Source organism: Microcoleus sp. FACHB-831 (genome assembly GCF_014695585.1).
GTDB lineage: Bacteria > Cyanobacteriota > Cyanobacteriia > Cyanobacteriales > FACHB-T130 > FACHB-831.
This window is the reverse complement of sequence record NZ_JACJON010000074.1, coordinates 1-57,671: the sequence shown is the minus strand read 5'-3', so window position 1 is coordinate 57,671 and position 57,671 is coordinate 1. Positions and strand designations below refer to the sequence as shown.

Genomic DNA, 57,671 nt, shown 5'->3' with positions numbered 1-57,671 from the left:
TTCTATTTCTGGCAAGTGCCGCGTAGCCGAACTATCCTGATGCAGATGATGATGCTCGTGGTGGCGATCGTGGTTGTTAGTGTGTCCCCCGTCGTGATGATGGTAGCTATTGTTTTCCTCCAAATTCAACTTCCCCCGCAAATCGACATGCACTTTCGTCGCCTGCTGACCGTTGCGCTGGACACGTTCAGACCGTAACTGGTATTCGTGGGAAATCCCCAATTGATTGAGCTTTTCAATCAAGTATTCTAAAGGAACACCCGCATCTACGAGTGCCCCCAAGCACATATCACCCGCAATTCCCGTAGGACATTCCAAATAAGCTAGCTTGTTCATTTAGACTTTAGACACAAGTCGATTACACCATCAATCTATAACCTAGCTGGGGCTTCAAGTAATACACCCACCTAGCTGTCAGCATAATTTAAGATAAAAAACTCTTCGACCCTGGTTCTGCTTCCCCTGCTCTCCCACTCAGTCCGCGCCTCTTCGTCGCGACGGTAAAAAAGTCCTCAGCATTCAATCGTATTGTCAGGTTAGGTATATGGCTACTATCTACACACTTCATCCGGAGACACCCCAAACACGCCTAGTAGAACAAATCGTACAGGCTCTACGAAATGGCGCTGTGATGTTATATCCCTCTGATACTGTATATGCGATTGGCTGCGACATGAACTCAAAGTCAGCATTAGAGCGCGTGCGGCGGATCAAGCAGCTATCCAATGATAAGCCTCTGACGTTCCTGTGTTCGTCTCTATCTAACATTGCCCAATATGCCCTGGTCAACGATAGCGCCTATCGTATTATGAAGAGTCTGATTCCAGGGCCTTACACCTTTTTGTTGCCTGCCACCAAGTTAGTGCCTCGTCTCGTCCAGAATCCCAAACGCAAAACTACTGGAATTCGAGTGCCCGACCACCAAATTTGTCAGTCGCTTTTACAGGCGTTGGGTAATCCGATTATATCTACGTCGGCTCACCTCCAAGAAGATGAAGGCGGCACGCCAACGGCGCCTCTAGAGAGAGCGAAATTATTTGACCAGTTGGATAAGCTGGTCGATGTAATTGTGGATGATGGTGTGGAGCCGGGGTTCGAGGTGTCCACAATTTTGGACTTGACGAATGAAGAACCCGCGCTCGTGCGGCAAGGTCTGGGATGGGAAGCGGCGATCGCTTGGGCGTCACCAGTCAGCTAATAAAACTCTTGTGTTGGTGGGCTTGGGATGCGATCGCGCGATCGCGCCCTTGTCTTGAATTTCTTTAACTGTTTAAGTCGGCTACCTACGACGGACATTAGGCTACAAGCCGCAAACCAGGATTTCGGAAAAAAGGCTGTATATTAGCCAATTCTTTGACCGTCCACTAATACCTGCTGGTATCTACTGCTAGCACGCCTGCATCCACTAGCCAATAACACGGCTCAAGTGCCCGTAGCTCAAGGGTTTAACCTCAACATCAGATCTGGGGGCAAATTTCCTCATAAGCGATCGCGGGAGTCCGATGCAAGGAAGTGTACAAAACAAAGCCCTGAGCCAAGTTTAGCCGTTTACAGTCTAAGTATAGACAGATGAGAAAAGGAGATTGAGTGGATTTCATCCACAGAAGAAACATTCCCCCCTCTCAAGTGTCATCCATGTCGTAACTGTAAATTTTCGGGCGCTATACCATGCAAGTAGAAACTGCCAATTCTATACATCAAGCTTCAGTTAACCAAAGCAACGATGAGTCCCCCGATCCGGTAACGGGAATTGACACGCAAGCTCTGACTTCTCTGTTGCTAGAGGAAATACAGCAAGGAGTCGGAGCCGCTTCCGGTCGCGTTGAGGCGGTAGCCCGCCGGATGGCGATGGAGGTAGAACGGATTTGTAGCAAGAGCGCTCGCATCCAAACCAGCGGCGAGGTTCGCTCCTGGCAGGTTTCTCTGGGTCGTCACCGTTTGCAAAAGTGTCTGGCTTACCACCAAGTTGGTGCAAAACGGGGTCGCATTGAACTGCACAGCACGCTCAGTGCTATGGTTTACCGTTACGTGGCGACTGGCCACTCTCAGTTGGGATTTCAAGCTCGCTATAACCTAATTGAAGATTTCCTACAAGAGTTTTACGCTGAGTCACTCAAAGCCTTCCGGAGAGAAAACCAACTTACCGGAGAATACACTCCTCGCACTCAGTTAGAACTTGCCGAGTATATGGCTTTCACCGAGCTGTATGCTAAACGCCGCATCAATTTGCCAAATGGCACAAACCAACAATTGATCGTGCTGCGTGCCCAAGGGTTTGCCAAACGCCAGCCCAGCGAAACTACTATGGATATCGAAGGGGCAGTTGAATTCGCGAAGGGAGAGGAAGCCGAGGCACAAAGTCGGTCGCCCATGATGCAACAAGTGCGCTCGAAGATGGTTGCTTCAACTACTGACCCAGCCGAGGCAGTCGTGCGCGATCGCGTCTTCTCTGAACTGATGCAATATCTTGAGTCTCAAGGTCAGTCAGACTGTGTGGACTACTTGGTGCTAAAAATGCAAGACCTCGCCGCACCAGAAATTGACGAAATCCTCGGTCTAACACCCCGTCAGCGCGACTACCTGCAACAGCGTTTTAAGTACCATGTAGAAAAATTCGCTCTTAATTCTCAATGGCAACTGGTGCATCAATGGCTGGGGGCAGACATTGACCAAAAGCTGGGACTGTCTTCTGACCAATGGGAAGCCTTTTGGTCTCAACTCTCTCCAGAACAGCAGGAAATGTGGGAACTCAAACAAGCCAAAGCCAGCGAACGCGATATTGCCAAAGCCCTCAAATTAACCGCCAAACAAGTGCAAAAGCGCTGGACTGAACTACTCAACCAGGCTTGGAAAACTCGTAACTCAGACATGGGCAAGTGAAGAGGAGCGAATAGTGAGAAAGGCTTCTAGAGCAATCTATAGATTCTACCCTCGCCATTCGCCCCTCTTTTCTTCGAGCCAGCTTATCCCAGCGCGAGCTGACAAGTCAGCGCTTCTTCGCGATCGCAGCATACACGCGATGCCCTAAAATAAACCTATTCCTCACCGCACCGTCTAAACAAAACTTTTAAGCCACCAGCTTCAATCTGGCTGCAAGCTACGCATGTACAATACTTTCAGCCTCCAACCACCGCTACCGCAACAGCCAAATCCGGTTTAGTTTTGCTAGGGTAATGTTAAGAATTGAAAACGCAAGTTCCGCAATCGGCGGTTGAGGCTTGCATCCAGTTAATCAATGCCCACGACGCAAGCGAGGCTGTTATGGCGATTTATCCTGCTCAAACTTCTACTTTCTCCCAGCCAGCAGCGCAGAATACACTAACACTCAAACAAGTCTTTGAAACGATACATCCCGAAAGTTGCCCCCGCTCCTTCAACTTCCACATGCACACGATCCACTCAGATGGCAGGCTGACGCCAGAAGAGTTGATAGAGCAGGCAACGAACATTGGCCTCAAAGGTCTTACCATCACCGATCACCATAATATAGGTGGTTACCTTGTGGCTAAAACCTGGCTAGAAAACCAGCAACAGCAATCCCCCAATTCTCAAGCACTACCCCACCTCTGGGCTGGTGTAGAAATCACGGCTAGCCTACTGGGAACGGAAGTTCATATCTTGGGGTATGACTTCGATCCACACCACCCCAGTTTGCAGATCTATTTACAAGGCAAAGCACCTCAAGATGTCGATGGCTGGGCAGCTAATGTAATTCTCGCCCTGCATCAGGCGGGTGGTTTGGCAGTTTTAGCCCACCCGTCGCGCTACCGTCGTTCTGCTGAAGAACTCATCCCAGTTGCTGCCCAACTGGGGATTGACGGTGTAGAAACATATTATGCTTACAACAACCCGAACCCCTGGAAACCCAGCCCCAGGGAAACTGAAAAGGTGAAACGCCTGAGTGAAACTTACGGATTGTTAAATACCTGCGGTACTGATACTCACGGCTTGAGCTTGCTACAGCGCCTTTAACTATTTGTTAGCGGGATGTGCAAAAGGAGCGATCGCTTGTATCTAAATTGCGATCGCTTCCCAGTGTATCTATAGAAAAAGTTAATAGCAATTACAATTTAAATCTTTATCTAAAAAGCTATTCAAGCATTGTTATTTTTACCTATTATCTATTTATTTTTAAGCTAAATTAATCTCTTATCAAACTTAACGACTTATTTAAAAAATTGATGGCGGAGCAACTGTTATAGCTCTAAGAGTTAGAGCAGCAATTGCCGCGCCTATCATCCTTCCTGTTTTAGCAACAAGCGATAAACCTTTAACAAAAGCTGCCCTAACAAAGAAAATACTAATAATCCACCGTATTTTTGGCTCAAGCTTTGAGTTCAAACGCTATCTTTCAACTGGAAGGTTTTTCTAAACACCCACTGCATCAAACCAGGAAACAGCCGATAAGAAGCCTGCGATAAGTTCGCAGAACCGACAACAACCTCAGACTTCTTATGTTTCACCGCATCCCAAATTGCTTTTGCCACATCTTCAGGCTTTTCCACTACCGGAACCTTTAACACCATATTAAGCTGTTCGCGACGGGCTTGAGCATCCTCATCATCTATGCCTCGAAAGATAGCCCGTTCCATCAAGCTACTCTTGATCAAATTCGGATAAATACCACAAACATGGATGCCTTTGGGTGCTAGTTCCGCGTGCAGCGATTCTGTCAATCCGGTAACAGCAAACTTGCTAGTAGAGTAAGGCACTAAATACGCAATAGGAACTTTGCCGCCGATAGAACTGAGATTAACAATTGTTCCGCTTCCTCGCTGTAAAAAATGCGGCAGTAGGGCATGAATTGTGTGGATATATCCCCACAAATTTAGGTCTATAGTTTTATGCCAATCTTCTAAAGAAAATTTATCAGCTGGCCCCGATATGTAGCGACCTGCATTGTTAATTAGTACGTCGATAGAGCCAAAGCGATCTAGCGCTTTTTGGACTAGCGCCTGTACTTGGTCAGGATCTCTGACATCTGTGGGGACGGCTAGCGCTGAATGACCTAGTTTTTGCAAATCTTGGGCTACAGCTTCCAATCTGTCGGGCTGACGAGCAGCGAGTACAATGTTATATTCTCCTTTGCTGGCAAATAGTTCAGCTGTTGCTTTGCCGATGCCTTGGGAAGCACCTGTAATAAGTACTGTAGAAGCCATTATTTCCTTCCATAAAATACTGCTGATATCTTTTATAGATTGTTTAATAACAACAGAAAAACCTTCTAGCTACGGTCAGATATTCGATGACAACTGAGGTATTCTCTCCCGCCGCCAAAGGCATATTCACGGGCTATTAGTGACATTTTTGCTTAACTTTATGAACAGCTAGGGGCAATAACTCCTCTTCCCAATGGAATAGTTTAGTGTTTGATTAATTTTGTGTACTACGCCACTTTCTCCAAACACTCCTCATCTCCCTTTAGAACTGTATGCAGTTTGGAACTAAAGGCAGAGCGCAGTAGGTTGGTGCATGGCTAGGATGAGGACATAACAAATTTATTAAGGAATGTAAACAATGGAAACTCGTACTACAGATTTACCCCCTGTTGCTACAGCCTACAATGGCTTAGACCGCAATAGCTTTATTTTTGGCTGGAATCCCCAGGCTGAGCTGTGGAATGGGCGCTTGGCTATGATCGGCTTTTTAGCTTACTTACTTTGGGATCTGGCTGGCTATAGCGTGGTTCGTGACTTGCTTAACCTGCTTCCGAATATTAGCCAGTAAAAATTTACTATCTTATGTCTCGGCGGGCGATCGCGTTCCACACCAGTACTAATGCCCAAGAGGGGAGGCAAGAGGCTGGCAAGGAATTTAAACTCTTACGCAACGCATATCACCGGGCTTCGGGCATACACCGCAGGCACGGCGGAGGGATATCCGCTTCTGCGCTTCGGCTGCGATCGCTTTACACTAGCTATAGTAGCTTTACATTGCTTAATACAGTGGATTTGCGATCGCGAGTATTTTCTCATTTGCAGGCTAATTATCTAGCTTGTAAATCTTCACTTTTAAGATATGCGGAGTAAATTGTGTTTCAATCTGACCAAGTAGCCATGCAACTAACAAACATTACCCCAAAAGCAAAAAGTGAAACTACACCTCATGGACTGGTAATTGCTTTAGGCATTATTGGAATATGGGCGACTAGCCTTGTTTTCTTATGCTCCCTTGATGTCTCCAAAATTCCTATTTTATGGAGATTACCACTCATGGTTTGGCAAACCTTCCTCTACACGGGATTATTCATTACGGCTCACGATGCCATGCATGGAGTGGTATTTCCCCAAAATCGCAAAATTAATAATTTTATCGGTACAGTAGCATTATTAGTTTATGCACTATTACCTTATGATAAATTGCTCAAAAAGCATGGTTTGCACCATCAACATCCGGCTAGCGAATTAGATCCAGATTTTCACGACAACAAGCGCAAAAATTTCTTTGCCTGGTACGTTTCTTTTATGATGCGCTACTGGAGCTGGACGCGGGTCATAGGTCTGATGGCGATTTATAACCTGATTACTTACACGCTACACATACCCGAAATAAATCTAACTTTATTTTGGGTTATTCCCTCACTTTTGAGTTCCGTCCAATTGTTTTATTTTGGCACTTTTCTACCCCACCGCGAGCCAGAAGGCGGCTACACTAATCGTCATCGTGCCCAAAGTAATGCCCTGCCAATTTTGTGGTCATTTATCACCTGCTATCATTTTGGCTACCATGAGGAACACCATGAATATCCTCAAGTTCCTTGGTGGCAGCTACCAGAGGTTTATAAGGCGAACGCAAATATTTCTTGAGCAAAGGCCCTAAGCACCCTCTACATAGGTGAGAAAAACCCGGAATTGGGGGGAGACCCCCAAACCCCCTGTTGGGGGACGGGTGCGTCCCCCAAACCCCCTCCACATAAAAGCTGTGTCTGTAGGTGAGAGGATTGCTGTCTAGGTCTTATTTTCACTGCTACTAGCAAGAGTTTGCCCATCAGGACTAACACCGAGAGAATAAATTAAATTCACTTTCTATGCTTATCTAGTGAATTTCTTTAGCTTGTTGGTGATTAAGTAGTTGTAAATTTTATTTTTGGAGAGCAGTAAATATCTGCGCGATCGCAGGTAATTCTGAAACTAATAAATTTAACCTTATAGCCAGCGCCCTAACTCTTGTTAATTACCGATATTAAAGGCTGGCTGCACCTGAGCTACTAAATAGCACAGGTGCTAAAACTATATTAACTCACTGGATTTATTCCTTTAGGTAGAGGCTGGTCTAGTTATAATTAGCTATATCCAATTACTTCTAACCTAGACAGCAAAGCCGCTCATTTCTAAGCGGCTTTGCATTGTAAATTCTCAAAAATGAGAAGATTTATTCCACCACACCAGTTTGCATAATCATCAATCCAATGATGCCAAGGCTCATCGCCACTTGAAGGAAAGCCATAGAGATTGATTGACCCAGGTGTTTTGGTGATTTTGAAAATTGCATATCTTTTATTCGTCTTTTGTAATGTATCTAACGAAGATAACAATCACCTGAGAAATTAGATGAGAAACAATAACTTTCTTAAAAAGTTGTAATCTTGCTTCACAATAGCAGGAGCGATCGCCCTCATCTAATGAAAAAGGGGCATTGGGTATGCCCCATCTGAAATAGTCACTTAGTCAAACCGTGTTCCAAAGCATAGCGCACCAACTCAGTACGGCTATTAGTTCCAGTCTTGCTAAACAAGCGGCTGACGTACTTCTCGACGTTGCGGACGCTGGTATCTAAGCGGCGGGCTATTTCTTTATTCATCAGCCCTTGCGCCACCAAGTCTAAAACACTTTGCTCTCGCGGCGTTAAGTCGATGCGGATGGGCGAAGGCGTCTGGACGATTCCCGTCCGTCCTTCTAACATCGCTCTAATTTGTGCAATCTGCTTTGCAATCTCGTCAATATCCGTAGTCCCACCAGCTGCCGTCGCTGTCGCCGCACGACGTTCCAGCAAATTTCCCACAATAGCCACTAACTCATCCGGGTCAAATGGCTTGGGGAGATAAGCATCGCAACCCGCTTGATAACCCTGGATGCGGTCTGACTTCATGCCTCTGGCAGTTAAAAACACGACTGGCAGGGCCTTAAAGCGGGGGTCTTCGCGCATTTGTTTGAGGAACTGATAGCCATCCACCTGGGGCATCATAACGTCTGATATTACTAAGTCAGGGGGGTTCTTTTGCAGGATATCCCAGGCGTCGCGGGCGTTGCTGGCTACCTGAACTTTAAAATCGCTGTCTTCCAAATAGGCTTGTACTGCTTCGCGCAAGCCGGGTTCGTCATCTACAAGTAACAATTGTGCTGACATTTATTTCACCTTTGCCGCTAGTTTTTTTTTAATCTAGCGAACTTTTTTTGAGCCTATTTGTTCGGAATTCTGGGCTATACAAATGCTACCTTTTTTGATATATTCTGCTTCAAGTTTGATAATTTTGGCGTAAAGTTACCTAGAATTATCGCAGACGCGATAGCTCGCCGTCTCTAGAAGATCTTCTGCTCGTCTATTTGGTTAGCCAAGCGATCGCTTTAGCTTGTTCTGAGAGTTTTGCTTCCCGTTGCCCATCAGAACGCGATCGCACGTTCACCAAGCCAATCGGCGTACTCACCAAGTCTACGAGCGTAGCTTTGCCAGCGATGAATTTTACACTTGTTATCGGTAATTCTTTAAGCAGCCACCGACTCAAGCGATAAAAATATTCTTGAGGGGTGAATTCCCTCATCAAATCTACCCCATGCAGCTCGTGCAAGTAGCGATTTGATTGCCCGTAGCGACGCCATTGGCTTTGCAATTCGCGCAGGGTAGCTCTATGTCGATGTTGAACGATGGCATCGGGAGCAAACTGCAATTGCCATTCGCTTTGCTTCTGGATGCGCCAACAAATATCAGCATCGCCGCCTGTGGTGAGGTAAGGACGAAATAAACCTACTTGCTCGAATATTTGCCGCCGTATGGCTAAATTAGCAGTTTGACCGTATGGACAGAAGGGATGCGCTAGGGTGTGCTTTTGCGATAGAGTATCGCCGCTCGTGGCGTGTTGTTCGAGGAGAGTTTTACCGGGGAGGGCGACAATTTCACCGGCGACGATACCAACAGTTGGGTTAATGAAGGGCTGAATTAGTTCGTGCAACCAGTTAGGCTGAGGGCGGCAATCTGCGTCGGTGAAAGCGATAATTTCCGCAGTTGCGGCGCGGATGCCAGCATTGCGAGCGGCGTAGGAACTTTGAATTTGGTTTTCTATTAACGGGCAGATTGTTATTTCGTTTGAGGCGGCGGCTTCTTGAAGGATGGTGGCGGTGCGATCGCTGCTGTTATTGTCTACCAGCAAATAGTCTACTAAGTCTGCTGGGTAAGTTTGCGATCGCAGACAACTAATTAAATCTGGTAAATCCGCCTCGCCATTATAGACGGGCACAACAACAGCAACTCTTGGTAAATTTTGGTTCATCGGGTAAAAACTTTAAACCTTAAAAATTACCCTTTATTGAATTATCTCGGCTTCAGTTCCTTTTGGCATCACCATCTTTATAAAAACAAATAAACGCAGATAATTATCTGCGTTCATCTGCGTTTACTGGCGATAAAAATCTTTTATTTCAGGATGAAAGCTAGAACAGCCAGAAGCGCAGCAACTACATAAAACACAGCCACAACTTGAGTTTCTGTCCACCCACTCAATTCTAAATGGTGGTGGATTGGTGCCATTTTCAGCAAGCGCTTGCCAACACCATCTGGGCCTTTTGTGGCTTTATAGTAGCCGACTTGAGCCATAACGGAGATGGCTTCAACAAAGAAAATACCGCTGAGGATAAACAGCGGCCATAGAGACTGACTTGCCAGCCCTACCCCTGCCAGTGCGCCTCCCAGTGCCATAGAACCAGTATCGCCCATGAAGACGCTGGCTTTATTGCGGTTGTGGACTACGAAGCCAAGGTAACAGCCGCTCATGCAAGCGCAGAAGATCGCCAGAGTGGGGTAAGTTGGAGCAATTAGGGCAGCAAGACCCAAAAGCGCGATCGCGCCCGTCCCCGCAGCCAATCCATCTACGCCATCTGTTAAATTTGTTGCGTTGCTCTCAGCCACTTGGACGAACACAGCCAACGGCCAAAACAGCAACCCTAAAGGAATTGCCAAGCCAAAAGGTAAGGCAATAGTGGTGATGCTAGCTGGTTGATTTAAAAAAAGCCACGCGCAAAACAAAATGCCAAAAGCAATTTGCAGCAGCAGTTTCATCTGTGGCGACAGACCTTTATTAGACCGACCTCGGATTTTTTGCCAATCATCCAGCCAGCCCATACCTGCGTAGGCTAGAGTCAAAAGCGAAGTAGCAATAACTTCTGAGGAAAATCCCGACCATACCAGAGCGATCGCAATTCCCACCGGAACAACAAACACACCGCCCATCGTTGGAGTGCCTGCTTTTTTCAAATGAGCTTGAGGGCCATCCTCGCGAATAAATTGCCCAGCTTTGAGTGCTTGCAAGAATGGGACTGCCCAGAAGCCTAAAGCAGCCACAGACAAGGCAGAAACCCACAATGGCAAGGTTAGGGAGAGTGCCAAAATTGGCAATTTACCGTTTATCCAATCCAAAAATAGTGAAGCCAGCGTTACACCCAATCCCAGCAACACGAGCAAGCTGGTTCCTGAAGGCTTTAACGACTGGCCAGAAAATAATTTAGCGTCCACAGATTTACCGTTCACTCCACACCCATTACGCCCTGTTTAAACTTTCACGCAGCGGGTAGCTGCGTCAGGGAACTATTCCTCATCCAAAGCGATATCGCTGTCATCGTCATCGATATCAACATCGTCGACGAAAGTATCATCGACCCCCATCAGTTCGTTGATATCGCCTTCAGCTTCAAGGCCATATTGATCGTCTTTGGCATCGCGCGGCAGCAAGCGTCCCGTTGATTGTAGCCAGTTAAGAATGGAAGGTTCTTGCTGCAAGGGAATTACAGCAGCAGGTCTATGACGGGGTTCTTCACGTAAGGCAGGATTATACATAGAAATGGGGGGATTAGACATCCAGACTTTAGCACTGCCAAAATTGTAGTTGATAACCTGGATACTATGCTCTGTCAAGCAAAGACTTATAAAAATTTATGAAGAAATCAGCACTGTTAGAAGCGATCGCTGGTAAGAATCGTGGCCTGCTAGCAACCGAAACCGACAAACAAGCAATTTTGGCAGCAGTTGCCCAACTCGAAGACCGCAACCCCACCCCCCGACCAATTGAAGCACCCGAACTGCTCGATGGCAATTGGCGTCTGCTTTACACCACCAGTGGAGGGCTTTTAAACATCGACGCCCTGCCCTTGCTAAAACTCGGTCAAATATATCAATGCATCCGCGCCAAAGAAGCTAAAGTGTACAACATCGCCGAAGTCTATGGGCTGCCTTATCTTGAAGGGATAGTCAGCGTTACCGCCCGGTTTACCCCTCTGTCTGAACGCCGAGTACAGGTACAATTTCAGCGTTCCATTTCTGGTTTGCAACGTTTAATCGGCTATCAGACTCCATCTGAGTTTATTGAGCAAATTGAAATGGGCAAAACCTTCCCGGCGATTGACTTTAATATCAATTCAGAAAATCAACAAGCGTGGTTAGATACCACCTATCTAGATAATGACCTGCGAATTAGTCGCGGCAACCAAGGAAGTGTATTTGTGCTGACTAAAGCCTAAAGGATGGAATTATAAAATCTGGAATTTAGCCTTTTTTACTCGTTCCCAGGCATAGCCTGGGAATGAATTAGAGAGGCTCTGCCTCGATAATATTGGGCAAACTACAGCCACAAAAAACGAACAATCAACCATGAACAGCCTAACTGAAATTCCAGCGAAAACAACTCTCACTCGCTTGTCTCAAAGTCAGCTAAATTTACTAGAAACTTGTCCTAGAAAATTTCAACATATATATTTCGATCAGCTAGGTTCACCCATCAGCCCAGAACAACAAGAAAAGCAAAATTGGGGCAGTCGTTTTCACTTGATAATGCAGCAGCGCGAGTTGGGATTGCCAGTAGAATCCCTAATTCAGGAAGACGCCCAGCTACAAAGCTGCGTGACGGCGCTGTTTAGTTCAGCGCCAGAAATTTTTAGAACAATTCCTGGGACTTTCCGCGAAGCGGAACATTGTCGAACTTTAAATTTTCAGGGCTATTTGCTGACAGTTATTTATGACTTGTTGATTGAAGAAACCCAAAGTTCTCAAATTTTGGATTGGAAAACGTATCCTAAACCCAAAAAAAGACAACATTTAGAACATGATTGGCAAACTCGTCTATATTTGTACGTGTTAGCTGAAACTAGCGATTATTTGCCCGAACAAATTTCGATGACTTACTGGTTTGTCCAGTCTCAACCTGAGCCACAAAGCTTAAAATTTAACTACAATTCTACACAGCACGAGCAAACGCAACGGGATTTAAGTAGTTTGGTAACTAAGTTAACAGGTTGGCTGCGACGCTACGAACAGACAGGCGAAAACTTTCCGCAAGTAGCAGAAGATTCTCGTTATTGTGGAAACTGTAGCTTTGCAGTTCGCTGCGATCGCGATCGCGAATCAGCAGCAGAAGCTGTTAATCTAAATTTGCTCTCAACTTTAGATAACATTCAAGAAGTATCCTTGTAGCCTTACTAGCGGGCAGTGCCCACCCTAATTTTTAGTTATGACCGACAATGATAAACACGAGGCAGAATACTCCAATCACAGCTCTGTTTTTGTCCGAGACTTGGAGATTGACGACCTCGCGCCAGTTTACCATTTGGGCGAATCTGTATTTACCAGCGATTTGTACCCTTATTTGTATAGAACGTGGGATGAATGGGAGGTAATTGGACTTTACAATACAGACCCAGAATATTGTCTTGTTGCCCAAATAGACGAACAACTAGCAGGCTTCATTTTAGGAACAGTTATTAGTAAGGCATCTTGGACTTATGGTTACATAATGTGGCTGGGAGTTAGCCCTAATTTTCAGCGCCGAGGGGTAGGAGATAAGCTGGTAGATAAGTTAGTGGAAAGAATGATCGAAGACGGGGTGAGATTCATGCTTGTTGATACCGATCCTGCAAATATTCCAGCAGTAAAGTTTTTTAGCCGCAAAGGTTTTGGCAATACCCGTCAGCACATTTTCTTGTCGATGAACTTGAGCAAGCACGATTATTATGGGAGACTAATTTCTTACGAGCGTGAAAAAGCTGAGAGGGCTGCTTATAAGCGATCGCGCCGTCGTCCTTCTGCACAACCCCAAGGAATTGCCAGCGAAGCGGCTACTAAAGTAATGGTTACTGAAACCCCCCTACCACCTGTCGAACCTCCGAGTATACCGCCCATCTCCTGATATTTAAAATACTCGCTGCAAACGCCTGCTGGTGATGGTTTCCCCAATCCCAAATCTAAAATATAAAACTGTATTAAAATGTCAGAGCAACTATCCCAGTGGCAAGTCCAGCCAACAATTGAACCGCCAGAATGGTTAATTAAAGAAGTAAGACGCCACGCGCCCGATCTATCTGGTAATTATGCGGCACAATTGTTGTGGCAGCGTGGAATTAGAGACGCAGAACAACTGCCAGGTTTTTTAAACCCGAACTTGTATAAACCTGCAAGCGCGTTTGAATTTGGGATAGAAATGCGCTGGGCGGTTGAAAGATTGCAACAAGCGCGATCGCGTGCTGAAATTGTTGCCATTTGGGGAGATTTTGACGCCGATGGCATTACTGCAACATCTGTTTTATGGGACGGATTGGGACAGTTTTTTACTAAAAATTCGCAGTTAATTTACTACATCCCCAATCGCTTAACTGAATCTCACGGCTTGAACCGCCAGGGAATTGATTTGCTTGCCTCTCAGGGATGTAAATTAATTGTTACCTGCGATACTGGCAGCACAAATATCAGCGAAATTGAATATGCCCGCAGCTTGGGAATCGATACAATTGTCACCGATCACCACACGCTGCCAGATGAACGTCCGCCAGTAACTGCTATCATCAACCCCCGCTATTTATCTGTCGAACATCCGCTATATCATCTTTCTGGCGTTGCAGTTGCCTATAAGTTAATAGAGGCGCTTTATGAAACATTGCCGGATATCCCCAACCAGCCTCTAGACGGTTTATTGGATTTAGTGGCGATTGGTCTTATTGCTGATTTAGTGCAACTAAGCGGCGATTGTCGTTATTTAGCACAGCGCGGAATTGAACGGCTGCAACTGCAATCCAAAACCCAAAATTCAAAATCCCAAATCAATCGCCCCGGTGTGGCGAAGCTACTGGAATTGTGTCAAAGGAGTGGCGATCGCCCGACAGATATTTCCTTCGGACTTGGCCCCCGTATTAATGCGGTCAGCCGCATCCAAGGCGATGCCTCTTTCTGCGTTGAATTGCTCACCAGCCAAGATGAAAAACGCTGTGAAGAATTAGCTTATGATGCTGAATTAGCTAATTCCCGCCGCAAGTCTTTACAAAAAGATGTCGTACAACAAGTTAAAGTAAAAATAGCTCAGTTAGACTTATCAACTACTAGCGTTATTGTTCTTGTAGATGAGCAATGGCCTGCTGGTGTATTGGGTTTAGTTGCTGGTCAAGTTGCCCAAGAATACGGAAGACCGACCATTTTATTAAGTACGGATGACCCCCAAGATGCAGAAGAATCCAAAATCCCATTCCCAGGCAGAGGCCCGGAACTCGCAAAATCCAAAATCGCCTTAGCGCGTGGTTCTGCCCGTTCGGTTAATGGAATTGATCTTTATAAATTGGTGAAAGACCAAGCACACCTATTACACCGCTTTGGGGGTCATCCTATGGCGGCTGGCTTAAGTATTCCAGTAGAAAATGTTCCCCTGTTTGCACAAGCAATTAACCAACAAGTTAAGCAGTTAAATGTTAATACTGGCCTTCCAGTTGTGCAAGCAGATATTGTTTGTAAGGTGCGAGAATTAGGCAAGGATTTATTTAGGGAACTGAAACTACTAGAACCCTGCGGTATGGGAAATCCAGCGCCAAAAATCCTTATCCAAAATTGCTGGTTTGATAATATTTGGAATCGTAATTCTCAGGATTTTAAAGGTAGAAAAGTTCAATACATCAAGACTGAATTAGAAATTTGGGATGATTCGGCAGATATAGGCTTTCCCGGTATCTGGTGGGGACATTATAAGGATGAAGTGCCTGCGGATTGTCGGTGCGATGCGATCGCTGAATTAGACTTTAATACCTACAAAAAACGATACGAAATCCGTCTTATAGCCGTCAAACCCAGCGCCCAGTCTGAATTTGGTATCTCTTCTACTCAGTTGGACTGGATTTTAGACTGGCGTGCTGAAACCCCGGAGGCTGATTATTCAGTATTAATGATAAAAGAGTGTCCGAGTAGCTGGGATGAGTTACAAATGTGGTTTAGACGGGCAATTGCGGCAAATCAGAAACTAGCGATCGCTTATCCACCACCCGAAATTAACTCGCCAACGGAAATTTGGCAGCAGCTAATAGGAATTGCTAAATATCTCGCTCGCACTGGTTCATCGGCTACCCTAGCTCAACTCCACGAAAAGTTAGGCATAAGCGATCGCGCTCTCCGTATGGGACTACAAGCTCTTTCTCATCTCGGTTTTGAGGTAACAAGTAATTTATCCGAAGTACACACTGAAGAATTAACAATTCAAAATTCAAGATGCGATAAATCGCCGTCTCTAGAAACTCATAACTCTCCTCACCCTTCCCAATTTTTAGCAGCCGTCCGCGAAGAACAATTTATACGTCAGTATTTCTATCAAGTTCCTCTTTCTACGCTGCAAGCCATGACGCACCAAACCATAGCAAGCGAGGTATAACAGGTGTTTGTCTTTAAGATTATTTCATAAATATTTCATAAAGCTTACCTAGAAACGCTGATATTCAGCTTTATTACGTTTAATACTGAATATAGCAATTCTCAATTTCAAGATATATGTGCAAAGATTTTTCTTAACGAGGGAACATATGGATAAAAGTGCTAACCGCTATAGCATTTCCTTGAGCGATCGCTACTAAAATAATCATTGGCTCTCTAATTATAGGAGCGACGTTAATTATAAAATATATAAACAATTATCCCAGAGCCTAATGCTGTTTCTAAATCATCTAACTTAACTGTTTTAGGAGCTACGCTAGCACGGTTAAAAAAAGCTTGCTAAGAAAATCAATAGCTTCATTCCAAATTAGCTTGGTGTTCGCAATGAAAGCCTCGATCTTGCCAATATTGCATATCGACATCTGCAAGCTTAGCCAAATTGGAGCAGTTGGGCTGGTAAACCTGACTCAGTACCGCCCATAGCAAGCTGCGAGTTAAATCCAAACCAGTCTTGAGTAACGACTCGCCATTACCGGGGATGCCTTGCTCTATAACAATATCTGGCTCTACCCAAATACCCGACGCGCCTAAGATAATCTTAGCCATCCACTCAGCGCGTGGTAGATGGGAGGAGGAAGTAATTAGTTTCACCTTACGCACACCCCACTTTTGGAGAATTGGCAATCCATAGTAAAAATTGCTAAAAGTAGAGTTAGCACACTTTTCCAGAACTACCCGCTCTAGGGGAGCATTTTCGCGCTGAAAAATTAGCCAGATGCAGGGATCTTTAGATCCTTGAGAAATCAAAATAGGCATCTGGGGATAGTTTTTGGCTAGCTGGGCGACGTATAATTCCCGGCGGATGCTACCCCCCAGTACGAAAAAAGCATCAATGGGTGACTCAGCCCTAGACAGCAAAGTTAAAGTATTAATAGAAAGCCAGATTCCAAGAAGTATTCCTATACCACCAACCAAGAAGTGTACCCACCGTAGCTTTAACTTCGATAGGGCAATGGCAGTTATTTTGGCTGCATATCTCATGGTTATCCGGAGAAACTAGCCCATTCGTGAAGAACTATCATAGATAAAGTATGAATTATTTGTTAATTCATCTTACTACTTGCGGCATTCATCCGTGAAAGTACACTATTCTGTTTGTATATTATTGACATACCCGTAATGACACTGAGGAAACTGGCACAAAATTACTGTAGCCTTGATTATCAAGATCGGTATCTTGAAGCTAGTACAAGCTGGCATAAATAGCCTGCTGGTTAGTGAAGAGTGAGGTAGTCGCTGCATCTTTAAGGTTAGCGACGAAATAGCAGAGCCTGGGTTTAAAATCTCAGCTTAGTTGTGGTGGATGAGTGGTTGGCGTACTTTTAAAAAATGTGCTAACAAAACATTCGTTTACAAGGAAGAAAGATAGCCTGTGCTAAAAATTCCACTAATGCTTCCCTCGTCTCCAAACTGGTGCTGTTATTTTTGTTGTACTGCTATAGTTTGTTTTAGTCGTCATGCGGTACTGTAGCAGCAAGGTCGGGTGAGTGTAAAATTCCGTCGCGGGGTGTCGCGCTCGACTGACCAAAGCTGACCATAAATGTTGATCTGAGTCATAGCAATCCCCTTTTAGCCACCATCCATGAACCAATCCCCAAAACATTTCCACTTGAGTAAAGGTGTACTCTTTGGTGGAGCGATCGCAGCCACAGCCGCTGTTTCTTTGGTCGGCTGTCGAGCCGTCATGGCCGCATTGCAGGATAGCCCCAAAGCCGTTGTCGATCAAGCATGGCAAATTGTCAACCGCGAGTATGTCGATGGCACCTTTAATCAGGTAGATTGGCAAAAAGCTCGTCAAGAGTTGTTGGGCAAGAACTACACCTCCCGCGAACAAGCTTACACAGCTCTCCGCAATGCGCTAGAGAGACTGGGAGATCCTTACACCCGCTTCATGGATCCCAAACAGTTTGAAGCACTCACTAGCCAAACTTCCGGGGAACTGTCTGGAATTGGTCTGCGCTTGGAACTTAACGATAAAACTAAAGCTCTCACGGTTGTTGAACCTATTGAAAATTCACCAGCCATTAAAGCCGGGATCAAGCCAGGAGATAAAATTATCGCCATTGATGGCAAATCGACAAACGGGATGAGCGTCGAAGCTGCCGCGAAGCTGATTCGGGGTACGGCAGGTACTAAAGTTAACCTTAAACTATCACGAGAAGAAAAAGGCGAGTTTGATCTTGCACTGACGCGGGCAAATATTGAAATCGCTACAGTCCGGTCATCGGTCAAGCAGGAAGGTTCGCTAAAAGTTGGTTACATCCGCTTGAATGAGTTTAGTTCTCACGCCGCTCCGCAAATGCGTCAGGCGATCAAAAAGCTCTCCGACCAGAAAGTAGATGCTTTTGTGTTAGACCTGCGGGGAAACCCAGGCGGTTTATTGCACTCTAGTATTGAAATTGCCAAGATGTGGATGGACAAAGGTTCCATCGTCCGCACGGTAGACCGCAAAGGAGCCGACGAGGAATTTAAGGCAAATAACACGCAGCTGACGAAACTGCCTTTGGCTGTGTTGGTAGACGGTAACTCCGCTAGTGCTAGCGAGATTCTCAGCGGTGCGCTTAAGGACAACGGACGCGCTAAAATTGTCGGTTCTCAAACTTTTGGTAAAGCTTTAGTGCAATCTGTCCATTCTTTATCAGATGGATCGGGTTTAGCTGTGACTATTGCCCACTACTACACGCCGAAAGGAACTGATATTAGCCACAAGGGTGTTACTCCTGATGTCAAGATTGACTTGACAGACGCAGATAAAAAGCGTCTATCAGTTACACCAAACTGGCTCGCCACTAAGGAAGATCCTCAATATGCCCGCGCGATCGCCGATCTGGCAAGCTCTGGCCTTGCACGCCCAAATTTACCTCAAAAGGTTCCCTCAGTAAGCACGCGCTAGAGCGAGTTTAGATTCTTAATTTCATTAAATTGTAGGGTGGGCACTGCTCACCCTATTTTTTTGCTGCGGGGCTATTTGAGATAACCAATCCAAAATTGTATCAGCCCCTAATTTGGCTTACTAGGTGGGCTAGTTCTGGCAAAATCAGTTTTTGTACGGCGAGTTTAACGGCGTTGCTAGAACCGGGAATCGAGAAGACGAGCTTGTGTTGATAAACTCCCGCGATCGCCCTCGATGCGATCGCCCTCGTTCCAATTTCTTGATAACTCAAAAACCTGAATAACTCTCCAAATCCAGGCAATACCTTAGATAAAGCGCCTTCTATCGCATCGTAGGTAGTATCGCGAGGCGCTATACCCGTGCCCCCGTTAAAAATCAACGCATCTATATCCGGGCGCGTGCCTAGATTTTCCAGCAGCGCTCGAATTTGCTCTGGTTCATCTTTAATAATGGTGTACGCTCCCACAGAATGACCCGCATCTACGAGTAACTGTCGCAGCAGCTGACCTGACTTGTCGGTTTCTTCCGTGCGCGTATCGCTGACGGTAATGATAGCGCAACTAACTGTCATTCCAACTGGATCGGGGTGAGGCTGGTGTGTCATCTGTGCGTTGTCCGTTTTTAGTTATCCGTTTATCGCCACCAATAACCATGCCCCACTCGCAATTTTCACTTAAGACTTGCTCAAGCCTAAACCATGCTTTTCCGCATAGCGTTCCATAAAACGCATGAACCTATCCCAGTCCTCTGAGGAATTCATCAGGTAAAACACTTCTAGCGCTTCAGGCTGACCGTTGATAAATTTGGCCTTTACTTCCCGCGTCACTATTTCCCCTTCTTCATCAACCATGTACATACCAGTGACTTCTGCGGTGCTGGTGCTGCTCAACGCTTGGGGATTTTGGAAATAAAACGTCGCCGTACTTTGGTTGCCATCGCGAGAGCGAGTCAGGCGCACATCGGGAATGACTTCTTCGTTGATACCTCGGGAAAACTGAATATCAGCCATGCTTCTGTAATGAAAGTTTAGAAAGGGGTATTTTAATATCTTCCCATCATAGGGAACCAAGGTGTTTAGAGAATCTTAATCTATATCCCAGGCTTAAACCGGGTGGCTGAAGCGGCTTAGTTTTAACAGCTCGTGCTGCCAAGCTTTTATCTAAAGCGGCTTTGAGCCTTAACTTTGTACTTGTGTTGAATAACCCCATCTTTATCTTTTGTGAAGCTTTGATGAAGATCAAGGCATTTAGAAGGTTGTTATCCTTTTGATTGCCTTTGCTTAAGCCAGCCTTTGTAGGATTCGAGAGCGGCTGAGTTCATTAATCCCTAAGTCACCAACGTTCCTGGCAACGGCGGCTAAGAAATACTCCCCCTCCTCACCGTAGGCTATTAAGTCCATCTACTTGCCGGAGATCTACGAACTGGTTTGACCAAAGTTGATGGCAAAACCTTCGCCTTCGCAGGAATTCCAGATGGTTTGGGGTTATTCGAGTCCGGAGGCTATAACTACGTCTTCGCCAACCATGAGATCGGCGCGACCAACGCATCTGCCATCTCCTCCACCGTTCCGGGACAGATAAAAGGAGCGCGTGGAGTTCCAGAGGGAAAGGGCGCTATTGTTGATAGTGTAAACGGAATCAAGAGGAGAGTTATGAACGGCCTTGAAGAATTCCGAAAGCGCTACGAAGCTGGCATCTTGGAGTTCCCTAGATTCCGCATGCCGGGTGTCAATCTGCCGGAGAAGGATCTCAGGCATGCCCATTTCAACTACGCCCATCTCCCAGGTGCTAACTTCCAAGGTGCCAACCTTGAGGATGCCGATTTCACTGGTGCCAACTTGAGAGGAGCGGCGTTCGAGGAGGCTTATTTGAGAGGGGCTAATCTGGAGGCTGCTGACTTGAGTGGTGCTAGGCTGGGTCAAACTTCTCTCGAAGGTGCCAATCTCAGCCATGTCAAATTCAGAGGTGCCATTCTGGATGAAGTCACTTTCATTAATGCCAACCTGAGCTATGCCGATCTGAGCGGTGCTGAGCTTAATGCTGTAATGGACGGAGCCATTTTCTGCGAAACTATCATGCCGGATGGTAGTGTCCGGAATGGTGTTTGTTGAGCTGACAATTAATTACAAACTCAATTTGTAACTCAATGTTTGTAATTCAATGCCTATCTTAGGTAGATACCCCTTTCCAATTTAATTAAAAAATTTAATTGTTATTTATATTTAGTTTGTAAGGTTGCCAGAAGATAATAAAAATTATGGCGATCGCTGCAAACTTTAATTTCCAAATATACTACTATATTGCCTCCCTCTCTAACAGCAAGGTAACGGGGCCATCATTTTCAATCGACACCTGCATCATCGCGCCAAATTGACCAGTTTCTACCCTTAAACCACTTTGACGCAACTTATCCACAAAGCGATCGTATAATTCTTTAGCAATTTCAGGTGCAGCTGACTTATCAAAAGATGGGCGGCGACCTTTGCGGCAATCGCCGTAGAGAGTAAACTGGCTAATTACCAACAACTCGCCGCCAATTTCTTGAACTGATTTCTCCCAGCGACCAGTACCGCTTTCTGCATCTGGAAATAAGCGCAATTCCAAACACTTACGAGCCATCCAGTCAAGTTCAGCGTCGGTGTCTTCTGTGGCAATACCTACTAACAAATTTAGCCCCCGGCCAATTTTGCCGACGACTACACCATCAACGTCAACTTGAGAAGAATTAACTCGCTGGATGATAACGCGCATAGTGAAGACAAAAGTAAAAAGGCAAAAGTAAAAATTATTTCTTTTTACTTTTGCCTTTTTACTTTTTATTTTTTAATTTTTACTTTCCAAAACCTTTGCCGCGATTGGAAGAGGGGAGACAGATGCAAGATTCGACCTGCGATCGCAACTTCTCTCGATCCAAATCTTGACCAATCAACACCAACTGGTTTTTCTTTTCACCCGTCCACTCATCATCCTCTAACGAGAAACGCTTCCCACACAAGTGGAAAATATGGCGCTTCGGGCTTTCATCAAACCACAAAATACCCTTAGCCCGGAAAACATTAGCAGGCAATTGATTATCTAAGAAATACTGAAATTTCTTAATCGACAAAGGCTTATCGGTCTGGAAAGAAATTGAGATAAACCCATCATTTTCCAGGTGGTTCGAGTGATGGTGATGATCGTGGTCGTGATGATCGTGAGCGCATTGACCATGATCGTGGTCGCAGGCACTATGATCGTGGTGGTCATCATGGTCATGGTGGTCATGGTCGTGGTGTTCGTGGTCGTGACCATGCTCATCAGAAGTTTCAAAATACTTGTCAGACTCAAACAAACCAACGCTGAGAATTAACGGTAAGGACACTTGTCCCCGCGTTGTCCTGAGAATCCTCGCGCCTTGTTTGATATCGCGAATCCGCAATTCTAAAGCGTCTAAATCTCCTTCATCCACCAAATCTGCCTTATTGAGCAGAATGATATCGCCATAGGCAATTTGGTTGCTAGCCGCTTCGCTGTTGAACAAATCGAGACTGAAATTCTCAGAATCTACTACGGTAATAATAGAATCCAGCCTCGTCATGTCTCGCAATTCCGTTCCTAAAAACGTCAGCGCTACGGGCAAAGGATCTGCTAATCCAGTTGTCTCCACAACTAGATAATCAACTTTTTCGGGGCGTTCCAATACTTTGTAAACTGCTTCTACCAAATCATTATTAATGGTGCAGCAGATACAACCGTTGCTCAGTTCCACCATGTCTTCGCCAGTGGTAACAATCAACTCGTTATCAATGCCGATTTCACCAAATTCATTGACCAGAACAGCGGTTTTCACGCCTTCCTGATTGCTTAAGATGTGATTGAGGAGAGTGGTCTTGCCGCTACCGAGGAAACCTGTAATGATTGTGACTGGCAAGCCGGTTTTAGGGGCATCTATTGCCGGGGATTGACTGGGAGTGACTGCTGATTGCATAGCAAGGCTTTTAAAAACGTCAGAAAAGGCTAGTAAAACGCTACAGTGTGATACATAAAGGCATACGGATGTTTGCTAACATCCTTGCTGCCTACCTTATTATTGCCGATCTGTCTCTGGTTGATATGACCCTAACACTTTACAACACTCTCACCCGTCGCAAGGAAACATTTGAACCCCTCGAACCCGGTAAAGTCGGGATGTACTACTGCGGCGTGACGGTGTATGACTATTGCCATTTGGGTCATGCCAGAGCTTGCATAGTTTGGGACGTAACGCGCCGCTATCTGCAATGGCGGGGATATAAGGTGCGCTTCGTGCAGAATTTTACCGATATTGACGACAAAATCCTCGCTCGGGCGCGGATACAAGGATCGTCGATGCAGGAAGTGGCCGAATGCTACATCAACGCTTATTTTGAAGATATGGCGCGGCTGAATATTCAGGAAGCGGATGAGTATCCCCGCGCGACTCATACCCTCGATGGGATTAAGCGGCTGATTCACGAGTTAGAACAAAAAGATTACGCCTACGCTTCTGCTGGCGATGTTTATTATGCGGTGCGGCGGTTTACAGAATACGGTAAGCTGTCGGGACGCAAGTTGGAAGATATGGAAGCTGGCGCTAGCGGTCGGGTTGAGGTGGAAGATCCAGACGCGGCGAAGAAGAAAGACCCGTTTGATTTTGCTCTGTGGAAGGGAGCAAAACCGGGGGAACCAGCTTGGGAATCGCCTTGGGGTTCTGGTCGTCCGGGGTGGCATATTGAATGTTCGGCGATGGTGCGCGATCGCCTGGGCGAAACTATAGATATCCACGCTGGTGGTGCTGACTTAATTTTCCCGCACCACGAAAATGAAATCGCCCAATCTGAAGCGGTGACGGGGAAGCACTTAGCTAACTACTGGCTGCACAATGGCATGGTAACGGTGAATGGCGAGAAGATGTCCAAGTCTGTGGGCAACTTTATCACCATTAGAGAGTTGCTGGATAGACCTGTTGACCCGATGGCGGTGCGGTTGTTTGTCTTAACGGCACAGTATCGCAAGCCAATTGATTTTACGTCGGAAGCGATCGCTGCTGCCACAAATGGCTGGAATACCCTCAAGGAAGGTTTGCTGTTTGGACATCAACATGGTGAAAAACTCGGTTGGATGCCAGTTAGTCCGGAGTCAAGCCAAAACACCTTTGTAGAAAAATTTCAGGCGGAAGTTGATGATGACTTAAATTTCCCTGGTGGTTTGGCTGTGTTGTTTGAACTAGCCAAAGAGTTAGGGACTCAGGGCAATATTTTGGTGCATGAAGGTAAAACTACGATACCCCCAGAACAGCTAAAGGACCAGTGGGAAACGCTAGTTAGTTTGGCTGCTGTTTTGGGTTTTGAAGCTGAACCGGAGGAAAAAGCCGCCACTGGTTTAAGCGATGCTGAGATTGAAGATTTGATTCAAAAACGGCAAGAAGCGCGGAAAGCTAAGGATTTTGCCGAAAGCGATCGCATCCGCAATGAGTTGCAATCTCAAGGCATTACTCTAATTGATAGCAAAGATGGAACGCGATGGCATCGCAGTTAAGCGGTCTAGCCTTTAGGACGATAAACTATAGGCTCCCTAGAGTTTAAAGTTTTGTGTAGGGTGGACGGTTGCTACCCTACCAAGCTCAAAACTCGCGACTATTGAGAATGTATAAGCAGCGCCTTGCTCTTTCCCTATCTAATATTCTGCTGATTGTAGTAACAGGCTTATTGGTGGTGCTACTTTGGCAGTTGCGGAGTCTGTTGCTGACGCTGATGATTGCTGTAGTATTGGCAGCGGCGATCGCTCCTTTGATAGATGGCGCAGAACGCTTGCGGCTTCCCCGTTGGCTGGCTGTCATCACTGTTTATTTGTCGTTAATCGGTCTAATCACAGGGGCAGTGGTGTTAATTGGCCCCACCGTTTTCGGGCAAATTCAGCTATTAAGCGGTAGACTGCCAGTTTATTTGGAAACTTTGCGGGCTATTCTGGAAAATTTAGCGGTCAGATTCGGCATTACTCAGCCAGAGTCTATCAGTCAATTGTTGGATATTCAGGGTTTAACGTCTTGGGCGATCGGTTCTTCTCAACAACTCTTAGTGCGCTCTTACGGTTTTACCAGAGGAATTGTAGGCGGGGCGTTGAATCTGATTTTGGCTATCTTACTTTCTGGCTACATGGTAGCTGATAGTCAAAATTTGATTAAAGGTCTGGTGGAACTATTTCCGCAACCTTGGGAGGATCGTCTTGCAGCGCAGGTGGAGCCTGTAAGTCAGCGCATGGGAGGTTACATCCAGGGAAGGGTTTTGGTGTCCGCGATTTTGGCTGTGGCGATTAGTTTTGGCTTAGGAATTTTGGGGCTATCGGAGTTTGCGCTAGGATTGGGGGCGATCGCTGGCTTTACCAATTTAATTCCGTTTTTCGGTTCGGTTTTGGGTGTAATTCCTGCTCTACTGGTGGCTGTTGCTCAAGGCGGTTTAACCTTTGTCTGGGTGCTGCTTTTGTTCGTCATCATCCAAAATCTGGAAGCTTATGTACTAGATCCGCTATTAGTGGGTTCTTCTGTGAGGGTACACCCGTTGTATCAACTATTGGCCGTTCTGGGGGGAACCCAGGTTTTAGGCATTATTGGCGCTTTGATCGTACCGCCTTGGGTTGCTGGTGCGGCTGTGCTGCTGGAGAATCTTTACTTGCATCCCAAAATGGAGGCGGAGGAGCAGGTTTCTGCGCTAGAGCTTTCGCAGCCAGATGGTTCAAGCGCTATGTCGGTGAATCGTTGATGCGATCGCATCCTGACGGCTTCAACTACGCGATCGCTCCAATGTTTAGTAATATAAAAAAAAAGCCTAAACTCTTGACATTTCCTTTTTAAAGACTCTGCACTGACGCCATTGCGACTTTGCAGCGAAGGGAAAGCCTTAAAATGAGTTACCACAATTGTAGATAACTGACAAAGAGGGTACAGCAGTGTCGGTTGAAACCATCCAAAAGCCTTCAACGGTTCGTAAAATTGCACCTCGCTATCGGGTTTTGCTCCATAATGATGACTTCAATCCAATGGAGTATGTGGTGCAGGTCTTGATGACGACTGTGCCTAGTATTACGCAACCTCAAGCCGTTAACATTATGATGGAAGCCCACACCAATGGGCTTGCCTTGGTAATAACTTGCGCTCAGGAACACGCTGAGTTTTACAGCGAAACTTTGAACAATCACGGCTTGACTAGCACGATTGAACCTGACGAGTAATACTTCGCCCTAGTTTAAAGGGCTTGTTTTTACCCACATTTAGCTGGAAAAACCCCGGAATTGGGGGGAGGCCCCCAAGCCTTCTCCACATATGCCTGTGGGTATGGATATATGGAGGAGGGACAATCTTACCTGGAAGGTTTTAGGGATATGTGGGTAATGCTAAGACCTATAATTTGGGTTGAATTTTTGTAGAAACGCGATTCATTGCGTTTTCCTGCGGGGAATAAAATTTTAAGAGCTTTGAAACCTAACTTCGTCCGTTTAGCCCAGTATCCTGCCCCTGTACGGGTGGGAATTTTTTTGCTAACTTTGGGTTTGTTGTGGGTTCCCGTCGCTGCACCGATTTATTTATTGGTGAGCGATCGCAACTTAGTTACGATCCTGACAATGGCTTTGTTGTTTTTAGGATTTATCTTTTTAGTCCCTATTTGGGGTAAAAAAGTCTACAAACAAACCGAAATCTTCAAAAGCTATGGTCTAGTAGGAACGCGGACAAACGCTAAAGAGCTTCTATTTGGGCTTAGTCTTGGTCTAACTATTACTCTTAGTCTATTCGCATTAGAAGGGTTGCTGGGTTGGTTAGTATGGCAACCTTCAGATAATTTGCCTAGAGTAATTTTAGAAGGTTTTGCCAGTGCCTTGGGAATAGGTTTCGCCGAGGAGTTAGTATTCCGGGGTTGGCTGTTAAATGAATTGCAACGAGATTACCGCCCTGGTGTAGTTTTGTGGGCTAGTGCTGGTTTATTTGCTACCGCACATTTTATTAAACCAATATCAGAAATTATCCGCACTTTTCCCCAATTCCCGGCATTATTGTTGCTGGGTTTGACGCTAGTTTGGGCGAAGCGGGGAAGTAAAGGAAGGCTGGGGTTGTCGATTGGTCTTCATGGGGGGTTAGTGTGGGGATATTACATTATTAATGTGGGTAATTTAATTAAATATTCTGGGGTTGCTCCTGACTGGGTTACTGGAGTTGATAAGAATCCTTTGATTGGGATAATGGGATTGTTATTTCTGTGGATATTGGCCTTTGTGATGAAGAAGCGATCGCGCTCTAACAATTTAACTGCTAAAGGATAGCGATCGCGTCTTCAAGTAGTTTTGCCGCTCATTTTAAGGGATTGCGAATATAGCCCCACTTTTCGCCAACTTTTACGGCTGCCATACCTTCTGAAAAGGAACGAGCATTATCAAACTGGGGAGCGATCGCCCAATTCCCATTATTATCAATATAGCCATAAGGTTTATCTCCAATTTTTACAAAGGCCAGCCCTTCCTCAAAATCAGAAGCCTCATCAAATTGTGGCTGTTTAACAAAGTTACCGCTCTTGTCGATATAGCCTAACTTCTCATTAATTTGTACGAGGGCAATTCCAGAAAAAAAGCTATAAGCTAAATCAAATTGCTGTTGAATTACGATATTGCCCTTTTTGTCTATATAGCCCCAACTATTGCCAACTCTTACTCGCGCCAGCCCAGAAGAAAAGTCATCAGCGAAATCGAATGTATTTTCAATTACCATATTCCCAATTTTATCGATATAACCCCAAATATCCCCAACCTGAACCCGCCCCAGCCCATCGGAAAAATTCCAACATTTATCAAATTCCGGCTTAATTGCAAATTTACCAGTAGTATCTATATAACCCCACTTGCTGCCAAGTTTTACCGCCGCTAGCCCTGATGTAAAGGAAAAAGCTTCATCGAATTGCGGTTTAATTAAGAATGTTCCTTTATTGTTGATATAGCCCCACTTATTGGCAATTCTTACCGCCGCCAGCCCAGAAGAAAAGGAACGAGCTTGCTTGAATTGCGGCTTAATAATTATTTTTCCATTTTTGTCGATATAGCCAAACTTATTATTAATTTCTAGTCTGGCCAGTCCTTCATAAAAACCAGCAGGCGGCCTATAAAATATAAGTTGCGTGATGATGTTCCCGCTCTTGTCAATTAAGCTTAGGTTGCCATCAATTAATACCTGTGCCACACCGTCGGAAAAGCCATCAGCTTCCTCAAATTGGGGGGGTATTGCGAAAGTTATATTATTGTTGTTAGCCTGGGGCGTACACGAGATGATAATAATAGGCGCAAGGGCGGCGATCGCTACTTTAATTAAAACTTTCCACAGTGTCACCCTAGTTTTTACAACCATCTGCTAGTTAGTATTTATAACCCATTGTAGCGATCTTGCTTATTGCATTGTGAATAGCTCATTAGTAGTGATGCGATCGCAAATGTCTCGCAGGAAAGGCGGTTCTAGGGGTCGGGTTGGGAGTTGTGATGATTTTCTTCCCAACGTTTCAAGGAGTTACTACTAAGGGGTGAGAATTGAGCCTCCCAGAGGCAACTATACTTAGATTCATGGAAAATAGCTTATTCGATAAAACTTTCCGAGACAGCGAGGGCAATATCGTTATTGCTCAACCGCCAAATCTGCCGCTTTTGGTTGGGATTACAGCAACTCTATTCAAATTAGTTGTCAAAAGCGGCAACATCCATACAGGTCTAGACGCAATAGCTTTTGGCTCTTTATTTACTTGGGCGTGGCTGGAGCTATTCGAGGGCGTTAACTACTTTCGTCGGGCGCTAGGTTTAGTCGTGCTAATCGGCATAGTGGCTTCGAGGTTCTTCAACAACTTCTGAGCGTTCATCTGCTGTTGAGCAATCTTGTAACCGCAATTTAATAAGTTGTTTTATCAAAAATCCTTTCTTCTGGCATAACGTTAGAAGAATGCGTTATTTGATTGCCATTTTACGCAACTTAGCTGTGGAACAGCTTAAGACTACCTAAATAACGTGAGTTCGGGTTAAGCAGCGGGGATCGAATTGTGGTCAATCGCAATAGATGGCTTGTTGGTGAGTGTAGGCAATCAGCCCACACACTAACGTTCACCAAGCAGTTGACTTGGGAGCGATGACGAGAACGATCAATTTGGGAAATGTTTTTCCACTAATCGATCGCTGTCTTCTTTGGGCAAAAGAGATCGCTGTTATTTTATTACAGCCGCTTCATTCATACCTGTACCAACTACACAGGCTCTCTCCAAATTAGCCCCAGTTAAATTTGCCGCATCTAAATCAGCACAGAGTAAATTAGCTCCCGATAAGTTCGCTCCAGCTAAATTTGTACTCCGCAGATCAGCTTCCTCCAAATTCGCTTCAGTAAGCAAAGCACCGCGCAAATCTGCACCGCGCAAATCCGCACCTTGGAGATTTGCACTGCTTAAATTTGCCCCCCGTAAATCAGCACTACGCAAATCCACTCCCTGCAAGTTCACGCTCATCAAATTAGCACCGCTCAAAAAAGCGCCCGAAAAAGTAGCGCCAGTGAGCTTAGTTGCCATCAAGTTAGCGCCCCGCAAATTGCTTCCCCGCAAGTCAGCTCCTGTTAAGTCAGCTTGCATTAAATTAGCTCCTAACAGGTTCGCCCGCAAGTCAGCCTCTACGAGTTGCGCTTCAATTAAATTAGCGCCATCGAGACGTGCCCTTTCCAAATTTGCGCCAGCGAAGTTTACCCCAACTAGATTTGCACCAGCGAAATTGATACCGCGCAAATCTGCTTTTGATAGATCTTCGTCTTCTAAATCTACCCCTGGCAGTTGCTTGATTTTTCCTAAACGAATCGCTTCAATATCCATAATTTGTGATTGGGGATTAGAAATTAAAAGTCCGGAGTCTGGAGCCGGGAGTTAAGAGTCTCCAGCCCCCAGTCCCCATTAATTTGAAACACCAGAGGGATGCACAGATATACCGCTATACAAATTAGCATCTAACAGCCACATACCCGCCGTTATGTTATTCGGAGTAACTGGTAAGCTCAAACCCTGTTGCATACCCATCACTAAAAGGGATAAAGTTTCAACTAATTTGGGGTCGAAACGAGTACCCTGCTGTTCTCTACACTCAGCCAAAGCTTGAGACAAACATTCTTCTAGACCAATATCAGAATCTTTTCTCTTACTAACTCGCCACTGAAAATCTGCAACTAGCGCTAAAATTCGCGATTCGAGAGGAATGTCATCACCACTTAATCCAGCAGGCTCACCAGTACCATTCCACCACTCAGTTTGGTGGCTGATAATTTGGGCAACTGCCCTCAATCGCGGCATTGTTCGCAAGACTTGCGCCCCTGGAATTAGCGGGCAAGTCAAAGGACAGCAAGGTGCATCTTCCTGATAGTGAAATGCAGCAGTTGGAGCGAGTAAGCTTTCTACCTGCTGTAAAGGATCGAGGCGGTGTAACAAGCCAGCGAGGCGCAGTCGCTTAATTTGCCATGCAGGTAAATCTAGCAATTGCCCCATTGTTTCTGCCAGCGTTACTACTTCCGCCGCCGCCATTGGATTGGTGACATCTGCCATATCCATCAACTGCGCCATCCGCAAAAACGCTTGGATTTCGTTGGATAGTAAGTTACGATCCAGTGCTTGGTGACGAGAGTTGGTAGGAAGGGATAAATCTTCTTGTCCGTGCTGGAGATAATCGACGACGCGAGACACAACAGCACTCAAATCTTCTGGCGATGCTAATTTTGGCTGAATTTCGTCTCTATAGGCAATAAGCTTTTGCTCAAGTTCTGGGTTGTAACGACCGACGTGAGCGATCGCTATATCTACTGTCTCTTTCACCAACTCTGGCTCAAAAGTCCACAACCCATAGAACTTCCGCTCCAAGTCTGATCCTGGCAGCCCCCCCGCACCATAATCTTCATCTGATAACTCTTGACAAAGCACCATCGCCGTGTATGTTGGCGACAATATTATCAAGTGCCACTCTTGCGCCACTGCATCAGCTCGATCTAACCCCACGAGCGCCACATTAGGCAGGTTGCTTGTGGGGTGTTCTGCAAAACCTGCATCTGATGCCGCCATAATAACGATTTGACGGGATTTTTGTGCTAATTCGCTATAGCGATCTGCTTCTTGCAGATACCATTTCCCTTGCTGGAAGGCTGCGATCGCCAAAGGCGAACCTGGGTCATTTAATATATGGTCTTCCAGCGCATGGCACAAAGCAACTAGGGTGTTTTTATAGTACACCCCAAATCTGATTGGTCTTTTGCCCGGTCTGTGGGCAACTTCCAGCTGTTGTAAAATTGAACCTTCTAACATGATTTTGGGCTTAATTTAACGAACCGCAGAGGCGCAGAGGTATCAGAGTAAGAGAGTTTTAAGGAGGAGTCCGGAAATGCCACCTTAATTGTGCTAATCCGCCGAGTTGGCTTGGTTGCAAGCTAGCCAATATCCTCCGGGGACACACTTAGAATATAGGGCGCGACAATTAAGAAACACCTGCCAATTGTTTTTCTTTTTGCTCAATTGGTGCAGATAATGCTTGTTCCAATTCAGCACAACCTAGCTTTTCCTCTAAAATATTCATAACTTCTCGACCAAAATCATTGGGATTTTTTCGCCATGCTTGCAGGCAAATTTCTCCAAAGAAGGAGCCGAGAGGTTCTGGATTCCAAAGTAATTTCTTGGCTGTCCAAGGCATTAAGCTCATGGGGTTATATCCCTCTTTGAGGATATTATTGTCGAATGCATATTCTTCTAAATGGGTATGCGGTTGCAATCCAATAAAGAAGATCGCTGGTTCGACTTTATCTGCTCCAAAGATACGCTCTAGTTCCCGATGGTAGGCTAGAGTTTGGCGAATGGTTTCTGGGCGTTCGTCTATTACGTTAAATGAGTAATTGACTGAAACCAAATCGTTAAAGCCAGCAGCTTTTAAGTCGCGGCAGTTTTGCAAGACGGTACGCAGGTTGTAGCCCATTCGCATTTTCCTGACAAGTTCTTGCGAACCGCTGGTAATGCCTATTTCAAAATAGTTCATTCCCGTCTTTACCATCAATTCGCACAACTCTGGTGTCAGGTTGTCTGCCCGAATATAAGCCGCCCAGTGGATATCGTCCATCCCGGCGTCGAGAATTTTCTGCAATAACTCAACGGCGTCGTCTATAAATTTTCGGGCTGGGATAAACTGAGCATCGGTAAACCAGAAGTTGCGGATACCTCTGTTATAAAGTTGCTGCATTTCTGCTACAACTTCATCTGCTGGATTGATGCGTACTTGCTTGCCTTCGATGACTGTATAAATGCAGTAGCAGCAGTTGTGGGGACAACCGCGTTTTGTTTGCACTCCTATATAGAAGTCTTGGTCTTGCAGGTAATATTGAAATTCCGGCCAGATTTTTTCTATGTAGTCGTAGTTGCAGGCGGTTTTTTCTATGTTAGCTGGCGCTTCGTGGATCATGCGATCGCGGGCTATTGTCTCTCCCACCACATAACACCGCTCATCCCCCAAATCTTTCCCACCTAACAGTTTTTCCAGCAATGCCTCGCCTTCTCCAACCGAGACTATTGTCCCTTTTGGTAGGCTTTTTCCCAACTGTTCGTAAAATACGCTTACCGCACCACCACCGACGATGACGCGAGACTCTGGATTATATTTTTGGGCGCGTTTTAGCCCTCGTTTGATTAACCCTAAGTTGCGCGACAATTCTGTATAGTACGAAACTGCCAATCGCAATCCTCCCAAAGCTCCCCGCAACTTAATGAAGGGATTCTGGGCATAATAGAACTCAAAGGCGTTTTGTAGCGGGTTGCCGCCTCTACCTCCCACTGGTGCATAAATCTGAATGTCGCGCCAAGAGTAGACTAGCAGCGTTGGTTTGAATTCATCTACGCAGTTATCGAGCGCACCTGCAAAATCCAGCGGTGGTACCGTCCCCAAGTCAAAGATGCGTTGCTCTACTTGTGGGAATAGCTTATGGACGTGATCTGATAAATACACAACCCCAATCGGGAAGATCGGATTGCACGGGAGCCGGACGTAGAGAATTCGTTGTTCCATCGCAATTTTCTGTATTCAGATTTACTACTCTCACGACTCTGAAGAAATGCTAAAAGCGCTTATCTTAGAGCGATCGCTTTCCATTCACGTGGTAGTTCGGCGACGTTTTGTATCGTCAGATACAAAACGTGTATCAAAGCTATTTCCAAGCTGCCATTTAGGCTTTTGCTACAGCCCTCTCTTTAATTATTGTGAAAATATTTTCATATAACTTTACGATACCACTTACCTTCCTCATCTGTGTGGCTATTTTCGCCCCAGTTGCTCTTGTTGTGCAATAATAGGGGAAAAAGTTTACCAAAAAAGAAAAATAGCTGGCGATCGCGCAAGCAATACCAGCAAAAGTAGCGCTACATCGCACATCCCCCTAAGCGGTTATTTTTGGATAAAGAAAATTTTGTTGTCTCTATACGTTTGGTAAGTTTGCTCATCCAACTTTAGGTAGAAATTAACAGATAAATATTCATATGGTAATCGGGGTTACAGTAACCGGGGATCGCTTAGTGTTACGTTGTAAACGTAATACTCTAGTAAGCGCTAAGCTCCTCTGCACTCATGGCTCAAATTCTAGATCCGCTTCCATCGGATAGCGACGGCTCGATACTATGCTGCTACGTTAATGCTACGAGCCAAATTCAGATTGCTCGAATCGCTAATATTATTAACTGGTATTTCGAGCGCGTTGTCTTCCCCGGACAACGTTTAGTGTTTGAATCAGTTCCCGAAGCGGTTCTGGAAATTCACACGGGGATGATGGCAAGCGCGATTATTTCAGATAAAATATCATGCTCGAAGCTGTGCATGGATGAAGAAAATCAATCTGATACAGATCTGATTGCTGCACCGAGCCAAGAAAAAACCCATAATAATCAGAAGATTCATTCTCATAATAAGAAAACAAGACAAATTGCAGAACCTTTAACAACTGCTTCTATTAACTAAAACCCATTTTTGGTTTAAGGATTGACTGGGTTGCCGATAGAGGCAACCTTTTTTATGGAAAAATTTATAGAAAACTATTTGACTCACAAACACGTGAAAGTCTGACAGCTATTGGCTAGAATATACGATGTCTGGCGTCGGTAGTTGTATTTTATCCTCACGACAAACGCATTAAAGTTGAATCTACCTTCTTTTATTTGGCTCTGGAAAATAGCTGCTTGGTCAATGGGCTTTGCGCTTTTGGCTTATCTGATTTTGGCAATAAGCGGCTTGGCAATGTTTTCGATTCGGCGTTCCCGACAGCCGCGCCCTAGCTGGTTGCGCCCTTTACATTATGGTACCGGGGCGATCGCTGTAGGTCTGGTGTTGCTGTTACTGGCTATTGGAATTGTAGGCACGCTTGGTCACTACGGCACGCTTGGTCACTCGTCACACTTGTGGGCTGGGTTAGCCGTTGTGGTACTGATATTAATATCAGCAGGTAGTGCAACTCAAATTAGCCCGCAACGTCCTTGGGTGCGATCGCTCCACGTTGGCGTTAATATGACCCTACTGGTAGGATTCATTTGGGTTTCCCTAACTGGTTGGAGCGTTGTGCAAAAGTATTTACCATAAAAAAATACTCCTTGGGAGCGATCGCTCTCTGTCAAAGGCATTAGTTTTATCAAGCCTAAGCGTTATATCTCTCGCAAGAATGAGTCGCCCTAGTAGCTAACTCAGGGAATATACTGGCAGTCCTATAATTAAATCAATTTTTCAGGCTGCCGGAAAATGCGCTACTCTCCTACAGCTCGTGGATTTTTTTTAATAAATGACAACGGAATGCCGGCGACAGAACACTAGGGCAAAGTGATTATGCCCTAGTGTTCCTCAATCGACGTGACGTTGCTAATTATCGTCAGCAGATAGCCGAAGTGCGTCAAACCTCAGAAGATGGCTATGCGATCGCCTCGCTCCCCATTCATTAGATTCAGTACCTATTTAGCAGGCAAAAAATAGGCGTTTCCATCATTCATACCTGGGATGCGATCGTTTATGACATTCCCTACAGGCAGATGGCTTACGCTTAACAATTATCCTCCTGAAAGATAATTAAGCGTGGAAAATTAGCCTAAAAACAGCGAAATTTGAGGTAAAATCTAGGACACAGCATTATTGACGGATAAAAGCGTTAGTTCACAAAAAGTTGGAGGCGATCGCACTTTTCAAGTTTCCAAGACAGTATATTATTTTGCGAAACTGTGTACTTAGCCAAACTGTGAAGATTTACAGTCCAGAGAATTTATTAATTATGCTGATTGCTTTTTAAACTCCGCAAATAATCTCCAATAAGCTGTTTCACATTTAATTTGCCCCCGCACTAGCCAAAAGTTTTAAAGCTCACAGCTTTTCTTCTTTTTGCATTTATGCCTTTTAACTCTTGACTTGCATATCAACGTGTAGCAAAGTCAAATTAGCAGTAAAAAACTTCAGCAACTCATAGGTTTTACGTCGTGGCGATGTATAAATGGCTTGCAGGAATTATATTGGCAGTAGCAGTTGCTATGCTAGTGGGAACCGCACTCGGCAGGCAATTTACACCCAGTCGCCAAAGTGCAAAATCCAGGACTTCTACAGCAACATACTCAACTTCTCAACCCCAAGCCAGTCCAGTTGAAGATACGCCAGCTGAACCCAGCCCAGAGCCATCCCCAGAAACCGAGCCAGAGCCTAGCAGCGATTCAGAATCAGACAGCAACCAAGGAATTCCAGCGCTCTGGTGAATCGCTTGTATAAAATTTGCAATCGGTACTTAATAGTTGTTAGTTTCAATCCCTAATAGGGATTATAAAGACAAGCACGAGCAGGCGAAAGTACAATTCAAACCACAATAGGTGTTAATTAAGCTATACCATATTCCAAGACACTAATTGTAGTTTCGATAATGCAAACCGCTATAAAAACTAACAATAAATGAACTTGGCAAGTGACATTATCATCATCGGCGGCGGTATAATCGGCCTTACACTCGCAATTGAACTGAGACTACGCGGGGCATCAGTCACCGTTTTGTGCCGCGACTTTAAACAAGCCGCCGCCCATGCCGCCGCTGGAATGCTAGCACCTGAAGCCGAGGGCATCCCCCCCGGCCCAATGCTGGATTTATGCTTGCGAAGTAGGTCGCTGTATCCAGAATGGATTCGCAAGCTAGAAGATATTACTGGCGTTACGGCTGGATACTGGCCCTGCGGTATTTTGGCTCCGGTTTATGAACACAAGGGTCAGTCCTCATCAGCAATTTGGTTAGATAAAGATGCCATTCATCTCCATCAATCCGGACTGGGCGCAGATGTCATTGGTGGCTGGTGGTATCCCGAAGATGCTCAAGTAGATAATAGAACGCTGACTCAATCTCTGCGAATGGCCGCCGAACAATTGGGCGTCAATTTGCCAGAAGGAATAGCAGCAGAAGCATTCGGGCAAAAAAATCGGCGAATCGTCAGCGTCAAGACAGCTTCAGGTGATTGGCAAGCCGAACAATATATTCTAGCTGGTGGTGCTTGGTCAAACCAGTTGTTACCACTCCCGGTACGTCCTAAAAAAGGTCAAATGCTATCCGTGCGGGTTCCCTTAGCCGCAACTTATGAATTACCCCTACAACGAATTTTGTATGGCAGTGAAATTTACATCGTCCCGCGTCAAGACGGACGCCTGATAATAGGAGCCACCAGCGAAGATGTGGGATTTACTCCGCACAACACGCCAGCCGGGATGCAAAAATTGCTAGAACGGGCAATTCGTCTCTATCCCGCTTTAGAACAATGGGCAGTAGAGGAATTCTGGTGGGGATTTCGGCCAGCGACGCCAGATGAGTTACCAATTCTTGGCTCCAGCCCGTGCGAAAATTTAACTCTGGCTACGGGGCACTATCGCAATGGTATTTTGCTAGCGCCGATAACTGCTTCGCTACTGGCAGACCATATCTTAAATCAAAAGTCTGACGCGCTCCTCGATAGTTTTCACTACTCCAGGTTCTACGCTAAAGAAACAAGGCGCAAAAAGCAAAACAATTATGGATTGGTGTCTAATTCTCAAAAATTAGAAATTGTTGAATCTGACAAGCAATCTAATAATTCAAAATTATTTAGCCCATCGCCTGATTCCTCATCTCGCCTAGAAACGGCGACCCCAGTTATGCCGCAATTAACCACAAATAATACTGATCATCTAGCTCAGTCGCTTGAAACATCCAATTCTGACTTATTAATTATTGCTGGTCGAAAGTTCCGCTCTCGTCTGATGACAGGAACTGGCAAATATCGCAGTTTAGAAGATATGCGGCAAAGTATTGCTGCAAGTGGCAGCGAAATTGTCACAGTTGCGGTGCGTCGCGTGCAAACTAAAGCGCCGGGACACGAAGGGCTGGCAGAAGCCTTAGACTGGACGAAACTTTGGATGCTGCCCAACACTGCTGGTTGTCAAACTGCTGAAGAAGCTATCCGAGTGGCGCGTCTGGGGCGGGAGATGGCGAAGCTGTTGGGACAGGAGGACAATAATTTTGTCAAGTTGGAGGTTATTCCCGACGCTAAATATCTGCTACCTGACCCATTCGGTACTTTGGAAGCGGCAGAGAAACTGGTGAAGGAAGGCTTTGCCGTGTTGCCTTATATTAATGCTGACCCGTTGCTGGCTAAACGTTTAGAAGAAGTGGGCTGCGTGACGGTGATGCCTCTGGGGTCGCCTATTGGTTCCGGACAGGGGATAAAGAATGAGGCGAATATTCAGATCATCATTGAGAATGCTAGGGTTCCTGTAGTTGTGGATGCTGGGATTGGTACGCCTAGCGAGGCTGCTTTAGCGATGGAGTTGGGAGCTGATGCCACTTTGATTAATACAGCGATCGCTTGCGCCAAAAATCCCGTTGCTATGGGCAAAGCTATGGGTATGGCTGTTGAAGCAGGTCGTCTTGCCTATAGTGCCGGACGCATACCCGTCAAAGTTTACGCCAGCGCTAGTTCTCCCCTCACCGGGACGATTGTAGGAGCTACCAGCTAACCAATACAGGCGCTAGGGTGGGCAATACTCACCCTAATTTTAAAATTTGTAAAGATTTTTTTCTTCAAAATGAGAGTTTTTTCATAACTTATGTTAAGTTTAGTAAAGAAACAAGCTGAGGATATTATTTATGCCATACACCACAGAAGAAGGCGGACGGCTGAACAACTTTGCACGCGAACCAAAAGTTTACACGGCGGAGCCACCAACCAAGAATGAACAGCGCAACTACATCTTCTTGGGCATAGGTGCGGTTGTTCTGCTTGGCAGCTTAATGTTTGTGGCAGTATCGGTATCAAGCGTAGGCTAAATTTTAAAATTCCAACTGTGGACTTTAGACAATAGAACTTACATATAGATCTTCAAACACCTATCTCCCAGAAGAAGCTGGGAAATAAGCGTTAAAGAAAATCTAGGGCACTAAATTTGTGTAAGTTGTGCGTAAGTTCTAGAAAATAAACGGCTCTAACAGTCCAAAGTCCATAGTTAGCCCTGTACTATCTACTGCTGAACGGTTTTTAAAGCGTTCAATGTCTGTTGGTAGTTGTCTGTTTTTCCTTGTTGCTTAAAAAGCTCTGCGGCTTTCTGGAAGTCTTGAGCTGCTTTTGGTTTGTTACCAAGTTCAACATAGGTAACGCCGCGATTGTAATAAGCGTCAGGAAACTTAGCATCGAGAGTGATGCTAGTTGTGTAATCCTCAAGGGCCTTTTGCGGTTCTTTTAGTCGGTTGTGAGCAACAGCGCGGTTGTAATAGCCCCTAGCGTGTTTGGGGTTGATACTTAAAGCCTGATTGTAGTCTTCGAGGGCGGCTTTAGTTTTGCCAGTATCGTCCAGGGCATTGGCGCGGTAGATGTAGGCATCAGCGTTGTTGGAATTGATACGAAGCGCAGCAGTACAATCTGCGATCGCTGCTTGATAATTTTTGAGAATGTAGTGAGCATAGCCACGATTACCGTAAGCATTAGCGTACTGCGGCTTAATGCGAATCGCCTCAGTGTAATCGTTAATGGCTTCTTGAACTTGACCTAAGATGTGGCGGGTATAAGCCCGGTTGTAGAAAGCCTCAGAATCGTTAGGGTCGAGACGGATAGCAGCATCAAAATCCGCGATCGCTCCTCTATAATCGCCACCATCAAGCTTATCCACTCCCCGATTGTACAAATCAACCGCACTTAGCTGCTGCTTGTTGGCAGCAGCTAAGTGTAGCGTCGTTGGCTCAACAGCAGCCCCAGCAGGAGAGGGAAGCGCGATCGCTAGCGCTGAGATTCCTAAAATTACGGACGTTATTTGAATCTTGTTCATGCGCTTATTTGACTATCAATGGGAAAATTAGACAACAAGGTAGGTTGAGCATTTAAAACTATTTTAAGGAAGAGCGTAAATGCTGAAACGGCTTGCAGCCTTACTGCTGGTGTTAGTGCTGGTGAGCATACAAAGTTGTCAGTCAGCCAATGCCACCAGCGGCTTGAAAAGCTACATCGATAGTACAGACGGCTATCAGTTTATGTATCCTACAGGCTGGCTTCCGGTGCAGGTGACTGGTGGAGCCGATGTTGTGTTCCACGATCTGATCGAGCAGACTGAGAACGTCAGCGTTGTAATTAGCCCAGTTCCCGATAATAAAACTCTCGCAGATCTGGGGACACCAGGGGAAGTGGGGTACAAGCTGTCGAAAAATGCGATCGCGCCTCCCAGTTCAGGTCGCAAAGCCGAATTAGTCAATGCCGAATCACGTCAAGAAGGCTCTAAAACTTACTACATAATAGAATACGCCGTTAAGCTACCTTCTCAGAAACGCCACGATCTTGCTAGTGTCGCCATCAGCCGAGGCAAACTTTTCTCTTTCAACGCTTCCACAACCGAAGCACGCTGGACAAAATTGAAACCGCTGTTTGAGCAAATCGTCAATTCGTTTTCAGTTTACTAAAGCGGTGGTTGGCGATCGCCATGCGGTCAAAAACATTCATCGCTTTGTCTTATAACTAAGTTGCCATGCCAGAGATTATCAATCCAAAATCATCCGATGCGGAGACACTCCAACGAGGCAAAACCCCAAAATTTGTATTAGCCTCAGCTTCTCCCGCCCGTCGTCGCTTGTTGCAAACTGCTGGGATTGAATCACTGGTTTCCCCCAGCGATTTTGATGAATCTTTAGTTCAAGAGAACGATCCAGCCCAACTGGTGCAGATTCTTGCGACTCGCAAAGCTGAAACTGTCGCCAGTCAGTTTACAGATGCATTGGTGTTAGGGTGCGATTCGGTTTTAGCAGTAAAGGGCGAGATTTATGGAAAGCCAGCTTCTCCCGAACAAGCGATCGCCCGTTGGCAAAAAATGCGCTCCTCATACGGCGACCTCTACACTGGTCACGCCTTAATTGACACAACTAAAGAACACACAATTTTAGTGCGATGTCAAGTCACCAGAGTGTACTTTGCCGATGCAAGCGATCGCGAGATTGCCGCCTACGTTGCCACCGGGGAACCCCTTAGCTGTGCTGGTTGCTTTGCCCTTGAAGGCAAGGGCGGGCTTTTTGTCGAAAAAATCGAAGGTTGCCACACCAACGTGATTGGCCTTAGCCTCCCCCTGTTGCGCTTGATGCTCCGCGAACTGGGATATGATGCCACAGACTACTGGTAATGGCGAATGGCGATAAATCGGCGTCGAGACAAGGGTTCCGGGGGGGAATTAGGAGACGCGATAAATCGGCGTCGAGACTCCGGACTCCGGACTCCGGACTTCCCATGCCCAATCACAGGGAAATTTGTTAAGGTGGCGTAAAAGCTTGGTATAGTCAAAGCAATTTTGCGTCTAATCTTAGCAATATTCACAAAAAACCGAGGGGTTAAGGTTATGGCAGTAAGTGACGAATTCAAAGAACAACTTAAAGCAGGCAAAATAGTTGACGCCCTCACCCTGGCACTAGGCGAAGCCATTGAACTGGAAATAACCACCTGGGTTTCGTCCGGTGACACAGACACTAGGGCATCATCAAATCCAGATCAGCCCCTACCCGGATATCGTATGCGAACCCGCATCAATATTGTAGAGGGTGACATTAACAACGAAGTTGGTACCCAGTTTATTGGTAACGGGCCATACACCGAACTGCGGCAATTTCACCAAGACCAAGTTAACGAAGGACGCGAGACTATCCAGAAGAACTTGGCAACGTTGCAACAACTATTTACAGTTATGGCAAGCACCCTGGCACAGCTACAGCCAGTGTCACGCCGTCGCAATGAGGGAAATCCTGCCCTTTCTCCCACTCATCGCGAAAATTTACCTTAGTTGCAGCGATTGATAACAAGTTTCGCACTACGCATCGGCAAGCGAACCGCAAGATTTTAGGGGAACTACGATCATGGCGTCTAGTGACGACTTCAAAGAACAACTCAAAGCTGGCAAAATAGTTGAGGCTCTTGCCCTAGCACTGGGCAAAGCCGCAGAGTTGGAAATTACCACATGGGTGTCATTGTCTGAAGACTCAGACGCCAAGGTTTCTTCCTCTGGAGTAGAGCGATCCTTACCCGGTCATCGCCTGCGAACCCGCATCAATATGGTCGGAGGCGATATAGAGAACGAGGTTGGCAACAAGTTTATTGGGGGCGGGCCTTACAGAGAACTGCGACAATTCCACCAGCAGCAAGTTCAGGACAGCCACAAATTTATTGAGAACAACCTCAAGAGTTTGCAAAAGTTATTTGGGATTTTGGTGAAACTGCGGCAAACAAATCCCGATGCTGAAGACTTTGAGCCAGCGTTGTTGCCTGGTGGGGAGCCGGAGTTTTTGCCGCCAGATGAGAATAGTGGGGCAAATCAGGCAATTGAGGCGGAAGTATACGATATTGAGCCGCCCTTTCCCGATGAGACGAGAGCGATCGCTGATAGAAACGCCCAAGCTTACTCAAATGATGAGTTTGACTTTGACGCGATCGCTCCCACAGACGCCCCAACAAACCAAGCGCAACCCGATAACTTCCCTTGGACGCCAGCAACACTAGGGACAACCATAGTTGTAGGGGGAACAGCAGCGATCGCTGGAAGCTTGGCCGATCGAGAAAATCTACACCCAGCCGACTTAGAAACAGAATCCAACTCGGCGGATTCGATATTAGATGAACTAGAGCCTTTCTCAGAAGCACCAGCATCGCCAGATGCAGTAACAGACCTGTTTTCAGACGAAAATGCTGATTCAGTATTAGACCAGTTAGAGGCTTTTCCACAAGAAAGCAGAGGAAATCTCGCTTCTGAGCAGGATGACTTCACAAGCTACAACGATTTGGAAGCTTCAACTGCCTCCCCAGAAGATACCGCAAACCTAGACACAGATCTCGAATGGTCGGAGGAGTCGCTATTAAATCAACTGGAGTCTTTTCCAGAAGAGCCGCGCACCAATCCTCCACATCAAGACACTGACGAATTGGTAAGCGAAGATGGCTCGGTATTAGACCAACTGGAACCTTTCCCAGAAGAAAGTCCAGCCAATAGCGATGAGGATTGGGGGGACTTGCTTGCAGATCAACCCCCGCCCCTCTCAGCAGCAATAAGTTTGGAAGCTATAGGCTTGGGCATAGATGAAAACTGGGTGGACTTGGGGGATGCTGAAGACGAGCCAACAGCAGCACCAAGCTTAGAATCTTTAGACTTAGGCACAGATGAAAACTGGCCAAATTTGGCCAGCGAACACTTATCAGCATCAGCAGCACCAAGTTTGGAATCTTTAGACTTGGGGACGGATGAAAGCTGGGGAGGCGTAGTGGATGCTGAAGACTCACCCACAGCAGCACCAACTTTGGAATCTTTAGACTTGGGGACGGATGAAAACTGGGCGGACTTAGTAGAACAACCAGCCTCAGCATCACCAGAACTAAATCTAGAATCTTTAGACTTAGGCACGGATGAAAACTGGACCAATTTTGCCCAAGAACAAGCCTCAGCATCACCAGCACCAAGTTTGGAATTTTTAGACTTGGGGACGGATGAAAATTGGGGTGACTTAGTAGACGAAGAAGCTGTACCAACAGCACCAAGTTTAGAATCTTTAGACTTGGGTACAGACGAAAACTGGGTAGACTTAGGGGATCTAGAATCCTCACCACCAGCATCAAGCCTAGAGTCTTTAGCTTTAGACACCAATGAAGACTGGGGCGACTTGGTGGATCAAGACCTAGAACCTCCAACAGCAGCAACACCAAGTTTGGAGTCTTTAGACTTGGGCACAGAGGACGAGTGGGGCGACTTGGTGGAGCCGGAAGCATCACCAGAAGCAACACCAAGTTTGGGCACAGAGGACGAGTGGGGTGATTTGTTGGAGCCGCAAGCATCACCAGAAGCAACACCAAGTTTGGAGTCTTTAGGCTTGGGTACAGAGGACGAGTGGGGCGACTTGGTGGAGCCGGAACCTCCCCAACAGACAGGAATACCAAGTCTGGGGTCTTTAGATCTAGACACAGATGAAGGGTGGGAGGAACTGGTTGTCGAGGAAGCAGACCCGTTCGGCGTCCCACTGATGCAGAATGGTATGGCTGGTGATTTGGCAATAGAAAACTGGGAAGAGTTTTCCCTTGAAGAACTGGAACCTTACCCAGGGACCTCAGAGGTAATGTCTGGGGGTGCTAATTCATCTCAGACAAACAATGAGTTTGACCAGTTTGATATTTTTGCAGACATTACCGCTGTAGAAGTCGAGGCGGGTCGCGATCGCACTTCTGGCTTAACGCCAAACTTGGAAGACGACCAATTTGAAGAAACAATTGTCTTTGAGGATAATTCTGATTGGTTGGATACACCAGACGCGATCGCCAGCCTTAGTGATGTTTCTGGCGATGCGATAGATGATTTGTTTGCACAACCATCACCGCCACAAACCAAACCCCCATCACCATCCCCCAGTATAGAAGATTCGCTGTTTGACCAGTTACCCGATGGGGACTTATCTTTAGATCTATCTGAAGTTAGCAGCGATAACTCAGATTTACTAGCTGCTTTCGACGACGATGATCCTTTTGCTGGTCTACTACCTTCCCAGCCAACCGTACCCCCACCTCCACCGCCGAGTAAACCCAGCACCCAGAGCAATCGCGAATAGGTAGGAAAATAACTGTGGTAAATTCTCAAAGGAAAAAAGTCAAAGATGTTAATCCTCGTCTGCGGAGGAAATTAGACAACTTTCTAAGTTCCCTAAGCGATGTGTTAATTGACATCACGGCTTTAGAAGTAAATACTATGGTCGTGGAGCAGATTACTGGCAACAAGTTTATTGCTTGGGAAGCGTATCGAGACATTTACCTGATATCCCCCCAATATATTGAAAACAGGAAAATCCATCCGTCGCTGCAAGCTCGTTACCTGAATATACGCAAAAAGCTGGAAATGGAGTATTGCCTGTACCTGATTGAGAATGAAGCTTCAGAAATGGAAGCTCCAGAATTAAGGGAATATTACCAAATACTCGGTGATACAGGGATACAAATAGACCCTCAAAATACAAAACTTCCTAACCCTCTGAGCGCATCTGCTAATCCGATTGCTGAGATTGAAAAGATTCAAATTATTCTTAGCGATGGCCGATTTTTACGCAGTTTGCGTAAGATTAATGAGCTGAAAGCGGCGCTTGATAATCGCAATAGGGCGCTTAGAAAAAGTGAGGCAGATAATTCAGAAGACCCTGAAGAGGATGTTACAACTGACCTTATCTATGCCCAAACAGTTATGCAGTTGGATGGCGATATTATCAATCGTTACCATGAAAAAGTTTTAGATCATGCCCATAAAGATATTATTTTAGATATACACAGAGAAGGAGTTATATCTGGCGAAAAGCAGTGGCACGGACTATTAGAGTTTATGGTAAATTTAGTGGAATCCCTTGCTAGTAGAGTTGCTTCGATCAACGGCTCTAATAACCGCAATTGAACAAAACTGCAAATTTTGAAGTATGAATTAAGCTCAGCATCCGGATATCCAGAATATTAAATTGGTGTGAGTGCAGACGCTAGTGCGAAATTATTTTTCTATTTCCTCTAGGCAAGACCTGAATCTAGAAGAGTATATTAAAATCGAGGAAGTCAAAGACGAGCAAAAGCGGGTACAGTCTCGCTTTATTAGATTTAACTTACATCCAACAGTCCTCGATCGCATTCTACTAGCCAAAGCAACTGGAAGAGGCCTCTACATTCCTCGGCATCTGCTGGCTGCGTTGCGCTCTTATGCGCTATTGGATGCAGAAAGCCGCTTACAGTCTGGCTTAACTTTCTGTAGCTATTACTATCAACCTGTAAGCCAACACTTAGCCGCTGAAACTATCGTGATGCGGAGTGTAATTGCCCTCGATGGGGATGTTATTCATCAAATTAGGCGCGATTGTTTGGAGAATGGAGAAAGGTGTAGAGCGATCGCTACTGCACACTACTGGCTAATCTCTCAACTGCTAAACAGCCTGCGTCTCAAAACATATCTATTGTTAAGTTGGCTCTCTTGGGGTCTATCTTTGCTAATCGTAGCCGCCACAATTATTAGTAAGTTAGACGAATTTTGGTTATTGCATCCATTCCTTCAGTTAGCAACCGTGTTGCTGCTTTGGCTATTGCAAGAGATCTTGAGACGGCTGCTACTTTTATTGTTGCCATCACTTGGGCGTTGGGCGTTGCGCTTTTTGTTGCGTTGGATGCTATCTTATAATTCAACAAAAAGAACGATCGCCTTGGGCATTTTGGCGCGTTTTGTTCCATAAAAGAGCGATCGCTACGATTGCTACCCCCAAAACTTAATAAGCTGTCACACCTTTAAGCTACCTATTGTGGTAAATAGAGGAATTGTTACTTTTTTAACAAGACTTGAACGCAACCGATTTAAATGTTCATTAGCTAACTTTATCAGCTAAAAAGTGGCGAAACGTTCCCTTCCCCAATCGTGGTGACATCGCCATTACAAGCATTTTCCATACTTTTGGCCGATGACAGTAGCGCGAGCGCAGCTCGCTGACCTTTGGTTACATCATACTATAGTCTAAAAGTAATAAAAGACAACTTTACAATAGCGTCCGTAACTCCGAGAAATTACGGGAGGGACGGGAAAAAACTTTTTCTAGTGATAAAAAAAATACGTTGACTTGCTGAGGCGCGATCGCGAACGAGGAAGCACAATTGTCTTAGGTGCATCAGAATTTCGCAGCATCCAAAGTCGTTTGCCCCATTTGCGGTAGTTATCCGTCAGGGAGGCGTAAACTTTGCGCTATTGCGAAACTCGCAAATCTGCTCTAACTATTGGGGTCGGAAAAACTTACCTAAATATTTTCAATACAGCCAAAAAAAGGACTTTACCAAAGGTACTGGAAGGAACACAGAAAAGTCTCCGTTCTCAGCTCATAAAATTACCGATTGACCAAATGTTTACGAGCCATAAAGCACTCAACATCTAAGCAGGGGGATGCCTTACATAATGAAATTCAGCATTGTTATAACAACCTATAATCGTTTACCCTTGTTGCGGCGGGCTGTAGAATCGGCTCTGGCTCAAACCTGGCCTTGTGAAGTTGTGGTGGCAGATGACTGCTCGGATGATGGTACGCAAGAATATATCAGCAGTTTAGGCGATCGCGTAGTTTACCAGCGCAACTCAGTTAATCTCGGACACTCAGCAACGCTAAATGCTGGCGTCAGTGCAGCCAGGGGACAATGGATAAAGCCGCTAGATGACGATGATTATCTGGCTCCCAATTGTATAGAAGAAATGAGCAGAGCGATCGCTAAACGTCCCCAAGCGGTTCTCTGTTCCTGTCAAGCCATTCAAGTCGATGACAGCGGTTCCGAAATCACCCGCACCCAGTCTAGCGGTCCAGGGAAGTCATTTTACGTGCCCCAGGAAGATATCCACTACGGTATGTTGATGGAAGTTGTACCTTTTGGTACGCCAGTGCAAGTCGCCTTTCAAAGAGATGCTTTTATTAAGTCAGGCGGCTGGGATTCTGCTTTAGACACCAACTGCGACGACATCGACTCTTGGGTGAGAATCGCACAGTATGGGGATGCGGTATTTTTAAATGATTATCTCGCCTACCGGACGCTGTGGCCGGGTGGATATAATAAAAAGTTTTCCCTAGAAAAGCGGCTAGATACAAGTATCTTGATCAAAGACCGCATATATAAGTTAGTGAGTGAAAACCATCGCTCATCTTTACCAGCCCTTGAAGATATTCACGGCTATCTCAAGTTGCATTGGAGCGTAGTTAGTTTGAAGCAAAGAAAACCTGCAACTGCATTGGCGATGGCTTATCCAGCAATGTTTTCACTAACAGCTTGGAAATATTTAGCAATAGCCGTTTTCTCGCGAAAAGTCAATCATAAAGCTCACTGCATTCGCCAAGAAGTTATAGAACAAGAAATGGTTCTAATCGCGCCTAAAGCCCCTGCTTTAGCAAAATGTTGAGGATTATAAAACTAATGTTGATGGTTCATTGTTCGTTTTTCAACGAACAATGAACTAACAATTAACTGCTAACAACTAACAAGCGATCGCTCAAAAATTAGTTGTTGCCCAATACCCAATTAACTAAGGTGCGGACGGGGTAGCCAGTAGCGCCAGAATTGTTGTAGCCGTTTTCTTTATCACTCCAAACTGGCCCAGCAACGTCTAAGTGCGCCCAAGGCGTATCCTTAACAAATTGCTTGAGGAACAGCGCCGCCGTAATCGACCCACCACCACGAGGGCCAGTGTTTTTCATGTCGGCAATTGGGGACTTGATACCTTCAAAATATTTTTCTTCTAAAGGCATCCGCCACATCTTTTCGCCAGCGAGTTCAGATGCTTGAGCAATTTGGGCGGCAAGCGCATCGTCGGGACTCCACATGCCAGCAATATCATCGCCCAAGGCAATGATGCAAGCACCAGTAAGCGTCGCTAAGTCAACGATGGCATCAACTCCCAGCTTATCGGCAAACACTAGGGCATCCGCGAGGGTAAGACGACCTTCGGCGTCAGTATTGTTGACCTCAATCGTTTTGCCATTGGAGGCGGTGAGGATATCGCCTGGGCGCATGGCGCGACCGCTGATCATGTTCTCGGTTACGGCGGAGATAAAGTGAACCTCGATATCGGGTTTAATCTGACCGATTGCCTTAGCGGCGCCCAAAGTTGCCGCAGCGCCACCCATATCCATTTTCATGGTTTCGATGCCACTGCCAGCACCTTTGATGTTCAGTCCGCCAGAGTCAAAAGTTAGACCCTTACCGACAATTGCCACTTTGCGGCGGGGCGTTCCTTCTGGTTTGTAGGTGAGGTGGATGAACTTGGGCGGTAAATCGGAAGCTTGGGCAACACCCAAGAAAGCGCCCATGCCCAACTTTTCACATTCTTCTCGTTCCAGGATTTCTAAAGCTAGGCCATGTTCGTGCGCGATCGCTTGTGCTGTTTCTGCCATAGTAATAGGCGTAACTGCATTTGCAGGCGCAGTCACCAATTCCCTTGCCAAAATAACACCCGCAGCGATTTGCCCCGCACGGGTAATAGCCTCATCTTGACCGCTCAAACCTAGTAAATCGACTGTTTCGAGTGCAGGCCCCTTGTCTTCGGATTCTGATTTAAAGCGATTATCCTGGTGTAGGGCGAGGTGTATGCCTTCTGCTAGTGCCTGAGCCGTCGAGGAAGCATCATCATTGAAGATGGGCAGGCTAAGAGCCAGAGTTTTGCACCTCTCCTTTTTGGCCGAACGTGCAACAACAGCCGCTGCCCGCCGCAGAGCGTCTAATTTTAGCCCATCTTGTTTACCTAATCCCACTAGGATAATTTTGCGGATGGGGCTATTACTGCCGACGCGAGTAACAGCGCTGCTACCTGGTTTTCCCTTAAATTCAGTCTCAGAAATCAGCTCCTGCATCGTCCCGGCTAGCTTTTCATCAAGAGAAGCCAAATCGCCAGTCAACTCTACGGCATCTTCAAATAATCCAATTGCTAGGGCGTCTCCAGTCCAGTCCAACCCCCGCGTATCAATCGCTCTAATTTCCATCCCTTGTTCTATTTATGATGAAGTACCTTTAACAAGTATCGATCAAAAATTAAAGATACTCAGGATAGAATCAGCTCTGTGAGAATACAGGCAGGAAATCACTACGATTAACAAAAATTAATTAAATGAGGAATTGCTCGCCATAGTATGCCTATTGGGGTAAAAACCGGGCAGTTGAGGGTTTAAAATGAAGGTCGTGTTTGCCTGGAATTGTCAAGCGGCTCTTGTGCAAAAGAAATATCCTCGGTAGTCTACTGAAAATGAGCTTATTGCTTCTAAATTAGCTAGTGTTGCATAAGGGATCGCATTACCTAGTTGGGGATACGACTTAAGAACATCGCAAAGAGCGTGCGATATGCGATGTTCTACAGAGTAGCGATGCCTGCTGTTCAGTGCTTTATTGGCTGCGAATAGCTACGAGCGATCGCATAAAAAAATGTCACAGGTAAAAAAACCGCACCCCTCAGATTTGAGGGCAGCTAGATATAGTTGGCGGGGGAGCTATTAGTAGCCCACCTAGTAACATCAGTAACTCTTGGTTGTTGTAATTGTCGGGCTGACGAGGATCGATGTTCAAGCAACGACGGAAAAAGAAAATTTCTCACTTTGTATGGCCAGGGATACTTGCTCTCATAGCTGGAGCCGCTGTGTCAACAAAAATAGGCAATTTTCAAGGCCAATGGGCAGGATTAGGGCGCTCTTTCGAGCAGTTAAGCCCCAAACAAAGCGGTAATCCGCAAACGCCAGTGCTGCCCCTAGCAGAGCTACCTCCGGCAGAGCGGGCAGGAAAGTTAGAAGCGCTCGCAAACGAGCCAAAATCGGAAAACCGCGATCGCGCCCGTTATCTTCTAGCATCAGACTTGATTCAACAGAAGCAAGGAAAAAAAGCCCTCGATTTGTTAGAAGGATTGGAAGGAGACTATCGAGTTCTAGCGTCACATGTCGCTATGAAACGCGCCCAAGCATATGAATTAACTGGCGACACGCAAAAAGCACAGACAGCATGGGAAGAGTTGCTGAAAAAATATCCCAAAGAGCCAGTAGCAGCTGAAGCTTTGTTCGTACTGGGTAAAACAAATCCAAAATATTGGCAGCAAGCGATCGCCGAATTTCCTAGCCATCCCCGCAGCCTTGAAATTGCCCGTCGTGAGTTGGAGAAAGATCCAAATCAGCCGCAATTACTGTTGGCGTTAGCTAAATATGCCCCAAAAACACCCAAAATAACCGAGATTTTAGATCGGTTAGTCAATCAGCCTCCTGCTTCCCCAGATGGTAAAACCGGAATAACCTTAAAGCCGGAAGAGTGGGAAGCGATCGCCAACGCCTATATGGAAAAAAAGGAGTACTTTAAAGCCAGTGCTGCTTATGAAAAAGCCGCTCGTACACCCCGCAACGCCTATCTCGTTGCTAGAGCGCTAGACCTGGGCGGCAAAAGATCGGAAGCCAAAGTCGCTTACGAGCTGGTCGAAACAGAATTCCCCAACACTCCAGAAACTGGCCTCAGCCTCCTGCGTGCCGCTTCTTTAGCACAGCCGCTAGATGCCGTGCCCGCTTTTGATAAGGTAATCGCGGGGTACCCAGATCAAGCAGGTGCTGCCCTCGTAGCCCAAGCCAAAGTCCTCGACCAGCTTAAAAGCACCAAAGCGGCGGCTGTTGCTCGTCAACAATTGCTCAGTAAATATGGCAGCTCGGAAGCTGCGGCAGAATATCGGTGGACCGAAGCTGAAACTAGGGCAGCTCGTGGAGATATACAAGGAGCTTGGCAATTTGCTGAACCGATTGCAACCCAAAACCCGAATAGTAAATTTGCTTCTAGAGCAGGCTATTGGGTAGGCAAATGGGCGAAGCGGCTGGGCAAGCAGCAAGAGGCGAAAGCAGCCTTTGAGTATGTAGTAAGCAATTACCCACAGTCTTACTATGCTTGGCGCTCTGCCGCAATGCTAGGCTGGCCTGGCGTCGGGGACTTTACTACAGTACGAAGCTTGTCCCCCAAACTAGCACGACCTTCAGAGCGTCCTGTGTTACCAGCAGGTTCAGCGACGTTGAAAGAACTTTACCAGCTAGGCCAAGACCGTGATAGTTGGACGCTGTGGCAGGCAGAATTTCAAAACCGCGTGCAGCCAACTGTTGCAGAACAATTTACCAACGCCCAGATGCGAATGACACAAGGGGAATACCTTGAAGGCATTACTGAGGTTGGTACTTTGGAAGACAGGGAGACAAAAGAAGATCGAGCAGCTTACGAAGCGCTTAAGGAACAAGCCCTTTACTGGCAAGCTTTGTACCCATTTCCCTACGTCGATCTCATTGAAAAATGGTCAACCCAACACAAGGTAAATCCCCTGCTCGTAACAGCTGTAGTTCGGCAGGAATCGCGATTTATGCCTAAAATTAAATCTGTTGCTGGTGCTGTTGGGTTAATGCAGGTTATGCCCACTACAGGTGCTTGGGTAGCTCAACAAATCGGACTTAAGGAATATAACCCGGAAAATCCTAACGACAACATCAGACTAGGCAGTTGGTATCTCGGCCACACCCACGACCAATACAAAAATAATTCGATGTTAGCGATCGCCAGCTACAATGCTGGCCCTGGTAATGTATCCAAATGGCTTGCCCAGAAGGGAGCTGGCGAACTAGATGAATTTGTCGAAGCTATTCCCTTTGAAGAAACAAAATGGTACGTCAAGCAAGTGTTTGGAAACTACTGGAACTACCTGCGAGTGTACAATCCCGAAATTTCCCAAAGGTGGGCTAAACACTCAGCAGAACACCCACCTGCAACACCAACTGCATCAGCAAAATAAATATTAACTTGGCCATCGGTTAATGCGTAGGACAACGTAATGTTAGCGTAGCGGCCCCTAAGGCAGGCTGAGTATTGGGTAACTCCTAACTTGCTGCCTGTACTATTGCCCGCGATCGCTCCGCCCGAATGATTCCCCATGAACCATCAACCATGCCTAAAATAGTCAACAAATCATTGATGCAAGCCTGACTCCCATGACGCCCTCAGAACTGGAGACTCCACCCCAGGAAAGTTTAGATGCCGACCCGTTACTTCGTTCGGGTACAGGCTTAGAACTGCCCACCATCAACAACGAAGATGGACATCTCGACGAACTGCCCGCTGATGTCGAAATGTCGCTATTCGACCACTTGGAGGAGTTGCGGTGGCGTATTTTCTATGCGCTGATAGCCGTTGCTGTTGGCATGCTCGGCTGCTTCGTATTTGTAAAGCCAATTGTCCAACTGTTGGAAGTACCAGCAGGTAGCGTCAAGTTTCTCCAATTAGCACCGGGAGAATTTTTCTTTGTCTCCCTTAAAGTTGCAGGTTACAGCGGCTTGCTTGTATCTAGCCCTTTTATCCTCTACCAAATCGCGCAGTTTGTTCTACCAGGGCTGACGCGCCGGGAAAGACGATTGGTAGCACCAGTGGTGTTCGGTTCCAGCCTGCTATTCATAGGTGGCTTGGTTTTTGCCTACTATCTTCTTATCCCAGCCGCGCTTAATTTCTTTATCAATTATGGTGAAGATGTAGTAGAACAGCTGTGGTCAATCGACCGCTATTTTGAGTTCGTCCTGTTGTTATTATTCAGCACCGGATTAGCATTTCAAATCCCTATCATCCAAGTATTATTTGGTTTGTTGGGAATTGTTTCTTCAAAACAAATGCTCGCTGGGTGGCGCTACGTTATACTTGCAGCAACTGTTTTGGGAGCCGTTCTTACCCCCTCCACAGACCCCCTCACCCAAAGTCTCCTCGCTGGTGCAGTGCTAGGACTTTACTTCGGCGGTATCGGTTTGGTAAAGCTGTTGGGTCGCTAAAAATTATTAGGGAATGGGGAATTGGGAAGAGTGAAAAGTCAGGAGTTATTAATTCAAAACTGAGACGCGAGCTTATCGGCGTCTCTACTTAATCCCCAGTCCGATTTTAAAGTATCCATTCAGAAGCGCGTTCGCCTAAGTTTAGGGCAATGCTAACAGCTTTACCCAATCGGGGGCGCTCGCGTGTTTGTTCAATATAATTCTCCACCTGTGTAAAGGCAGCGAAACCATTGAGATAACTGGCGATTTCGTCCAGGTGGGCTATGTATTCGGCTTCCGTAAGCGGAAAAGACGCCTGTTCCAAGTACTTCCACATCACTTGGACAAATATCTTGCCGCTAGTCCGTCGCACCTGGACATCATAAGAGCGTCCCCATTTATTTAGCAGCATTTGGCGTAAGTCCTTTCCGGTCATGGCTGGGTTTTACGACGAACTTTACATTTTGTAATCTATGAGACGGGCGTCAAATAATGCAATAATACCCCTAGCAAGGCTGTAAACCAGTTCCTCAAAGGGATTGCCTAAGGCGGGCTGCTGCCTTCTGATACACAATTTAGCAGCAAGATGTTAAATATTCTGGGAATATTCCCAGAGTTGTTTGCTGTAGATACATACTAAGCGCGTAAGTTATGGCTCAACTTTCTGGCTCAGCAGACGTGCCCGATATGGGGCGTCGCCAATTTATGAATTTTCTGGCTTTTGGTGCCGTTACAGGAACAGCTCTGGGGGCGCTTTATCCAGTAGTCAAATACTTCATTCCGCCATCAAGTGGGGGATCTGGCGGTGGTTTAACTGCTAAGGATGCTTTAGGGAATGACATTCTGGTGAGCGAGTTTTTGGGAAGCCATAATGCTGGCGAACGCTCACTAGCTCAAGGCTTCAAAGGAGACCCCACCTACATAATAGTGACCGAAGACAAAGCAATTGAAAATTACGGCTTAAACGCCGTATGCACTCACTTGGGCTGCGTCGTGCCTTGGAATTCGGGCGAGAACAGATTTATTTGCCCCTGTCACGGTTCTCAGTATGACAACACGGGCAAAGTGGTACGCGGGCCAGCACCCTTGTCGCTAGGACTGGTACACGCAGCAGTAGCGGACGACAAGGTTACGTTCACGCCTTGGACGGAAACTGACTTCCGGACTGGCGAAGATCCTTGGTGGGCGTAGAGATTTTAGATTTGAGATTTTAGATTGAATCTAAAATCCCAAATCTAAAATCCAAAATTGTTTGAGATCGGTCACAAAATCCTTTCCGTATTGAGATGAGAAAAGTTTGTTTATCGGCGATAGGCAAAGGCGGCAAGCAGGCGATCGCTAGAATCGTTATACTTGCGATCGCCACTTGTGCCTTATTCCTCGCCAGCGATTTAGCCCTTCCCCAATCAGCTGCTGCCTATCCCTTCTGGGCGCAGCAAACGTATCCGCAAACCCCCCGCGAAGCAACGGGGCGGATTGTGTGTGCCAACTGTCACCTCGGTGCCAAACCCACCCAACTTGAAGTCCCCCAATCGGTTCTACCAGACACCGTTTTTGAAGCCGTAGTTAAAATTCCCTACGACAAAAGCGTGCAGCAGGTAGTCGCTGATGGCACCAAAGGCCCCTTAAACGTGGGTGCTGTGTTGATGTTGCCCGAAGGCTTCAAAATTGCCCCCGAAGATAGAATTCCTGAAGAAATGAAGGAAAAAATCGGGGATCTCTTTTACCAACCCTACAACGAAGACACAGAAAACGTGGTTTTGATTGGCCCCATACCGGGCGATCAATATCAAGAAATTGTCTTCCCAGTTCTTTCTCCTAACCCAGCTACACAGAAAGGAGTCTACTTCGGTAAGTACTCCATTCACGTAGGCGGAAACCGAGGACGAGGGCAGGTTTACCCGACTGGTGAAAAGAGCAACAACGCCATTTATAACGCTTCTGTAGCTGGCAAGATTACTAAAATTGCCACTTCAGAAAACGAAGATGGCAACCAAATCTACCAAGTCAGCATTCAGCCAGCAGAAGGCAATGCAGTTGTTGATACAATTCCCGCTGGCCCAGAACTTGTTGTCTCTGAAGGGCAAGAAGTTAAAGCTGGTGACGCTTTGACCACCAATCCCAATGTGGGTGGCTTCGGTCAGATAGACGGTGAAATTGTGCTGCAAAGCCCAACTCGGATTAAGTGGTTGATGGCATTCTTAGCTGCAATCATGCTATCTCAAGTCATGCTGGTGCTGAAGAAGAAGCAAGTTGAAAAAGTGCAAGCAGCCGAGATGAATTTCTAGTTTCTCCGCTAAATTAGCATTTGTGGGACAGGCAGGTTGCCTGTCTTTTTTTTTTCATATTTTTAGAGGCCAGGAACAAGTTTTTTTCCGGATCGTCACAAGATATAGAAAATGTTAGCAAAACCTACCAGCCTAGCCCTAGCGTGTAGAGTGTTTCGCATACAGTCTTGGTCGGCTTGGTAAAAAAAGCTTGTATGCGATCGCCCTTAAGGCTCTGAATTAAAGCAATTTTGAAACTAGACCAAGACAAGGTGGAAAGTAGGGGCGCAGGGAAAACTCACCCAATGGGATGAGCGAGGTAGGTGAAGTGGGGAGAGTTCAGTCAACGGTACTTTGAATAGAAAGACAAGCATTTAGAGAACGTAACTATATGAAATTAAAAATTCTGGCGATCGCAGCATTACTATCAACACCTTTTCTTGCAGCGCCAGTCCGCGCACAGCAGCAAGTATGTGTTGTAGATAATATCCGTAACGAAGTTGTGTGCGGACGGCTGGCCACAGAACGCGAGATTCGGCGAGCCAACCCGCAGGGGCGATACAATAATGGGCAGTACGACGATAGGTACGATCGAAATTCCAATCGTCGCAGCAATAACTACTACCCAGAAATTAATAGAATTTATCAACAAGTTCTGGGTCGGGATGCTGAGTACAGCGGCATCCAAAACCATGTAAGAGCCTTACAAGATGGTCAGTCCCTCAACGATATCCGTCGTTCCGTTGCTCGGAGTTCAGAAGCACGCCAAAGGATTAACCAAATTTATCGAGAATTGCTAGGCCGCGATGCGGATAGCAATGGGATGGAAGGCTGGGTAAGAACCTTAGAAAGAGGTCGGTCGCTCAGCGATATCCGTCGAGACATTGAAAACAGTTCAGAAGCAAGAAGCCGGAGGGGTGGTTAAGACGAAGATTAAGCGATCGCTCATTGCATTATTTGCACGCGCCACAAAATTAAGAAAAGCAAATTGTGGTAGGCGATCGCCCTTAAAGCAAGTTTAGAATTTAGGGACAGGCATGTTGCCTGTCCCTTTTATGTTGAGCGTTTAAAAAATACTCCTAAAGAAAGTTGGCATCCGGCAGTATATGCACAAATACTGTTGGTGAAGTGAATCGGTCAGCCGAGTAGTTCTAAGTATCTCAACCTCAGTGAGGCCGTTATGAAATCAGTAGCGATCGGCTTTAGCTTGTTAGTGACAGTACTGCAACTAGCGGCAACAATTGGTATAGCACAACAGGCGCGATCGCAAAGTATTATCCCAATTTCCGACATTACTCCCACCAAATACATTGTCGAACAAAATATTCTTTTAGCAGAAGCTGTTGCCCCCTCAAAATTACAAACTGCCCTTGATGAAGAGAACATAACTGAAGCAGTACCCCAAATCGAGCAAACCTGGGAAAAGCAATATGAAGGTTACTTTGGGGTAAATTTCTCCGATCGGGCAATGACAACTAAATATATTGCCGATACGCTAGGCAAAATGGCGACTCAGACTGGGAAAAAGCCTGCGTTAATTTACTTAGTTCCGCAGGCGCAGCAATTAGAAATTGTATTGATTACTCCTGAAAGCCAACCTATTCACAAGCGCATTACCGAAGCTAGAAACGAAGCACTTTTAGCAAAAGTTAGGCAATTCAGACAAGGTATTACAAACCCAAATGCGAGAAATCCTAAGAACTATCTACCAGAAGCACAGCAACTTTATCAATGGCTAATTGCACCAATAGAAGCAGATTTAAAAAGTAATAACATAGATACCATCGTATTTTGTATGGGTGGTGGTTTACGAACCATACCTCTGGCAGCATTACATGATGGCAAACAATTCCTAATAGAAAAATATAGTCTCGGACGCATCCCTGCCTTCAAATTTACAGATACGCTGTACGCAAACATCAAGAAGTCGCAAGTTTTGGCAATGGGTGCGTCAGAATTTAAAGACCAAAATCCTTTGCCTGCGGTACCAGTAGAATTATCTGCGATCGCCAAAGATCTGTGGCGGGGCAAATCGTTCTTAAATCAACAATTTACTCTAAATAATCTACAATCGCAACGCACCAAACAGCCTTTTAAAATAATTCACCTTGCAACTCATGCAGACTTCAAATCTGGTTCGCCCAACAACTCCTACGTGCAGTTTTGGGACAAAAAGCTGACACTAGATAAAATGAGGCAGTTGCGTTGGAATAATCCACCAGTAGATCTATTAGTGTTAAGCGCTTGTAGAACTGCCATTGGGGATAAAGAAGCAGAGTTAGGCTTTGCGGGTTTAGCAGTTCAAAGCGGAGTAAAGTCAGCTTTAGCCAGCCTGTGGTACGTCAGCGATGAAGGTACATTAGGGCTAATGACAGAATTTTATCGTCAGCTGCAAACAGCCCCTATTAAAGGAGAAGCACTTAGGCAAGCTCAGATAGCAATGATTCAAGGAAAGGTACGCTTAGAAGATGGTAGCTTGCACAACAGCAGAGGGAAAGTATCGCTACCGCCAGCACTTGCAGCAATTAAAGACAAAAATCTTTCTCATCCCTACTATTGGGCAGCTTTTACACTAATTGGCAGCCCTTGGTAGACTGATAACCCACATTCCGCACCCACAACTGTCACAATCGGAAATTACGGAGATAAAAAGGCTATTTTTGTATAAAAAGAGACATTTTCCTTCACAAAAGAGATTCCAGCCGCGATGAACG

Annotated in this window: 53 protein-coding genes and 1 pseudogene (1 of these 54 running past the window's edge); 36 read left to right on the top strand and 18 right to left on the bottom strand. The window is 45.9% G+C overall.

Annotated features, from left to right (window positions below; genetic code table 11):
- Positions 1-336, bottom strand: the start of a protein-coding gene (larC, locus tag H6F77_RS23470; RefSeq protein ID WP_190491332.1) for a nickel pincer cofactor biosynthesis protein LarC. Its footprint begins 993 nt before the window's first position; 336 of the gene's 1,329 nt are visible here — the first part of the coding sequence; its start codon is at positions 334-336; its stop codon lies off the left edge, out of view.
- Positions 337-544: 208 nt separating this feature from the next.
- On the opposite strand from larC, the gene H6F77_RS23465 reads away from it, so the two are divergent.
- From H6F77_RS23465 to H6F77_RS23455, 3 genes are all read left to right on the top strand, one after another.
- The gene (locus H6F77_RS23465; RefSeq protein WP_190491331.1) at positions 545-1,198 is read left to right on the top strand and encodes an L-threonylcarbamoyladenylate synthase; all 654 of its coding nucleotides are present in this window, start codon (positions 545-547) and stop codon (positions 1,196-1,198) included.
- Positions 1,199-1,668: 470 nt separating this feature from the next.
- A complete protein-coding gene (locus H6F77_RS23460) occupies positions 1,669-2,880 on the top strand; it encodes a HetZ-related protein (protein WP_190491330.1) in 1,212 nt (403 codons plus the stop codon).
- A 303-nt stretch (positions 2,881-3,183) separates the two neighbouring features.
- On the top strand, positions 3,184-3,972 hold the full coding sequence (locus H6F77_RS23455) for a PHP domain-containing protein (protein WP_375335965.1): 789 nt from the start codon (positions 3,184-3,186) through the stop codon (positions 3,970-3,972).
- A 365-nt stretch (positions 3,973-4,337) separates the two neighbouring features.
- On the opposite strand, the gene H6F77_RS23450 is transcribed toward H6F77_RS23455, so the two are convergent.
- On the bottom strand, positions 4,338-5,159 hold the full coding sequence (locus H6F77_RS23450; RefSeq protein ID WP_190491329.1) for an SDR family NAD(P)-dependent oxidoreductase: 822 nt from the start codon (positions 5,157-5,159) through the stop codon (positions 4,338-4,340).
- A 358-nt stretch (positions 5,160-5,517) separates the two neighbouring features.
- Here H6F77_RS23450 and H6F77_RS23445 point away from each other — a divergent pair, with 358 nt between their 5' ends.
- Genes H6F77_RS23445 through crtW form a run of 3 tightly spaced genes read left to right on the top strand, consistent with a single transcriptional unit; the run spans position 5,518 to position 6,806 of the window.
- Positions 5,518-5,727: a chlorophyll a/b-binding protein gene (locus tag H6F77_RS23445; protein ID WP_190491328.1), complete on the top strand. Its 210-nt coding sequence runs from the start codon at positions 5,518-5,520 to the stop codon at positions 5,725-5,727.
- 14 nt (positions 5,728-5,741) lie between these two features.
- The gene (locus tag H6F77_RS23440) at positions 5,742-6,029 is read left to right on the top strand and encodes a hypothetical protein (RefSeq protein ID WP_190491327.1); all 288 of its coding nucleotides are present in this window, start codon (positions 5,742-5,744) and stop codon (positions 6,027-6,029) included.
- Positions 6,030-6,032: 3 nt separating this feature from the next.
- Positions 6,033-6,806, top strand: a complete 774-nt coding sequence (crtW, locus tag H6F77_RS23435) for a beta-carotene ketolase CrtW (protein WP_309228907.1) — start codon at positions 6,033-6,035, stop codon at positions 6,804-6,806.
- Between the two features lie 853 nt (positions 6,807-7,659).
- Here the strand turns inward: crtW and H6F77_RS23430 are convergent.
- The 4 genes from H6F77_RS23430 to H6F77_RS23415 all read right to left on the bottom strand — a co-directional run bounded on the left by H6F77_RS23430 (position 7,660) and on the right by H6F77_RS23415 (position 11,121).
- Positions 7,660-8,346, bottom strand: a complete 687-nt coding sequence (locus tag H6F77_RS23430; RefSeq protein WP_190491326.1) for a response regulator transcription factor — start codon at positions 8,344-8,346, stop codon at positions 7,660-7,662.
- Between the two features lie 193 nt (positions 8,347-8,539).
- The gene (locus H6F77_RS23425) at positions 8,540-9,484 is read right to left on the bottom strand and encodes a glycosyltransferase family 2 protein (protein ID WP_190491325.1); all 945 of its coding nucleotides are present in this window, start codon (positions 9,482-9,484) and stop codon (positions 8,540-8,542) included.
- Between the two features lie 143 nt (positions 9,485-9,627).
- Entirely contained in the window at positions 9,628-10,722 is a 1,095-nt protein-coding gene (gene mraY / locus H6F77_RS23420) for a phospho-N-acetylmuramoyl-pentapeptide-transferase (protein ID WP_190491324.1), read from the bottom strand.
- 72 nt (positions 10,723-10,794) lie between these two features.
- Complete coding sequence (locus tag H6F77_RS23415) at positions 10,795-11,121, bottom strand: DUF3134 domain-containing protein (protein WP_242022522.1); 327 nt, start codon at positions 11,119-11,121, stop codon at positions 10,795-10,797.
- Positions 11,122-11,141: 20 nt separating this feature from the next.
- On the opposite strand from H6F77_RS23415, the gene H6F77_RS23410 reads away from it, so the two are divergent.
- The 4 genes from H6F77_RS23410 to H6F77_RS23395 all read left to right on the top strand — a co-directional run bounded on the left by H6F77_RS23410 (position 11,142) and on the right by H6F77_RS23395 (position 15,877).
- The gene (locus tag H6F77_RS23410) at positions 11,142-11,723 is read left to right on the top strand and encodes a PAP/fibrillin family protein (protein ID WP_190491323.1); all 582 of its coding nucleotides are present in this window, start codon (positions 11,142-11,144) and stop codon (positions 11,721-11,723) included.
- A 130-nt stretch (positions 11,724-11,853) separates the two neighbouring features.
- Positions 11,854-12,672 carry a PD-(D/E)XK nuclease family protein gene (locus H6F77_RS23405; protein WP_190491322.1) on the top strand — a complete coding sequence of 273 codons (819 nt, stop codon included), beginning with the start codon at positions 11,854-11,856 and terminating at the stop codon, positions 12,670-12,672.
- 37 nt (positions 12,673-12,709) lie between these two features.
- Positions 12,710-13,384: a GNAT family N-acetyltransferase gene (locus tag H6F77_RS23400; RefSeq protein WP_190491321.1), complete on the top strand. Its 675-nt coding sequence runs from the start codon at positions 12,710-12,712 to the stop codon at positions 13,382-13,384.
- Positions 13,385-13,462: 78 nt separating this feature from the next.
- Entirely contained in the window at positions 13,463-15,877 is a 2,415-nt protein-coding gene (locus tag H6F77_RS23395; RefSeq protein ID WP_190491320.1) for a single-stranded-DNA-specific exonuclease RecJ, read from the top strand.
- A gap of 356 nt (positions 15,878-16,233) precedes the next feature.
- Here H6F77_RS23395 and H6F77_RS23390 read toward each other — a convergent pair whose 3' ends face one another.
- Complete coding sequence (locus H6F77_RS23390) at positions 16,234-16,917, bottom strand: YdcF family protein (RefSeq protein WP_190491319.1); 684 nt, start codon at positions 16,915-16,917, stop codon at positions 16,234-16,236.
- Between the two features lie 601 nt (positions 16,918-17,518).
- Here H6F77_RS23390 and ctpB point away from each other — a divergent pair.
- On the top strand, positions 17,519-18,829 hold the full coding sequence (gene ctpB / locus H6F77_RS23385) for a carboxyl-terminal processing protease CtpB (protein WP_190491318.1): 1,311 nt from the start codon (positions 17,519-17,521) through the stop codon (positions 18,827-18,829).
- A 100-nt stretch (positions 18,830-18,929) separates the two neighbouring features.
- On the opposite strand, the gene H6F77_RS23380 is transcribed toward ctpB, so the two are convergent.
- Both H6F77_RS23380 and psb28 read right to left on the bottom strand, forming a co-directional pair.
- Positions 18,930-19,433: a MogA/MoaB family molybdenum cofactor biosynthesis protein gene (locus H6F77_RS23380; RefSeq protein WP_190491317.1), complete on the bottom strand. Its 504-nt coding sequence runs from the start codon at positions 19,431-19,433 to the stop codon at positions 18,930-18,932.
- Between the two features lie 69 nt (positions 19,434-19,502).
- Positions 19,503-19,838: a photosystem II reaction center protein Psb28 gene (gene psb28 / locus H6F77_RS23375; protein WP_190491316.1), complete on the bottom strand. Its 336-nt coding sequence runs from the start codon at positions 19,836-19,838 to the stop codon at positions 19,503-19,505.
- Positions 19,839-20,255: 417 nt separating this feature from the next.
- On the opposite strand from psb28, the gene H6F77_RS23370 reads away from it, so the two are divergent.
- Positions 20,256-20,939, top strand: a complete 684-nt coding sequence (locus tag H6F77_RS23370; RefSeq protein WP_199321511.1) for a pentapeptide repeat-containing protein — start codon at positions 20,256-20,258, stop codon at positions 20,937-20,939.
- 184 nt (positions 20,940-21,123) lie between these two features.
- Here H6F77_RS23370 and dtd read toward each other — a convergent pair whose 3' ends face one another.
- Together dtd and H6F77_RS23360 are read right to left on the bottom strand one after the other, a co-directional pair.
- Complete coding sequence (gene dtd, locus H6F77_RS23365; RefSeq protein ID WP_190491315.1) at positions 21,124-21,579, bottom strand: D-aminoacyl-tRNA deacylase; 456 nt, start codon at positions 21,577-21,579, stop codon at positions 21,124-21,126.
- Positions 21,580-21,658: 79 nt separating this feature from the next.
- Positions 21,659-22,795, bottom strand: a complete 1,137-nt coding sequence (locus H6F77_RS23360; RefSeq protein WP_190491314.1) for a CobW family GTP-binding protein — start codon at positions 22,793-22,795, stop codon at positions 21,659-21,661.
- Between the two features lie 125 nt (positions 22,796-22,920).
- On the opposite strand from H6F77_RS23360, the gene cysS reads away from it, so the two are divergent.
- The 4 genes from cysS (at position 22,921) to H6F77_RS23340 (ending at position 27,135) form a co-directional block, all read left to right on the top strand.
- Positions 22,921-24,363 (top strand): cysteine--tRNA ligase, encoded by a 1,443-nt coding sequence (gene cysS / locus H6F77_RS23355; protein ID WP_190491334.1) that lies wholly within the window; start codon positions 22,921-22,923, stop codon positions 24,361-24,363.
- Between the two features lie 107 nt (positions 24,364-24,470).
- Positions 24,471-25,583 carry an AI-2E family transporter gene (locus H6F77_RS23350; protein WP_190491313.1) on the top strand — a complete coding sequence of 371 codons (1,113 nt, stop codon included), beginning with the start codon at positions 24,471-24,473 and terminating at the stop codon, positions 25,581-25,583.
- A gap of 187 nt (positions 25,584-25,770) precedes the next feature.
- Positions 25,771-26,052, top strand: coding sequence for an ATP-dependent Clp protease adapter ClpS (clpS, locus tag H6F77_RS23345; protein ID WP_190491312.1), 282 nt, complete (start codon positions 25,771-25,773; stop codon positions 26,050-26,052).
- Between the two features lie 243 nt (positions 26,053-26,295).
- Positions 26,296-27,135 (top strand): CPBP family intramembrane glutamic endopeptidase, encoded by an 840-nt coding sequence (locus tag H6F77_RS23340; RefSeq protein ID WP_190491311.1) that lies wholly within the window; start codon positions 26,296-26,298, stop codon positions 27,133-27,135.
- Positions 27,136-27,163: 28 nt separating this feature from the next.
- Here the strand turns inward: H6F77_RS23340 and H6F77_RS23335 are convergent, their stop codons facing one another.
- Positions 27,164-28,207, bottom strand: a complete 1,044-nt coding sequence (locus H6F77_RS23335; RefSeq protein WP_190491310.1) for a WG repeat-containing protein — start codon at positions 28,205-28,207, stop codon at positions 27,164-27,166.
- Between the two features lie 209 nt (positions 28,208-28,416).
- Between H6F77_RS23335 and H6F77_RS23330 the strand changes: the two genes are divergently transcribed.
- On the top strand, positions 28,417-28,698 hold the full coding sequence (locus H6F77_RS23330; RefSeq protein ID WP_190491309.1) for a hypothetical protein: 282 nt from the start codon (positions 28,417-28,419) through the stop codon (positions 28,696-28,698).
- A gap of 347 nt (positions 28,699-29,045) precedes the next feature.
- On the opposite strand, the gene H6F77_RS23325 is transcribed toward H6F77_RS23330, so the two are convergent.
- From H6F77_RS23325 to H6F77_RS23315, 3 genes are all read right to left on the bottom strand, one after another.
- Entirely contained in the window at positions 29,046-29,693 is a 648-nt protein-coding gene (locus H6F77_RS23325) for a pentapeptide repeat-containing protein (RefSeq protein WP_190491308.1), read from the bottom strand.
- A gap of 78 nt (positions 29,694-29,771) precedes the next feature.
- Positions 29,772-31,163 carry a DICT sensory domain-containing protein gene (locus tag H6F77_RS23320; RefSeq protein ID WP_190491307.1) on the bottom strand — a complete coding sequence of 464 codons (1,392 nt, stop codon included), beginning with the start codon at positions 31,161-31,163 and terminating at the stop codon, positions 29,772-29,774.
- 169 nt (positions 31,164-31,332) lie between these two features.
- A complete protein-coding gene (locus tag H6F77_RS23315; RefSeq protein ID WP_190491306.1) occupies positions 31,333-32,904 on the bottom strand; it encodes a photosystem II high light acclimation radical SAM protein in 1,572 nt (523 codons plus the stop codon).
- Positions 32,905-33,459: 555 nt separating this feature from the next.
- On the opposite strand from H6F77_RS23315, the gene H6F77_RS23310 reads away from it, so the two are divergent.
- The 6 genes and pseudogenes from H6F77_RS23310 to psb34 all read left to right on the top strand — a co-directional run bounded on the left by H6F77_RS23310 (position 33,460) and on the right by psb34 (position 38,191).
- A complete protein-coding gene (locus tag H6F77_RS23310; RefSeq protein ID WP_190491305.1) occupies positions 33,460-33,846 on the top strand; it encodes a DUF1830 domain-containing protein in 387 nt (128 codons plus the stop codon).
- 177 nt (positions 33,847-34,023) lie between these two features.
- Entirely contained in the window at positions 34,024-34,461 is a 438-nt protein-coding gene (locus H6F77_RS23305; RefSeq protein WP_190491304.1) for a DUF4079 domain-containing protein, read from the top strand.
- A gap of 878 nt (positions 34,462-35,339) precedes the next feature.
- On the top strand, positions 35,340-35,609 hold the full coding sequence (locus tag H6F77_RS23300; RefSeq protein WP_190491303.1) for a hypothetical protein: 270 nt from the start codon (positions 35,340-35,342) through the stop codon (positions 35,607-35,609).
- 190 nt (positions 35,610-35,799) lie between these two features.
- Positions 35,800-36,759 (top strand): annotated as a pseudogene (thiO, locus tag H6F77_RS28970) (glycine oxidase ThiO); the annotation flags it as partial.
- 333 nt (positions 36,760-37,092) lie between these two features.
- A complete protein-coding gene (locus tag H6F77_RS28965; protein WP_375335966.1) occupies positions 37,093-37,881 on the top strand; it encodes a thiazole synthase in 789 nt (262 codons plus the stop codon).
- A 130-nt stretch (positions 37,882-38,011) separates the two neighbouring features.
- Positions 38,012-38,191: a photosystem II assembly protein Psb34 gene (gene psb34, locus H6F77_RS23290; protein WP_190491301.1), complete on the top strand. Its 180-nt coding sequence runs from the start codon at positions 38,012-38,014 to the stop codon at positions 38,189-38,191.
- Positions 38,192-38,382: 191 nt separating this feature from the next.
- On the opposite strand, the gene H6F77_RS23285 is transcribed toward psb34, so the two are convergent.
- Positions 38,383-39,183: a tetratricopeptide repeat protein gene (locus H6F77_RS23285; protein ID WP_190491300.1), complete on the bottom strand. Its 801-nt coding sequence runs from the start codon at positions 39,181-39,183 to the stop codon at positions 38,383-38,385.
- Positions 39,184-39,262: 79 nt separating this feature from the next.
- On the opposite strand from H6F77_RS23285, the gene psbP reads away from it, so the two are divergent.
- The 7 genes from psbP to H6F77_RS23250 all read left to right on the top strand — a co-directional run bounded on the left by psbP (position 39,263) and on the right by H6F77_RS23250 (position 47,307).
- Entirely contained in the window at positions 39,263-39,808 is a 546-nt protein-coding gene (psbP, locus tag H6F77_RS23280) for a photosystem II reaction center PsbP (protein ID WP_190491299.1), read from the top strand.
- 65 nt (positions 39,809-39,873) lie between these two features.
- Positions 39,874-40,518, top strand: a complete 645-nt coding sequence (locus tag H6F77_RS23275) for a nucleoside triphosphate pyrophosphatase (protein ID WP_190491298.1) — start codon at positions 39,874-39,876, stop codon at positions 40,516-40,518.
- Between the two features lie 213 nt (positions 40,519-40,731).
- Positions 40,732-41,169 carry a hypothetical protein gene (locus H6F77_RS23270; RefSeq protein ID WP_190491297.1) on the top strand — a complete coding sequence of 146 codons (438 nt, stop codon included), beginning with the start codon at positions 40,732-40,734 and terminating at the stop codon, positions 41,167-41,169.
- Between the two features lie 73 nt (positions 41,170-41,242).
- Positions 41,243-43,969, top strand: coding sequence for a hypothetical protein (locus H6F77_RS23265; RefSeq protein ID WP_190491296.1), 2,727 nt, complete (start codon positions 41,243-41,245; stop codon positions 43,967-43,969).
- A gap of 14 nt (positions 43,970-43,983) precedes the next feature.
- Positions 43,984-44,796 (top strand): DUF8581 family protein, encoded by an 813-nt coding sequence (locus tag H6F77_RS23260; protein WP_514131602.1) that lies wholly within the window; start codon positions 43,984-43,986, stop codon positions 44,794-44,796.
- Between the two features lie 82 nt (positions 44,797-44,878).
- Positions 44,879-45,613 (top strand): hypothetical protein, encoded by a 735-nt coding sequence (locus tag H6F77_RS23255; RefSeq protein WP_190491295.1) that lies wholly within the window; start codon positions 44,879-44,881, stop codon positions 45,611-45,613.
- A gap of 707 nt (positions 45,614-46,320) precedes the next feature.
- Positions 46,321-47,307, top strand: coding sequence for a glycosyltransferase family 2 protein (locus H6F77_RS23250; protein WP_190491294.1), 987 nt, complete (start codon positions 46,321-46,323; stop codon positions 47,305-47,307).
- Between the two features lie 97 nt (positions 47,308-47,404).
- On the opposite strand, the gene H6F77_RS23245 is transcribed toward H6F77_RS23250, so the two are convergent.
- Positions 47,405-48,883 (bottom strand): leucyl aminopeptidase, encoded by a 1,479-nt coding sequence (locus tag H6F77_RS23245; protein WP_190491293.1) that lies wholly within the window; start codon positions 48,881-48,883, stop codon positions 47,405-47,407.
- 647 nt (positions 48,884-49,530) lie between these two features.
- Here H6F77_RS23245 and H6F77_RS23240 point away from each other — a divergent pair.
- Both H6F77_RS23240 and tatC read left to right on the top strand, forming a co-directional pair.
- The gene (locus H6F77_RS23240; protein ID WP_309228905.1) at positions 49,531-51,690 is read left to right on the top strand and encodes a lytic transglycosylase domain-containing protein; all 2,160 of its coding nucleotides are present in this window, start codon (positions 49,531-49,533) and stop codon (positions 51,688-51,690) included.
- A gap of 196 nt (positions 51,691-51,886) precedes the next feature.
- Positions 51,887-52,711 (top strand): twin-arginine translocase subunit TatC, encoded by an 825-nt coding sequence (gene tatC / locus H6F77_RS23235; protein WP_190491291.1) that lies wholly within the window; start codon positions 51,887-51,889, stop codon positions 52,709-52,711.
- Between the two features lie 106 nt (positions 52,712-52,817).
- Here tatC and H6F77_RS23230 read toward each other — a convergent pair whose 3' ends face one another.
- A complete protein-coding gene (locus tag H6F77_RS23230; protein WP_190491290.1) occupies positions 52,818-53,126 on the bottom strand; it encodes a DUF3067 family protein in 309 nt (102 codons plus the stop codon).
- Positions 53,127-53,341: 215 nt separating this feature from the next.
- Here H6F77_RS23230 and petC point away from each other — a divergent pair, with 215 nt between their 5' ends.
- The 4 genes from petC to H6F77_RS23210 all read left to right on the top strand — a co-directional run bounded on the left by petC (position 53,342) and on the right by H6F77_RS23210 (position 57,550).
- Entirely contained in the window at positions 53,342-53,881 is a 540-nt protein-coding gene (gene petC / locus H6F77_RS23225; protein ID WP_190491289.1) for a cytochrome b6-f complex iron-sulfur subunit, read from the top strand.
- A gap of 95 nt (positions 53,882-53,976) precedes the next feature.
- Positions 53,977-54,978, top strand: a complete 1,002-nt coding sequence (gene petA / locus H6F77_RS23220; protein ID WP_190491288.1) for a cytochrome f — start codon at positions 53,977-53,979, stop codon at positions 54,976-54,978.
- 370 nt (positions 54,979-55,348) lie between these two features.
- The gene (locus H6F77_RS23215) at positions 55,349-55,882 is read left to right on the top strand and encodes a DUF4214 domain-containing protein (RefSeq protein WP_190491287.1); all 534 of its coding nucleotides are present in this window, start codon (positions 55,349-55,351) and stop codon (positions 55,880-55,882) included.
- Positions 55,883-56,137: 255 nt separating this feature from the next.
- Entirely contained in the window at positions 56,138-57,550 is a 1,413-nt protein-coding gene (locus H6F77_RS23210; protein ID WP_190491286.1) for a CHAT domain-containing protein, read from the top strand.
- Positions 57,551-57,671 lie beyond the last annotated feature (121 nt).

What these genes read in the sequence shown, in the direction of transcription:
- H6F77_RS23310 (WP_190491305.1), top strand. Translation starts at nt 33,460, where the DNA reads ATGGCTCAAATTCTAGATCCGCTTCCATCGGATAGCGACGGCTCGATA.
- ctpB (WP_190491318.1), top strand. Translation starts at nt 17,519, where the DNA reads ATGAACCAATCCCCAAAACATTTCCACTTGAGTAAAGGTGTACTCTTT.
- H6F77_RS23265 (WP_190491296.1), top strand. Translation starts at nt 41,243, where the DNA reads ATGGCGTCTAGTGACGACTTCAAAGAACAACTCAAAGCTGGCAAAATA.
- H6F77_RS23395 (WP_190491320.1), top strand. Translation starts at nt 13,463, where the DNA reads ATGTCAGAGCAACTATCCCAGTGGCAAGTCCAGCCAACAATTGAACCG.
- H6F77_RS23320 (WP_190491307.1), bottom strand. Translation starts at nt 31,163, where the DNA reads ATGTTAGAAGGTTCAATTTTACAACAGCTGGAAGTTGCCCACAGACCG.
- H6F77_RS23270 (WP_190491297.1), top strand. Translation starts at nt 40,732, where the DNA reads ATGGCAGTAAGTGACGAATTCAAAGAACAACTTAAAGCAGGCAAAATA.
- H6F77_RS23210 (WP_190491286.1), top strand. Translation starts at nt 56,138, where the DNA reads ATGAAATCAGTAGCGATCGGCTTTAGCTTGTTAGTGACAGTACTGCAA.
- H6F77_RS23315 (WP_190491306.1), bottom strand. Translation starts at nt 32,904, where the DNA reads ATGGAACAACGAATTCTCTACGTCCGGCTCCCGTGCAATCCGATCTTC.
- petA (WP_190491288.1), top strand. Translation starts at nt 53,977, where the DNA reads ATGAGAAAAGTTTGTTTATCGGCGATAGGCAAAGGCGGCAAGCAGGCG.
- H6F77_RS23410 (WP_190491323.1), top strand. Translation starts at nt 11,142, where the DNA reads ATGAAGAAATCAGCACTGTTAGAAGCGATCGCTGGTAAGAATCGTGGC.
- psb28 (WP_190491316.1), bottom strand. Translation starts at nt 19,838, where the DNA reads ATGGCTGATATTCAGTTTTCCCGAGGTATCAACGAAGAAGTCATTCCC.
- H6F77_RS23285 (WP_190491300.1), bottom strand. Translation starts at nt 39,183, where the DNA reads ATGAACAAGATTCAAATAACGTCCGTAATTTTAGGAATCTCAGCGCTA.
- H6F77_RS23325 (WP_190491308.1), bottom strand. Translation starts at nt 29,693, where the DNA reads ATGGATATTGAAGCGATTCGTTTAGGAAAAATCAAGCAACTGCCAGGG.
- H6F77_RS23215 (WP_190491287.1), top strand. Translation starts at nt 55,349, where the DNA reads ATGAAATTAAAAATTCTGGCGATCGCAGCATTACTATCAACACCTTTT.
- H6F77_RS23245 (WP_190491293.1), bottom strand. Translation starts at nt 48,883, where the DNA reads ATGGAAATTAGAGCGATTGATACGCGGGGGTTGGACTGGACTGGAGAC.
- tatC (WP_190491291.1), top strand. Translation starts at nt 51,887, where the DNA reads ATGACGCCCTCAGAACTGGAGACTCCACCCCAGGAAAGTTTAGATGCC.
- H6F77_RS23440 (WP_190491327.1), top strand. Translation starts at nt 5,742, where the DNA reads ATGTCTCGGCGGGCGATCGCGTTCCACACCAGTACTAATGCCCAAGAG.
- H6F77_RS23430 (WP_190491326.1), bottom strand. Translation starts at nt 8,346, where the DNA reads ATGTCAGCACAATTGTTACTTGTAGATGACGAACCCGGCTTGCGCGAA.
- H6F77_RS23380 (WP_190491317.1), bottom strand. Translation starts at nt 19,433, where the DNA reads ATGACACACCAGCCTCACCCCGATCCAGTTGGAATGACAGTTAGTTGC.
- H6F77_RS23330 (WP_190491309.1), top strand. Translation starts at nt 28,417, where the DNA reads ATGGAAAATAGCTTATTCGATAAAACTTTCCGAGACAGCGAGGGCAAT.
- H6F77_RS23445 (WP_190491328.1), top strand. Translation starts at nt 5,518, where the DNA reads ATGGAAACTCGTACTACAGATTTACCCCCTGTTGCTACAGCCTACAAT.
- H6F77_RS23425 (WP_190491325.1), bottom strand. Translation starts at nt 9,484, where the DNA reads ATGAACCAAAATTTACCAAGAGTTGCTGTTGTTGTGCCCGTCTATAAT.
- H6F77_RS23230 (WP_190491290.1), bottom strand. Translation starts at nt 53,126, where the DNA reads ATGACCGGAAAGGACTTACGCCAAATGCTGCTAAATAAATGGGGACGC.
- dtd (WP_190491315.1), bottom strand. Translation starts at nt 21,579, where the DNA reads ATGCGCGTTATCATCCAGCGAGTTAATTCTTCTCAAGTTGACGTTGAT.
- H6F77_RS23360 (WP_190491314.1), bottom strand. Translation starts at nt 22,795, where the DNA reads ATGCAATCAGCAGTCACTCCCAGTCAATCCCCGGCAATAGATGCCCCT.
- H6F77_RS23390 (WP_190491319.1), bottom strand. Translation starts at nt 16,917, where the DNA reads ATGAGATATGCAGCCAAAATAACTGCCATTGCCCTATCGAAGTTAAAG.
- H6F77_RS23460 (WP_190491330.1), top strand. Translation starts at nt 1,669, where the DNA reads ATGCAAGTAGAAACTGCCAATTCTATACATCAAGCTTCAGTTAACCAA.
- H6F77_RS23275 (WP_190491298.1), top strand. Translation starts at nt 39,874, where the DNA reads ATGCCAGAGATTATCAATCCAAAATCATCCGATGCGGAGACACTCCAA.
- cysS (WP_190491334.1), top strand. Translation starts at nt 22,921, where the DNA reads ATGACCCTAACACTTTACAACACTCTCACCCGTCGCAAGGAAACATTT.
- H6F77_RS23450 (WP_190491329.1), bottom strand. Translation starts at nt 5,159, where the DNA reads ATGGCTTCTACAGTACTTATTACAGGTGCTTCCCAAGGCATCGGCAAA.
- psb34 (WP_190491301.1), top strand. Translation starts at nt 38,012, where the DNA reads ATGCCATACACCACAGAAGAAGGCGGACGGCTGAACAACTTTGCACGC.
- H6F77_RS23250 (WP_190491294.1), top strand. Translation starts at nt 46,321, where the DNA reads ATGAAATTCAGCATTGTTATAACAACCTATAATCGTTTACCCTTGTTG.
- H6F77_RS23350 (WP_190491313.1), top strand. Translation starts at nt 24,471, where the DNA reads ATGTATAAGCAGCGCCTTGCTCTTTCCCTATCTAATATTCTGCTGATT.
- H6F77_RS23335 (WP_190491310.1), bottom strand. Translation starts at nt 28,207, where the DNA reads ATGGTTGTAAAAACTAGGGTGACACTGTGGAAAGTTTTAATTAAAGTA.
- petC (WP_190491289.1), top strand. Translation starts at nt 53,342, where the DNA reads ATGGCTCAACTTTCTGGCTCAGCAGACGTGCCCGATATGGGGCGTCGC.
- psbP (WP_190491299.1), top strand. Translation starts at nt 39,263, where the DNA reads ATGCTGAAACGGCTTGCAGCCTTACTGCTGGTGTTAGTGCTGGTGAGC.
- H6F77_RS23465 (WP_190491331.1), top strand. Translation starts at nt 545, where the DNA reads ATGGCTACTATCTACACACTTCATCCGGAGACACCCCAAACACGCCTA.
- H6F77_RS23405 (WP_190491322.1), top strand. Translation starts at nt 11,854, where the DNA reads ATGAACAGCCTAACTGAAATTCCAGCGAAAACAACTCTCACTCGCTTG.
- H6F77_RS23400 (WP_190491321.1), top strand. Translation starts at nt 12,710, where the DNA reads ATGACCGACAATGATAAACACGAGGCAGAATACTCCAATCACAGCTCT.